Genomic DNA, 57,671 nt, shown 5'->3' on the forward strand with positions numbered 1-57,671 from the left:
GCTGCTGCACAAGTGGCTGAACGACGGTCAATTCGCGAAATACAAGGAACTCAACAACTACTATCCGTATTCCGAAGGTCTGATGCCGATCGGCAATGATGATTACGATAGTGCGTTGCGCTTGTTCGAAGATGCCGACGAATTCCCGATTTTCCCGTTCTTCACCGCGAATCAGGCAGACAAGAAGGCGCTGAATTTCCCAGGATCAAACAATTTCTCCATTATCAATGCAACTCCGCTGCTGCAAATCTATTCTGCGGGAATCCGTGATTATAATGCTGCAGACAACGGATATATCACGAACGAATCGTTCAAGAAACTGCTGTATTGGGTGGCGTTCTCGCATTATCAGGGAGGCGACAACCAGTATCCGGACCAGAACGAATTCTGGAATATGGATAATAATTCCGCAGGAAGCACGATTCCGGAGAAGAACGCCGACGCCAGCAAGAACGGTGGAAAGATCACCTACCGTTCCTGGATTCACCACACCCAGCTTGGCACCACCAACTGGACGATTGTGGAAGACGTGGCAGGTATGGTTCCGCGTGAAGACAACAAGATTGAACTCAATCCGATCGAGATTCCCGGTTGGAACCACTTCACCGTCAACAACCTGAGCTACCACGGGCAGGATCTGTCGATCGTATGGAACAACGACGGCACCTACAACGCTCCGAAGGGATATACCCTGTATGTGGACGGCAACGCCGTGTTCACCTCCGATAAGCTCGCCCACCTCATCTACGATCCGGCCAGTGGAACCGTTGAGGTTGCCGATGATTCCGGAGCGGTGATCACCGGCGCGACCACCGCCACCATGCCGAACGCCAACGAAGTGACCTACGCATCGAACAGCAGGGTTACGCAGATCTTCGCGCAGTCCGGACAGAACGTGGACGAAGCGTCCAAGAGCCAGGCCAACGTGGCCAAGGACGCCGATGTGGAAGCCACTTACGAAACCAAGGGATACCCGGCAACCAATGCAGTGGACGGCAAGAACGTGATGGAATCCTTCTGGGGCACCAAGGGATCCAAGAACGCCAAGGATTCGCTGACCGTAACGTTCAAGAATGGCGTGCAGAACATCGACGACGTGCGTTTGTACTTCTACCAGACCTCGTCCAGCCAGACGATTGCCGGCTACAGTGAGCCGTCGGTGTACACGCTTGAATATCAGGATGAGGCCGGCGCATGGCATGTCCTGCCGAACCAGGTGCGTACGCCTACTTACGCGGGAGCCAACTACAACCGCGTGCAGTTCTCCAAGGTCGTGGCCAAAGCCATTCGTGCCACCTTCACTCCGCAAGCAGGTCAGGCCATTGGCTTGAAGGAGATTCAGGCCTACGAAACCGACATTGTGCCGGAAGGCGAACCTACGAACCAGGCGCCAAGCGTTGACGCCTACATTGCCAGCAGCACCTCGTCCGGTGCGCAGCTGGTGGGCACGGTGAAGGACGACGGCCTGCCGTCTGACACGCTCACCACCACATGGGAGCAGGTGTCTGGCCCTGAAAACGGCGAAGCGAAGTTCGTCGACGCAACCGCTGCCAACACTACGGTCACGTTCAACCGTGAGGGTGACTATGTGCTCAAACTCACCGCATTCGACGGTGAGAAGACCGGTTTCAAGGAAGTCACCGTTCACGGCATTCCTTCCGACGGCACGGTGAATGTGGCTTCACAGTCCACTGCGAGCGCCAGCTTCACCAATCCATATCAGGCGAAGGACAATGCCAAGAAGGTTATCGACGGTCAGGTGTTGTATACCAATACTCCGAATGAGACCTGGAATAATTGGGGTGACAATACCGGTACCGAGCCGTGGCTGCAGCTTGCCTGGGATGGCACTGTTCCGTTGAAGAAGGCGAAGCTGTTCTTCTGGACTGACGGTGGCGGTGTGCCGATGGTCAAGTCGTGGAAGTTGCAGTATGCGGATGAGAATGGCGATTGGCAGGATGTGAAGCTTGCCGCCGGCCAGTCTTATACCACGATGCAGGGTGAAGGCAATGAGGTTCGTTTTGCCGAAACGGTGGAGACGAACAAGTTGCGTGTGCTGTTCCCGAAGGGTGCCATTGTTGGTGCTACCGAATTTGAGGCGTATGCGCTTGATCCGGTGAGCGTGGATGGCGTGAATCGTATGGTGCAGACTGGCAGCAAGGCTGCCGATGTGAATCTGCCGAAGACGGTGAGTGCCAGCTATACGGACGGTTCCCGTCGTGACTTGAGTGTTGCGTGGGATGCCATCACTGACGATCAGCTTGCTTCCGATAGCGAGTTTGCGGTTTCCGGAACGGTTATTGGCGCGCTCGCTGGAACCAAGGCCACTATTGGCGTGCGTTCCGACGCGCAGTCTCAGACTGCTGGTGCGGCTCAGCCGATCGAACAGACGGTGTACCAGAATTCCAAGTCGGTGGCTTTGCCGTCTGTGGTTCCGGTGCGATTCCCCAATGGCATGCTTGACGATCGCACGGTTATGTGGGATGAGGCAAGTGTTGCCGGCGTCAGGTTGGACACCATCGGCGATTATGAGGTGTCCGGCACGGCTGAGGGTTCAAGCTCGCAGGCCAAGATTACAGTGCATGTGGTCGCCGATCCGAATGGTGGTGCCGATCCTGATCCTGAGCCGACGCCGGATCCCAAGCCGGAGCCCGATACTCCGTTGACTGGTTGGATTGAAGGCAGGGCCATTGACACCACGGTGAGTGCCGAGGCGAGCTGGTCTCCGGCTTCCGGCAAGCTCAACGATGGTGTGCTGGTTGACGATACGTGGCCGTCTGATGATGACGCCGATGTGAATGGCCGCGTGTGGGGCAGCTGGGGTCAAGCTTCCGCTGGCATGTACGCGCAGTACACCTGGAGCAAGGAAGCCACCGTCGATTCCAGCCGTGTGCAGTTCTGGGCCAACTTCGCGGAGCGTAATGATGCCAAGGGTGGTTTGGATGTTCCGGACAGCTGGAAGATTCAGTACTTGGCTTCTGATGGTATATGGAAGGATGTGGAGAATGCGCAATACTCCACCGTGCGTAATTCCCCGGCCTCACGTGCCTCTGACGATGCTCAAGGCTGGAGCGTGGCCACATTCACTCCGGTGAAGACCACGTCGTTGCGCTTGGTGCTTGATCCGCCGACCGCCGAGGGCGTCACCTTCGGTCTGGCGGTTGCCGAGTGGGGCGTGCATGCTGCGGAAAGCACTCCTGATCCGGAACCGACTCCTGACCCGGATCCAACCCCTGATCCGGAACCAAGCGTGGACAAGAGCAGGCTCGAATCCACCATCAACGCAGCCGGTTCCGTGCAACAAGCTAATTTCACGCCGAACAGCTGGAAGGCATTCTCCGAAGCCATGGGTAACGCTCAAAAGGTGTATGCGGACGAGAGCGCCACCCAGGATCAGGTGGATGCGGCCATCAAGCAGCTTGAAGAAGCCCAGCAGACACTGGTGAAGAAAGCCGACACCACTGAGTTGAAGACGGTTCTTGACCAGGCACAGGGCGTCAGCGGTGACCTCTACACCGAAGCCAGCGCCAAGAAGTTGGCTGAAGCAGTGGATGCCGCCTCCAAGGTGCTGAACGATGAGAACGCCACCCAAGCTGATGCGGATGCCGCAGTCAAGCAGCTGACCGAGGCCATCGCCGGACTTGAACTCAAGCCAGCACCGAAGCCGGACGACGACAAGACCGACCCCAAGCCGAATGCCAAGCCTGGAAACAAGCCGGTTTCCAAGTCTGAAGTCAGTGCCGCAATCAGCAGCACCGGCAGCAATGTCATCGGCATCGCCGTCGTAGGAATGATCGTCCTGCTGACGGGAGCCGCCATCATGCTGACGCGCCGCAACCGCGACTAGCGCTAGCAATTGCTCAAGTCCTCTTACGGATCGCACGAGGAATACCAACGTAACCTAAGCAATCCGTAAGAGGACTTTTCAATATCCAATCGTGAAAACAGGAATATTCATGAGCTTTTCGCACATCTCACATGCGTCGATGAAGACGCTGGTGGCAGGCATCGCAGCCGCAGCCACCTTATGCACGGGAGCAATCGCAACCATGCAGACAGCCAACGCGGCCGACGCAAGTACCGCGCCCAGCGTCGCCGGACACGCCTACAACGATCTGCCGGTCGGCAATCCCGACGTCACCGTCACGCAAATCGACAACAGTGCGTTGCCGGCAACCCTTCGCAACCCCATCGGGCAGAACGAAGGAACCAATACCCCCAACGACCTGTCGCAAAACTACTATTCCGCAGACGCATCCACCCTTGAATACGATGGCAAACTCTTCGTATTCACAGGACACGACGAGGCCGAACCAACCTACGGGTCCTTCAATATGAAAGACTGGGGCGTCTACGTAACCGACAATCCGGAATCCGGCAAATGGACGCACTACAAGACCATCGCCAAAGCCGACCTGTTCGACTGGGCAACCGGCGACGGAGCCTACGCAGGACAAGTAGTAGTCGACGATGCTGGCACCGCAGACACGGCCGACGACTGGTTTTACTACTACGTGCCAGTCAAAGACAAGAACGCAGCCGCGGGAGCCGACCCGTTCTCCATCGGCGTGGCCAAATCAAAAAGCCCCCTCGGACCATGGGTCGACGCCATCGGAGCGCCGTTGCTGACTACCATGCAGACGCAAATCGAAACCATCGATCCCGCATTCTTCGTGGACAATGACGGTACCGGATATCTGCACTTCGGCACCTTCAACAGCGAACTCGCCGTAAAAATGCAGCGGGACGCCAACACTGGCCGCACCTCATATGTTGCCGTGGAAACCATGGACGGAACGGCGGATGGAGCGCCGAAAATCTACAATATGCGTGACGCCGACGCGCTCGCCAACATACCCGACTACGATGCCAGCAAAGACGTGCTTGGCAGCGACTATGCGAACCAAGTGAACGCGTCGCTGACCTTGGGCAACAACGGCGGCGCTTATGCCAACGGGCCCAAAGGCTTCTTTGAGGCGGCATGGGTGTTCCGTGAAGGAGACACCTACTACAACGTGTACGACGGTGGCAAACCCGGGTCGGGAGTGGCGACCTGCGTGGAATCCAACTATCAGGCGTGCGTGCAATACTCCACGTCGGCAAGCCCTCTTGGGCCGTGGACGTACCAAGGCGTAATCGTCGAATCGGGATCGTCCACCACCATGCATCCGTCGATTCAACGATTCGGCGGCAAATGGTGGGTCACCTACCACACTGGAGACAAGACTGGTGGTACTGACTTCCGCCGTGCAGTCTGCATCGATGAAGTGACGTGGAATGGCGGGCGCATGAACGCCGTTTCGCATCCGACCAAAGCCGAACGGTTGCAACCCTCACGCAACGTGGCCCCCTATGCGTCAGTGGACGCGACCTACACCGAAACACCCGCCTACAAGGGTTCCGTGAACGACGGGCGAGTGCTGGAAACTGCTGTAGTACCGCCGAACCATTGGACGAACTATCGAAAGATGCCACAAACACAATCCTCCGATTCACTGATCTACCAGTGGAATGGCGCTGTACGTGTGAATGGATCGAAAGTCTGGTTCGATACCGATGCGAACGCATTGCGTGCCCCTGCCTCATGGAAACTGCAATATCTTGACGCAGACGGTTCCTGGAAGGACGTGCCCAATTCCAGCGAATACGGCGTGGATACAGGCAAGAACGCGCCTAATGAAGTGACATTCGACGCAGTGACCACCACTGCGCTCAAACTTGACATGACCGCGCAAGCCGTTGACGGGGGCTATGCTTCCGTTGGCGTTCCTGAATGGGAAGTATATGCGCAACAGGGAGCAGTTGTGGCTGAACGGCCAGCCGACGTCTACGCCAAGACCGGAGACGCGCCGGAATTGTCGAACACGGTGAAAGTCGCGTACGGCTCGGAAACAGTGGAAACTCCGGTTTTGTGGCGCACGGTGTCTGCTTCTTCGTATGCGCAGGCGGGTGAGTTCACCGTGCAAGGTGTGGTTGCTGGCATTGAAACCAAGCAGCAGGCTGATGATCTGGCAGCCGGCAACGTAGCCGTGACCGTACATGTTTCCGACGATTACGTAAAACCGGCTGATACCATTGCTCCTGCCGTGCGTGTGGCATTGGCTGGCACGGCTGGCAATGATGGTTGGCTGGTCACTTCACCGATCGCTCTTATTACGGCTTCCGACAATGCGGCTGCGCCGATCGCAAAACTCGAACTTGCGGTCGGGGATGGCGCATGGGTGACCGTCGGAACGAATGTGAACACTGCGGTAAAGGCTGTGACTGGCGAGGGTATAGTGAGTGTGCGTGCGCGTGCCACTGATGCGGCCGGCAATGTGAGCGAAATCGCTGCTGCGGAAGCGCGTGTGGATGCTACGGCTCCTACGGTAACCGCCTCGGTAGATACGGTTTCCCGCACTATGACATTGACCGCCTCAGATGGTGCTGGATCCGGTGTGAAAACGGTGGAATACCGGGTTGGAAACGGCGAATGGCAGCAATATGAAGAAGGCGCGGCGATTACTGCTTCTTCGTCGAAGCGCGAAACGGTGAGCTATCGGGCTTCGGACATTGCTGGCAATATGTCGGCTGCGGGCGTCAAAGATATTCCATCCGATACGTCGGTGCCGTTGGCCGGCTATATCGAGCAAGATGCCGTTGCTACTGACGTGGACAAAAAAGCGTCTTCTTGGACAGCTGGTGTTGCCGCGCTTAACGACGGCAAAACCATTCCGGGCGATTGCACGGTTGATAACGCCTGCATTTGGGGTACGTGGCCGAATACCGGTGAAATGAAGCTCGACTACGAATGGGATCGCGAAGTCACCATCGATTCCAGCCGTGTGCAATTCACCTCCGATGGAGGGGGCTTGGGAATGCCGGCGTCGTGGAAACTGCAGTATTGGGATGCTGGAACGAATGCGTTTGTGGATATTCCCGATGCCACATATACATTGGTCACCAATGCTCCCGGCGCTTACGGTACCGATAACGGCGGATGGAGCGAGGCAACCTGGACTGACGCGGTGAAGACCACTAAGCTGCGCATGGTGATTCAATCCGGCAGTGCATCGCCGGCTGCCGCCGAATGGCAGGTTCATGCACCTGAACCGACTCCGGACCCGACCCCCGATCCGACGCCTGAGCCCGAGCCGGAACCAACGCCAACTCCAAAGCCGACTCCGGATATCGATAACAACGGCAAGCAGGACGGTAATAATGCCGAGCCTTCTGCGAAACCGCAATCATCGCAGCAATCTCAGTCTCAACGTAAGAAGAAGCTAAGCTCTACAGGCGTCGCTACTACGGCAATCGTCATTGCCATGACGGTGCTGGCCACGGCGGGGTGCTGCATCTTCGTGGCCAAGCGGGGCAAGCTGCGTAACTGAATCCAATATAAAAGTGGTAAGTTCTCAGCCTCGGCCTCTGGACTGAATATGTGTGCTTGACGCACTCAAGGTACCGCTACGCGGTCTTCGCGGCAAGCCGCTCACTTCGCCTGAGGAAAGCCCATTGGGCTTTCCTCTTCACGGCTCAGTGGCCAAGCCTACGATCAAGCACACGTATTCAGCCGCCGACCTTTGGGGTCCGACCCCTACGTTTGTGTGAACTCGGACGTCATCGGACCCCATTTTGCTCATAACTCGCCTATGTATGGCAGATTTGCGGGTCTGTCAGGAAGCATCTCGCCTATATATGGCAGAAGACTTCGCTAAAAAGCCATATAGGGGGTATGAAAACGCATGTTTTCTGACTCCAGTCTGCCATATATAAGCGAGATGCCTCGTGACGAGACTCAAAATCTGCCATATATAGTCGAGATATGGCTCGGCTGTTGGTGGCTTGAGACGGCGACATACGATCGCGGATCGCGTAGGTGGTCGCCGTTTTTGTGATTTATGGGCTAATCTCAGAAGAGACAGATTCGATGGCCGCGAACGGTGAGAACCAACGCGAGAGAATGCGCGAGCGGCCGCGTAAGGGAGGAAAGCCCATGTCCAAATCATTCGTCAACAAGGCGCTGCTCGGCGGCGCAGTCGCTGCAGGCGCCGCAGTGTGGGCGATCGCGCCGCGTACCTTCTCCGATAAGCGCCGCAATTATGTGCCGTCCATTCCCGACGTGTGGTACGCGCATCGTGGCCTGCATGACGCGGGTTCCGGTCTGACCGCGCAGTATGCCAACGAGAGCGGCGAGTATGTGGCGCTGGCACGTCGCATGGCCATGAAGGCCGGCTATGGCAGCCCCAGCGTGACTGGTGCGATCGCTCCGGAGAACTCGCTTGCGGCATTCGCAGCGGCTTGCGAAGCCGGCTATGGCATCGAGCTTGACCTGCAGATGACCGCCGACGGCGAAATCGTGGTGGTGCATGACGGCGATCTGATGCGCGTCGCCGGAGATCCACGCCGTATCGCCGATCTCACGTACGATGAGCTGACCCGCATCCCGCTGTTCCCGACCGACGCCCCCGGTGCCGCCGTGGCAGCGCCGTTGCCGGGTTCGCTTGAAAATCCGCCGCTGGTCACCACACCTGACAGCGCTCCGGAAGGGTATTTCCAGCATGTGCCACTGTTCGCCGACGTGCTCAAGGTAGTGGCGGGTCGTGTGCCGCTGATCGTCGAATACAAGTTCGACGACAATTCCAAGTGGGGTTCGCGCGATGTCGAGCTCATGGAAAAGGGCGACGCGCTGCTGCAGGCCTATTCCGGCGCGTATGTGATCGAATCGTTCAATCCGGCTGCCGTCAACTGGTATAAGGAGAACCGTCCGGAAGTGTGCCGTGGCCAGCTTTCCTGGTGGCCGCAGGGGGAGGAGAAGCCGTCTGATCCTGCTGCGCTCGCCAAGGAATATGCGGCCGGTGCGCTGATTTTCGACTGGATTTCCCGCCCTGATTTCGTCGCCTACGATTGGCATGGCGGCAACAGTCCGCAGGTACGGTTGGCCCGTTTCATGGGTGCCGTTCCCGTGTCGTGGACGGTGCGCAGCCGCGACGAGCTCGCCCAGTGCGATGACTGGTTCGACCATCATATTTTCGAGGCGTTCGTCCCCGACGAGCAGTAGAGGTTTTACATATGATTTCGGCCTGCCGCCGCATGATTTGCGTTGTGGCAGGCCGTTTTTATTCGATTTACTTGATTGACTGATTGGGTTGATTCGGTTGAGCTCTGATGCGGTCAGTCGATCACGCCATATAGACGGTCGCCGGCATCGCCCAAGCCTGGCACGATGTAGCACTTGTCGTTGAGCTTCTCGTCGACGGCGCACAGCACCAGCTTGAACTTAATGGATGGGTCGAGGTTCTCCTCAACGAACTTCAGGCCTTCCGGAGCGCCCAGAATGCACACGGCGGTAACATCCTTTGCGCCGCGCTCGGCCAGGTAATGTGTTGCTGCGACCAGCGTGCCGCCAGTGGCGAGCATCGGGTCGATCAGGAAGCACTGACGGCCGCTCAGATCGTCGGGCAGACGGTTCGCGTACGTGATCTGCTGGGTTGGGTTCTCCTCGTCGCGCTTCATGCCAAGGAAGCCGACCTCAGCGGACGGGATCATCTTGGTCATGCCGTCAAGCATGCCCAGGCCAGCGCGCAGCACAGGCACAATGATCGGCGCCGGGGAAGCGATGTGCTTGCCTACCATCGGAGCGACGGGGGTCTCGATCGGCTTGTCCACGACTTCGACGTCGCGGGTGGCCTCGTAGGCCTCAAGCATCACGAGTTCGGAAACGAGCTCGCGGAACGTGGAGGACGGGGTGTTCTTGTCGCGAAGAACGGTGAGCTTGTGGTCCACCAGCGGGTGGTTCAAAACATGAATATCCATGTCTTCTAAGCGTAGTCCATAATCGCGAGGAAAAGCGCGGGAACTGGGAAAGGAGCCAAGAAAGAAACTGAAAATCGTATGAAAAAAGCAACGAAACTTAAGAAGAGGGAAAGCGCCGAACCACGAAAGCGCCTGTCGGCGCAAAGGCCGCTCGCAGCGGCAAAAAATGGAGCCCGGGGCTATGCATGGCCCGGCGCGAGTTCCTATTCTACAGATGCTGTAGACCGTACGTTACGTCGTGTCGCGAATTGATGGTGCGAGCGCCGTAAAACACTTCCGGTAGCGGTACAGAGGTGGGTGCAGAGGCAGGTGCAGGGGACGGGTACGGAACGCGTTACTCCAGTTTTCCGCGACGCCACAGATTCGCCCCATGGCGAAAATCCTTGGCCGTGACGAACAGATTGCCGGCCGTGTGCATCAAACGGGACGATTTCGTACGTACCTGCTTTTCCATGGCGGAAATGCCGGAATCGCTGCTATCGGAACCTTCCGCAGCTTTCAATCGTGCGATCATATTGCGTGCCTCGATGCGCAATCCCAACGCAACCACGTCGGTGAACGCGGCCGCACGTTCCAGCGCAACCGCAAAATCGCCGGTGAACGCGCCTGCGAGAATCGAATCGGCAATATGCGCAATGTCATCTTCCGTGGGCGCCTGATCGACGCCGGCAATCGCCGAGGCGGTAGTGGCAACCGGCTCTCCAGCGCGCCACAACCGCGCGATCGACTCGCGATTCTTCCGCATCCACGTGCGCAGCAGATACAGCCGCCACAGAATGCCCGGCAGCGAATCCGGCTCGGCGCTGCTCCACAGTTCGGCGATCACGTCAACGCCCTCGCGGTCCACCAGCGTGAGCACGCGCTCCACCAGTTCGGCATCCTGCGTATGATGCACGCGGTCCAACAGTGCGGCCGCCGAAGCGTGGCTCATCTCGTTGATTTGCGCCGGATCGGCACCTCCCGCGATATTGTCGGCCATCATCTGGTCGAGTTGCCCCGGGCGGGCCGGACGCGGCGATCCGGTGTTGGTGAAACCGGCGGAACGGCTTGGTACAACCGATCCGGAACCGTAATGCATGCTAGTAGACAATGGGCGAAACCTTTTGAATATCGATAATGCTGGGACCTTGCGGCGTATCGATTATAAACAGCGCTACGGCGGTGCCGGTAGGCATGAACGGCGTTTTGGCGATGAGCTGCTTGGAGAGCGCTTTGCGGGCGCATAGTCCGCGCAAGTGATCGAACATGCCTCCGATAACCGGTCGGTGCATGCAGATCGCCGTGGTTTCGCGGGTCTCGAGCGTGAGCTGGATCTGCTTGAGGAACGCCAGCCATGCGATGGTCGGGTGCTCGGCGAAGGCGTCTTCCGTGAGCGCGTCGATGTGTTCCATCGGGCGTTCGGTCTGCCAGCTAAGCACCTGCAGTGTTTCCTGGCAGCGCAGCCATGGTGAGGTTGCGAGGCGGGTTGGGTTGTAGCAGGCGAGTTCGCGGTTGAGTGCGAATGCCGCGGCCGCGCCTTTCGGAGTGATCGGCCGGTTCGCGTCGGTGCCTTTCCAGGATTTGCGCGATTCGGCTTTGGCGTGACGCACGATCATCAGATTCTGCGCGGTCGCGGCACCCTCCTGTACGCGGTCCACAAAAATGGCGAGGGTGTCTTTATCGGTGGAATGCGTGAGGATTTTACGTGCTTCACGTACGGAAACCCACACGATATCGTTGATTTCGCCTACATCCGCGCGATGCACGGGGCCGAATGCGTCAAGCAGATGTTCCGCATCATCTCCGGAAATCGGTTGCGCCATCCAATACAACGTGTGCTTGGTGTCGACGGCGCGATCGTGTGAATGCCGGGTTTTCTTGCCTTCTTCGGACAGTGGATATTCGACTTCGCACAGATACGGGCCGAGTGCGATGGAAACGCCTGTCTCCTCGCCGATTTCTCGCACTGCGGCATGACGATGCGATTCGCCCTGCTCGAGTTTGCCTTTCGGCCAGCTCCAGTCATCGTACTTTGGTCGATGCACGATGCACACTTCAATGCTGTTGAGTTGTTCCTTTGGAGTTTTCTGCGCTGCGATTGCTGGATTTTCCGCGATTTCGCTACCGGTTTTCCACCGCCATACAATACCCCCGGCGGCTTCTACGACACGTCTCATGCTCTCGCTCATATCTTTCATTGTAAGTGGTTGGGCACGGGTTTCCCCATGATTGCGCGACGGCAATCGTGCCATCCGAGTTTTCCTGCGTTTTCCCACGATGGTGATCGCGTATGCCGCAACATAGGAAATGGCCGATTCTGCAACAGCAGAATCGGCCATTTCCTACGGTTTAGTGCCTTGCCGGTCGGCGCGTATGCTTCTTGATGAGATATTCCTGGGAATCGACCAGCGGGCGACCCTCCTCATCCTTCGCATGACGCACGTAGGTTCCGTCGGCTGCCATATGCCACGAGGTGGTGGAATCGGCCATTTGCAGATCCACGTACTTGATCAGCTCGTCGATCTGCTCCGGAGCGGTGATGCGTACCAGCGCTTCGACTCGACGGTCGAGATTGCGGTGCATCAGATCGGCGGAACCGATCCACACTTCCGGACCTGCGGCCGGACCTTCACCGATCTGCGGGCCATCGGAGTTCGCGAATGCGTAGATACGGCTGTGCTCGAGGAAACGACCCAGAATGGAACGCACGCGAATGTTCTCGGAAAGTCCTGGAACACCCGGCTTGAGCGCGCAGATGCCGCGTTCCACGATGTCGATCTTCACGCCGGCCTGGCTTGCACGGTACAGCGCGTCGATGGTCTTCTCGTCCACGATGGAGTTGACCTTGATCTTAATCCACGCTTCCTTGCCTGCGCGTGCCGCATCCTCTTCGCGGCGGATGCGCTGAATCAGACCGGAACGTACGGTACGCGGCGCTACCAGCAGACGGTGGAAGCTCGACTTCGGCGCATAACCGGACAGCTGGTTGAACAGGCGGGTCATATCCTGGCCGACCACCGGATCGCAGGTCAGCAGGCCGAGATCGGTGTAGATGCGGGCGGTCTTCGGATTGTAGTTACCGGTGCCCACATGGCAGTAGCGGCGCAGGCCGTCGGCTTCCTGACGCACCACAAGGCTCAGCTTGCAGTGAGTCTTCAGGCCCACGATGCCGTACACCACGTGCACGCCGGCGCGTTCCAGCTTGCGTGCCCATGCGATGTTGGCGTCTTCGTCGAAGCGTGCCTTGATTTCGACCAGTGCCAGCACCTGCTTGCCCGCATGCGCCGCGTCGATGAGCGCGTCGATGATCGGGGAGTTGCTGGACGTACGGTACAACGTCTGCTTGATGGCGAGCACCTTCGGATCCGCCGCAGCCTGCGCTAGGAACGCCTGAACGGAGGTAGAGAACGAATCGTACGGGTGATGCAGGAGGATATCGCGTTCGCGAATCGCTGCAAAAATGTCTTGCGCGCGGGACGACTCCACCTCGGCAATCTGGCGATTGGTGGTCGGCACGAACGAACGGTACTTCAAGTCCGGACGGTCGATGCCGCCAAGTTCGAAGAGCACGGTCGCATCGAGCGGTGCCGGCAGGCGGTACACCTCATCGGCACTGACGCGCAGCTGATCGGCGAGCAGCTGGGAAAGGAACGGGCTGGTCTCGTCGGAAATCTCAAGACGGATCGGCGGTCCGAAACGACGGCGCAGCAGCTCCTTCTCCATGGCGTTGAGCAGGTTCTCTGCATCATCCTCTTCCACGTCGATATCCTCGTTACGGGTAACGCGGAAGGATCGCGCTTCCTTGATGATCATGCCCGGGAACAGGGATTCCAGGTGCGCGATGATCAGGTTCTCCATGGTGATGAAGCCGTAGCGCACGTTGGTGGCATCGTCGTCGGTCATGTCGTCGACGGGCACGAGACGGTTCAGGTTTCCAGGAATCTTCACGCGAGCGAAGTGGGACTTGCCGGAAGCCGGGTTCTCCACCAGCACGGCGAGGTTGATGGAACCGCCGGAAATGTACGGGAACGGGTGGGCCGGATCCACGGCGAGCGGCGTCAGAACAGGGAACACCTGCTGACGGTAGTAGCGAGACAGGCGCTCCTGTTCGGCGGCGGTGAGCTTGTCCCAGCTCAGCAGCACGATCTGTTCCTTCGCCAGGTCGGGAAGAATGTGATCGATCATGTAGTGCGCGTGCTCGTCCTGCAGGCGGTGCGCCTGCTCGCTGATGGCGCGCAGCTGCTGCCTTGGGCTCAATCCGGAGGCGGCCGTCACGGCGATGCCGGTGTCGATGCGGCGCTTCAGACCTGCGACGCGAACCATGAAGAACTCGTCGAGGTTGTTCGCGAAGATCGCGGCGAAGCTTGCGCGTTCGATGATCGGCAGATCTTCGTCTTGGGCAAGTTCGAGGACTCGCTTGTTGAACTTCAGCCAGCTCAACTCGCGGTCGAAGAAGCGGTCGTTCGGCAACGGCTCTTCGCCGGCCTGAAGCTCACGCTTGTCGTTTTTATCGGTCTCGGCGATATGCTCAGCTATCTGGCTGCGCAAGATCGCCTTCGAGGGTGCGTCAAAAATCTGTGCCATACTTTCCTACTTTATCCTTAAGTAGCTGGAAATGCTGTAAAAAGCCGGCAAAATTTAGCTGGAGTTAACATTCGTTCGCTCATTGTGCAAATTAGGGTGTCGACACGCCGTGTTTTTGTCGCAAACGCACGCAAACGAACAAACACGCCTTGCGTTTCGCACACGATGGAGCATTTTTATGATTCTTGCGATCGTAAAGCAACAGTTGCGACAAATACGGAACATCAGCCGGTTTCGGTTTGCGATTGCCGGATTGCTGAGCATAATTACGAAGTACAAGAACAACTTAAAGAGCAGAGCCCACAAAGAGTGTATGGCCAAGATAGGTCGTTACGTTGAACGGGCATTGGATAGACTTACCGTTACGACGATGTTGTTGTGCAGAGATTCTGCCCTTAAGGTTCTTGCAAGGAAGGCCCGCTCGGCGGGCCTTCCTTTTTGTTTGCCTGTTCTCAGGGAGTTTTTCGGGAAAACGACGGACGCCGATTATCGTCGTTGTGTGGATAACGGTGCATAACACGCCGGGGTTGTGGATAACTCGCGTCCTCCGACCACAGGGCCGGTTCAGCTTGCAATGGTGCTCGCCGAAGCTTTTCAATCGACGGTATGAGTAATGCAACGTCTTTTTCGAATGTTCCTCCGGTGCCGCTGCCGTCGGGCGGGCTGTTGCCGGTCGCCGGCGCGATCGCGCCGCAAGCGTCACCGCCGACACAACGCAGAACCGTCTCTGCGCAACGGTTCTATACGCCGCCGGGATCGAATCGCGGTGGAACGCAACTGGTTGGCGCTGTGCCTGGAACGTATGGCATGGTTGCGCAATGCGGTCGCGCATCGGTGGAGGAACCCTGCGATATGGGCAATGTGGTGGTTATCGACTCCGTGGTGGCAGGAGTGGGCACGAGCACTCTGGCCGCCTTACTGGCCCGCGAGCTGAGCGAACGCGGCCTCAAATGTGTGCTCGTCGACGCCGATCTGCAAGGAGGTGGGCTGGATGTGCTTCTTGGCGTGGAAAACGAGGACGGCTCACGCTTCGGGGAAATCAGCGCTCCGCTTGGCAATATCGACGGCAAAGCGCTACTGCGGGAGCTGCCAATCTGGGATGGTGTGCCATTGCTGGCATGCGATCCTTGGAAAACCGAAAATCCGCAATCGTGGGAAGTGCAAGCGTGCATTCATGCGCTATCGCAGGTGCGAAGCGTGGTCGTCGTCGATATGGGGCAATGGAACGGACTGCAGGATTTGACGGAACTGCGCAAGGCCATCCGCATTACCGTGGTCGAACTGACGGTACTTGGTCTTGCGCGGGCCAAAGCGAATCTGCGGGCGCATTACGGTTCGATCGGAGAACACGATGCCGCAACGCAGGAACGGGAGTTTCTCGTAGGCGTGCAACCGCGCGGAACCGTACGCGACCATGGCACGACGGCAATCGAGGAAGCGGCGGAATACCTCGACTGCGATATCACCGCGGTCATCAAACCGGATGCCAAGCTTTGCAGCGAACTCTTGGAAGGGCTTGGACTGCGCAAACCCAATCGTACGAACGCGAAAGCCATCGCAACGTTGGCGGATCTCATTCAGGAAGCGTTGGGAGAAAAGAGCATCAGTCATGGAACTCGGGCCACTTAGCGACATCGCATCCGAGCCGGGCGTCACCGACATCGCGGTAACCTGCGACGGAACGGTGTGGGTGGATCGCGGCCAAGGTATGCGGCCACATGCATTGCGCGTGCCATTCAGCGGTCCCCAAGCCATCCGCGATTTCGCCGTGCGGCTGTGCTCGCAGCTTGGCAGAAGGCTCGACGACGCCTGCCCGATAGCCGACGCCTCCACGGTGGAAGGCGTGCGCGTGCACGCGGTTATCGCACCGCTCGTTCCGCAAGGCGCCGCCATCAGCATACGATTGCCGGACGTTGTTGCGCCCAGTCTGGAATCTTTGGCGGAAAACGGCATGTTTCCAAGCGGATGGATGCCTTTGCTGGAAGGATTCGTGGAACGAAGGGCCAGCGTGCTCGTGACCGGCGGAACCGGAGCAGGCAAAACCACGCTGCTCAAAGCAATGCTTATGCGATGCGCGCCGGGGGAGCGCGTCATCACCGTGGAGGAGGTGCGCGAACTTGGCATGCTCAACCATGCCAACCACGTGTCGCTGGTGACGCGCGGCGCCAACATGGAAGGCAAAGGCGCCATAGGGCTGTCGCAGCTGATATGCGCGACGTTGCGTATGCGGCCGGACCGCATTGTGGTGGGCGAATGCAGGGGCGGCGAAATCGTGGATCTGCTGCGCGCGCTGAATTCCGGGCATCGCGGAGGCATGACCACCTTGCATGCCAATCAGGTGACGGCGGTTCCCTCACGTTTGGTGGCCTTGGGATTGCTCTCCGGGCTGAATCCGCAAGCCACCGCGGCGCTCGCGCAAGACGCGTTCGACGTAGTGCTGCATGTGGGCCGAGTGGGAGGCAGGCGGCGCATCGCGCAAATAGGACGGCTTGAATTCGCAGAGGGGAAACTGCGGGGAAACCTATTGGCCGGGTGGAACGGCAGCCAAATGCGGGCTTCGCAACAGTGGCCTGATTTCGTGCGCGTATGGAGTCGTTGAATCGAGGTGGGCAGATGGAAAGCCTCAGCATTATTTGCGCGGTATTGTGCGGACTGGCCGTATGGCTGTGGCCTCGCCGAAACGTATGCGATGTGGGCGAACGGGCGGGAAACGTAGTGGGGCGCGCAGGCGAAAGCCTTGATGAAAAACCTGATGGAGGATTCGGCGGGCGGTCTGACGGAATCGAAGAGGCGAACATGCCGGCGAAACCATTGCCCGCCATCGGATGTGTGGCGTGCGTGGCTTCCCTCCGCGCATCCGTGCGCAGCGGAGCCACATTGGTGCAGGCGTTCGAAGAATTGGGTGGAACGCCGTTCGCCACACCCGAACTTACCAGGCTTCGCATAACCATGGTGATCCGCAGCCGATGCCCGCCCAAAGAGCAATGCGGCCAAGTCGAACGGCTGAGCGGCGAGCTATATGCGGCCTGTCAGCTGAGCCTGACGCTCGGATGCGAAACCGGCCGATGCCTGCAGGCGGTGGCTGAATCGTTGAAACGGCAACGATTATTGGATGATCTGCGTACCAACGCATTCGCCATGCCCAAAGCGACGGTGAAACTCCTGATGGCGTTGCCGCTGCTCACTGTGCTCTTGGGAGAAGGTATGGGTGCGCACTCATTGGCCTTCCTTGTTTCAGGGGTCAAAGGCTTGGCATGCCTCGGATTTGCCCTCTGTTGCTACACGTTCGGACTTATCTGGATACGTGCGCTGATGCGGCAGGATGATATGAAAGGAGCCATGTGATGACTGGCTTATGGATGCTGACGGCGGCGGTGTGCGCGGCCGAAGCGATGTGGCTGAAGCAGTGGAGGCCGGTCCGTGTGCCAGCCGACCTTGCGCCCGCCGGACGAGTGCGGGAACTTCCGCTGCCGCTGGTATTGGAGATGCTCAGCGTCGCCATACGGCAGGGATCCTCCATTCCACGCGCGCTGATTGCCGTGGGCGATATCGCTGCGGGAGAATTCGGCGCGGGACTACGGTCGGCCGGAGAACAGTTGAACAAAGGTGTTTCCTGGGATGATGCGTGGCCAGATGATGGCGATCTTGCGGTGGTGCGCGATGCGTTCGCCTCGTCATGGCACAGTGGCGCCTCGCCGGTGGAACGTTTGGAAACAGCGGTCGAACAATTGGATTGGGATGAGCGCTCGCAGATCGAACAGGCTGCAGCGAAATTGTCGGTTCGTTTGTTGCTACCGACCGGATTGTGCTTTCTTCCCGCATTTGTTGCGGTGGGGATTATTCCGGCCGTTATGTCGTTTGTGGGATGACGGCAGGAAAGCAACGTGGGAAATATGGCTCGGGAAATGTGGGAAACGGACAATCCTCGAAGAACGATGTTTTGTGGATAAATGTGGATGACACGCCGTGGTTGTGGATAACCCACGTCCTCCGACCACAACCCTGAAAAAACGTTCCGACGGGCACGATGATGCGCAACACTGGGTGCACTCGGCCATCTGGCCGAGGTTGTTCGAACGAAAGGAACGCCATGAACAACGAAACGCCAATCAACGTCGATGGCTCGCCAGACCTGATGGGCAAGGCAGGACAGCTGCTGCATGCCATGCGTGAACGGGCCGGCAAAGCGGTATGCCTGCTGGACGCGCGTATGCGCACGCTGACCGTCGAACCGGAGGAAGGCGCTGCCACTGCCGAATATGCGGTGGTTTTGGTTGCCGCCACCGGATTCGCAGCCGTTTTGGTGGGCATTATGAAATCCGATGCCATCAAAACGCTGCTGACCAACATCATCAAGAAAGCGCTGAGCGTCGGGTGATTCATGCTGAGGCAATGGTGGAAACGCCATACCGATGATGCCGATGAGGGAGCGGCCACCGCGGAATTCGCGGTGGTGCTCCCCTGCGTGGCGGCGGTGGCGATTTTGGTGTTGTGCTTGGGGCGTGCGTCTGTGGTGTCCATGAATTGCCAGGATGCGGCGGCGGCCGGTGCCAGGGCTTTCGCGGTTGATGATACGGGCGGCGAATCGAAGGCGAGGACCGCGGTCATGGCGGCTGCGGGAGGTTCGGCGACGGTACGGTTCGAGCGTGGGGCGGACTTCGTCACCGTCACGGTGCAATGCCCTGTGGTGCCGGATCCGACCGGTGTGCTGCCCACTCGAGTTACCGGCAAGGCGACCCGCTACTTCTAGCGTTGCTCCGAAGCGTGCTGGTCTCTGCGCAGTGAGATGCGGGATTGTTGGTTGTGGCCTGTGCATGGAGGTCTGTGAGGTTTGGAGCTTGCGACATACGACGTGTGAAACATGTTGTGAAACACTATTGGCAACCATTTGATGGATGCGGGTCGGAAAGGAATGGATAATGTGAAACGCCTTGTGAAACATTGGTTTGCTTGGATTCGCGGGTCCGATGAGGGTTCGGGGACCATATCCGGTGTGGCTTTGATCGCAGTGGCCGCCATCATGCTGGGCGCGGCCGCGTCGGCGGGCAATCTGCTGCTGTGCTTGCATCGCGCGCAGAATGCGGCCGACCTGGCGTCGGTAGCGGCGGCCAATGCGTTGTATTCGGGATCGTCCGATCCTTGTTCCGTGGCGGAACGCACTATATCCGGCAATAATGCGACGATCGGATCCTGCACGATAGAAGGCGAGGATGTGCTGGTCGAAGCGCAGGTCGGCACGCAAATGCCATTCGTATCGCATGTCGGCAAACAGTCACGGGCGGGGCCGATTGTCTGCGAATAAGTGTGGTGTGGAGCGGTACATTGTGCGGGAAATCGCGCTTCGTAAAAAGGGATCTTTCTACGTAAAGGAACATTCGTTCCACAAAACGCGGCCATTTGTATGGAAAGCCGTTCGCATGTGGCGTGTGGAGCGAATCGCGGTTATCGTACTGAAGTATGAGCGAAACGTCATGTGTGAATGCGACCGTTGCCGTTGTCGGCAATCCGACGTCAAACAAAGGCAAGGGTGCCGAGGTCGGCAAGCAGGTGGTTGAGCTGCTGCAAGAGGCCGGGCGCAAGCATGGCTTCAACGTGATCGACGTGACCGGCGAGAGCTTCGACGATTCCTTGGCGAATGCTAGGAATCGCAGGAACGAATACGACTACCTGGTGGCGGTCGGCGGCGACGGCATGATTGCGCTTGGAGCCAATGCCGTGGGCTGTTCCGGTAAACCGTTGGGCATTGTGGCGACGGGTTCCGGCAATGATTTCGCCCGCGGTCTTGAGCTGCCGGTCAATCGCGTGGAAACCGCTGTCGACGGCATCGTCGGCGCGATTGTGCGCGGCACGCATATTGACGTTGATATGGGTTTGGCCACGTCGTTGCAGGGCGGGTATGCCGTCGATTCCAGTACCGGCGATGATCTGGTCGGCGATTCGGACGTGCCATTGCGCCCGGCGGTCAACCGCTTCTACGCGGGCATGCTGTCGTGTGGTTTGGATGCGAGTATCAACGACCGTGCCAACCATTCCCGCTTGCCCAACGGTTCGGTGCGCTATTTCGTGGCAGCGATTGTGGAATTGACGCATATGAAGCGGTACGGATACCACATCAAAGCCACGTTGGCCGATGGAACGGTGGAAGAAAGAGACATTATTTCACCGTTGCTTACGGTGGCCAATTCACGGCATATTGGCGGTGGCATTGAGATTTCGCCATATTCACGATTCTCGGATGGGCTGCTTGACCTGGTATGGCTCGACCACGTGCCCAATGTCGCCGAATGCGTGGATGCGGTGTCTCACGCGTATAGCGGCAAGATCCTCGGGTGCAAGGTGTTTGGGTGGAAGCGTGTGCGCGATATCGAAATCACCCGCGCGCAAGAGGGTGATGAGCCGCCGGTCTTGATGGCGGACGGTGAATATGTTGGTCGCCTGCCTGTCAAGGTCGTAGTTCAAGACCGTGCGTTGCGTGTGCTGGTGCCGCCGGCCGTGGCGGAAAGCCAAGCTGCCAACACCGAAGAAAAAGTGCTGGAAGCCATCAAGCGTGATCACCGTGATCCTGTCACCGGCAAAACCGACACCTACTACGCGAAGCGCTCGCGGTAGTGCGTGCACATGCCGGTCAAACCGCAACATTGCATATCGAAGATGGCACGTATGCAACTGATTGCGTGATCGGCAATCGTAAGCAATCGCAAATAATTTCGCGATAATAACGAAAAATCCAGTACCCGCAAGATCTTTATCTTACGAATACCGGATTTTCTGTAACTAGCGAACGCCGTAACTATCGAACACGGATTGCGGTCAGGCGGCGACTTCCTGGCGGGCGATGGCCTGCTCGTAGTCGCGGGTGCCCTTGAAGACTTCCTGCAGCCACGGGTTGACGTGCTGCTTCTTCGCACGGTACAGGATGTAGCCGAGTGCGAGCACGTTGGCCACGAGTGCGATGATCGACACGGTCAGGTTCACGTTCGGATTGTTCACCGACTGCACGACGAACTTGGATTCATCCTGGAACATGGGGAACACCTGCGCGAACATGCACCAGATGGCGAGCGTGTTGGCACGGTTCTGAATCCAGCCGCCCTTGTTCCAGAAGAAGTTCGCCACGGTCGGGGCGAGCAGCAGCGCGAGGCCGCAATACCAGGAGTGGGTTGGCAGGCAGTTGTAGGTGTAGCAGAAGTTCCAAATATCGTATGCGACGATGAACACCCAAGTCATGTCAGGCCACAGCATATCCTGCTTCTTCTTCGACACGTAAATGCCGAACCAGCCGGTCATGCAGGCGATGTTGATCAGGCCGGCAACGCCGTTGAACACGTTGTGCCAGCCGCCATACAGCGTCACGCCTTCGGTGGAAACCCATGTGGTACCCCAGGCGCGAATGGCGGATTCGAAGTCGGAGACCACAGCGATGAGAATGTTGATGGCCACGATCACGAACGGGAAGCATTTGAACCACTCGGACTTGCCGATCTTGCCCCACTTGTATTTGAGTGCCATGAAGCCGATGCAGCCCGCGGTGGCAGCATACAGTTTGGCATAGTGGAACCAGCTGGTCATATGAACGTAGGTCGGGTTGTTGAGCGCCCACTCGGCACCCATCGCGGCGGCCACGTAAATGGTGATGAAGTAGATGGTCAGAATGGCCGGCACGATCAGGAACGCGATCACGCCACCGGTCTTGGTGCGACGGGCCAGCTCATTGGCGCCGATCAGGCAGCAGAATACGAGGATCCATCCGATCCACTGGTATATGGCGGTGTCGCCATAGACTTGGAACAACATCGCTCTTCCTTTCTCTCAACACGTATGCGCGCGGGGTGAGCTGCGTTTACATGTATTCGTTCAGGTGCAGCGTCTGTGCCGCGACCTGTCTGATGACGGTGTCTTCAATGTCGGGATGCAGTCTGATCAGCGAAATCAGGCCAACGATGAGCGTATAGAACGTCTCATGCTCGTTGGTGATGGGCATGCCATGCAATTTCTCGAAATCGCGCACTGTCGAATTGCAGATGTATTCCGCAATGCGATCGGCCACGCGGTCGATGAATTTGATGTACAGTCCCGCGTTGCCGTCTTCGATCATGCGTTGGCTGAACGGGCCCTCATCGGCGATGAGGGAACGGGTCAGTCGCACCACGTCATCGAGCGCTTTCGAGATGTTGCCGACTTCTCGATTGGCGTTCCACTCCTCCAATTGCGAGATGACTTCGTCGATGACGTCGTCGAGCACGGCGTCCGCAACTTGGTCTTTGTCTTGGAAATAGTGGTAGAAGAGAGATCTGGTCATGCCTACGCGACCTGCGATATCGCTGATCGTGATTTTCGAAAAGCCCTTTTCCAGGCAGATTGCGCGGGCTGCATGCACGATTTGCGCGCGGCGTGCATCTCCGACTGTTGTTGCGGAGGCGTTGTGCTGTCCGTCCATGGCTTTCTCTCCTTCGTTCGAGTGGCGTCTCTCACCTGCGCGACACGTTGACACTCTGTCAATTTCTTGACTGCCCTCAGTCTAAACCGTACATTGACACAATGTCAATTTCGTAGTGTCGATGTCGTCACTCCCAGCTTAAACGTTGCCGCGGCGCTTGTCTTTGGGGACACGCGCTTCACCGTTACGGGCAGGCTGTGCGGCCGGTCTTTGAGAAAAAACGTGTCGTAATTAATCGGTAGCCTAGTGACACCACAGCGGAAGGAATTGCGATGGCACTGGCACTCTATAGAAGGTATCGTCCCGACACGTTCGACGGCGTGATCGGGCAGGATCAGGTCACGATTCCGCTGATGCGAGCGCTTGATGAGAACAAACTTACGCACGCTTACCTGTTTTCCGGTCCGCGCGGCTGCGGCAAAACCAGTTCCGCACGCATTCTCGCGCGTTGCGTCAACTGCGCGAAAGGCCCGACCTCGCACCCGTGCGGCGAATGCGAAAGCTGCAAGGACCTCGCCACAGGCGGCCCCGGTTCCATCGACGTGGTGGAAATCGACGCCGCTTCGCACAACGGTGTGGACGATGCCCGCGAACTGCGCGAACGTGCCGGATTCGCCCCCGCCCGCGACCGCTACAAGATTTTCATTCTCGACGAAGCCCACATGGTCACGCCGCAAGGCTTCAACGCGCTGCTGAAAATCGTGGAGGAGCCGCCGGAGCATGTGATGTTCATCTTCGCCACCACCGAGCCAGACAAGGTGATCGGCACCATCCGTTCGCGCACCCACCATTACCCGTTCCGCCTAGTGCCGCAGGAGGTTATGGGCCCGTACCTCGAGCGGATCTGCGAAGACGAGCATATCGAAGCCGAGCCGGGCGTGCTGCGCCTTGCCATGCGTGCCGGCGGCGGTTCCGTGCGAGACACCCTTTCCGTGCTTGACCAGCTCATGGTCGGTGCGGTCGATGGCAGCATCGCATACGACTCCGCGGTTGCGTTGCTTGGCTTCACGCCTGACGCTCTGATCGGCGAGGCCGTCGACGCCGTTGTCGACAAAAATGGCGAAGCACTGTATGGCGTGATTCAGAAGGTCGTGGTCGGTGGTTTCGATCCCCGTCGATTTGTTGAGGATTTGCTTGCCCGCGTACGCGATTTGCTGGTGCTCACGTTGGGTGGAGAGCGTGCGGAAAGCGTGCTTTCCGACGATGCGGCCGCCGAGAACATGGATGATTTGCGTCGTCAGGCTTCCGCTTTGGGATTGTCTGCGCTGACGCAGATGGCTGACACGATCAATGCGACGCTTGCCAATATGACCGGTGCGATTTCGCCGCGCATGCGATTGGAATTGCTTGCCGCGCGCTTGTTGGCCGGGCGTGAGGAAGGGATGGCTGTCGTTGCGTCATCTTCCGGTGTACCTGATTTTGCCGGCGATGCCGGAACTTCCGCGGCTGCCGAATCGTCGCGTGGATCCATGGCCGGCTCCCGTCGCCGTGCGGCACGACATGCCGCAGGAAATGTGCGGGCGCAGGATTCTGCGCCTGTGATCGATACCCCTTCCGCGCCTGTGCAGCCGTCCGTGGCGCCGACGAATCCTGCCGATGCCGTCGCATCCGGCGTGGCTTCCGTGCTTGCTGACGTGCAGCAGGCGATGAATGCGACGACTTCCGTCGCTTCCGCTGCGCCTGCCGCAACTTCCGTACCAGCTCCCATTCATGACGATCGCACCCCCGACCAGAAGTGGGATGCGCTGGTCGCAGCCCTTCCGGAAGACGTGCAACGTTACGTAAGCCGTGAAAAAGTGCCTCGCGTGCTACTGAGCGGCGACAGCTTGTGGATCAAATTCGACAAGGCGCTCAGCAAATACGCGTTCGCCAAGGGCGTGGCGAAGGAGTCGGTGGATGGAACCACCGAAGTGGTGAAAATCGTCCGCGCCGAAGTACATAAGGTGTTCGGCCCGAATGTCACGCTTGCCCCCGCCAAAAAGCTGGCGGACGGTTCCGAATCGGTGCCGTGGAGCAAGCTTAGTCCGGAAGAGCAAAGCAAGATCAACGTGCAGCTGGCGCAGGAGCGACTCAAATCCGCAACACTGCTGACCGCGAATCTTGGCACCGCCGCAAGTCTTGAATCCTCCGGCAAAGAGTCGGCAAGCAAGAGTGGACAAAAAACCGAAGATGGCGGCAATGCCGGGAATTCCAACGATGAGGAGGGCCACCGAGCCGAGGCGGAGGCAGCCGCCGAAGCTGATCCGTGGGCAAATCCGCAACCGGCTGCGCCTGCGCAACCGCAGCAAGAATCCGATCCGTGGGGGAGTCCCGCGCCAGTAGCTCAACATGTGGAACAGTCCATTCCAGATGATGATCCGTGGGGCGCGCCCGCACAACCGATGCAATCGCAATCGGTGGTTGCAAGCGGCGTCAACGATGTGAAAGCGCCGGAACAGCATACGAAACATGTGGCCGTTCCCGATATCAGCGACAACGTTGATCCGTGGGCCGTGCCGATGCCAGACCCGCTTCCAACTCCGGTGGACGACGATCCTTGGGGTGCCCCTATGCCAGTTCAGGCAGGGCCGGCGGAGCCGTCTCCCGCTCCAGTGGAACCTGAAACGGCTCCTAAGCATGCCAATCACCAGCATCGCGCACCTCGGCAGGAAGCGGCACCGCAGCAAGGCCAGCCGAACGCCGATCCATGGAGCCAACAGTTCTCCGCGCCTGCGCAGCCAACACCGCAGGTCGCCGCGGAAGACGACGAATATTCCATGAGCGACGAATCGATCGGAGCGTCCAGCGCGTTAAGCGTGGATGATCTGACACGACTATTCGAAGTGAAAAAAGTCGAGGATTTCGGCCCCGACGACGCCAAAAACCCGCGCAACATGCAGCAGAAGAAGAATCTCGACGACTGATGGCGGTGCAGTCGCAAGCAAAAATGCGAAACCGAGCAAAATCGACGAATCAACGCAATCGTAAGCACTGCATAATCGCGAATCTTATGGAAACCAAGGAAAGGTGAACCATGGCACTGGCCTATGACGGCGCCATCCAACGACTCATCGACGCATTCGCGCACCTGCCCGGCATCGGGCCGAAAGGTGCGCAACGTATCGCCTTCTACCTGCTCAACGCATCCGACGAAGAAGCGCAAACCCTGATCGACGCCATCACCGAAGTCAAGGAAAAAATACGATTCTGCGACATCTGCGGCAACGTGTGCGAAACCAGCCCATGCCCTGTCTGCGCCGATCCACGCCGCGACCACAGCGTGATCTGCGTGGTCGAAGAGTCGAAAGACGTGATGAGCATCGAACGCACACGCGAATATCGCGGCCTATACCACGTGCTCGGCGGCGTCATCAATCCGATGGCCAACGTGCAGCCCAGCGACCTCAACATCGCCAAACTCATCGAACGACTCAAAGACAGCGAAGTCGCCGAAGTGATTCTCGCGCTCAATCCGAACGTGGAAGGCGAGGCGACCACCAGTTTCCTTTCGCAGCTGCTGTCTCAAACCGACATCAAGGTCACGCGCTTGGCGAGCGGTCTGCCGGTCGGCGGCGATCTCGAATATGCCGACGAAATCACGCTCGGACGTGCGTTGGCGGGGCGTCGCGCGGTCTGACGCTACATTGCCTGCGCGTTGCTTATGCTGGCTTGCGCTGGCATGTATTGGATTGCGCAAGCGTCGTACGGGCGATCTGCGGAAGATTTGACGGAACGTACGCCGAAAAAATGTGTGGATTCCATATATTGTTCCGCATGTTGGGCGTGCAGGGGCTTGACAAATCGGATTTTTTCTATAATCGAGCAGCCTGCCTAGAATATCGGCAGACGACACATTGAAGAAGATTGGATAAGTTGTGGCTCTCATCGTGCAGAAATTTGGCGGCTCTTCCGTAGCCGACCCAGAATCGATCAAGCGCGTGGCCCGACGCATCATCGAAACGAAGAACGCCGGCAATGACGTGGCCGTCGTGGTCTCCGCAATGGGAGACACCACCGACGACCTGATCGATCAGGCGCTCAGCATCGACTCCAACCCGCCGGCGCGCGAGATGGACATGCTGATGACCGCAGGCGAGCGTATTTCGATGAGTTTGCTCGCAATGGCAATTCATGCGGCCGGCTCTCACGCCTACTCCTTCACCGGCTCCCAGGCTGGTTTCATGACCGACGCCCAGTTCGGTACCGCGCATATCAAGGCCGTGAAGCCTGACCGCGTGCGTCGTGCGCTCGACAAGGGTTCCGTGGCCATCGTGGCCGGCTTCCAGGGCGTGAATGAGGGTGGCGACGCCACCACGCTCGGACGAGGTGGATCCGATACCTCCGCAGTGGCTTTGGCAGTGGCGCTGGACGCCGACGTATGCGAGATTTACACCGACGTCGATGGCGTGTTCACCGCCGATCCGCGCATTGTGCCGACTGCACGCCGTATCCCCGTCATCGACTACGAGTCGATGCTGGAAATGTCTTCCTGCGGCTCCAAGGTGCTTGCCCTGCGTTGCGTGGAATACGCGCAGCGATTCGACATGCCGTTGCATGTGCGCAGCTCCTTCTCCCACCGTCGCGGCACGCTGATCGTGCCGGAAGACGTCGATCCGCGCACATTGCCGAACATCTGAGATATCTGAGATTCGCATTCGGCAATCGCGAGACATCGCAGGCAATCGCAAGAAAACCAAGACTTTACGAACAAAGGTAAGAACATGAGCGAAAACAACAGCCAGTCCTTGGGTGACCTGTTCCCCGATCTTGGACCGGAAGTCCCGATCATTTCCGGCGTCGCGCACGACAACACCGAATCGCTGGCCACCGTGCGCCGCGTGCCGAACGAGCCGGGCATGGCCGCCAAGGTGTTCACGCTGCTGGCCGAGGCCGGCGTGAACGTCGATATGATCGTGCAGGCTTCCGCTTCCACCGGCACCGCCGATATTTCCTTCACTGTGCCCGGTTCCGCCGCTGCCAAGGTGCGGGATGTGTTGCAGGAGAAGCAGGACGAGCTGGGCTACCAGTCCTTCGACATTGACGCCAACGTGGGCAAGGTGGCCGTGGTGGGCGTGGGTATGAAGACCCACTCCGGCTTGGCTGCCAAGTTCTTCAATGCGCTGAGCGACAAGGGTGTGAATGTGCTGATGATCTCCACGTCCGAAATCCGCATCGCTGCGCTGGTTCCGCTCGAGCAGCTGCAGGACGCCGTCCGCGCGCTGCACACTGCCTACGGCTTGGATGCCGAGCAGGTGGAAGCCGTGGTGTATGGCGGTACTGGTCGCTGACGCAATACCGCGCAATAACAATCGAAAAAAGACTTGACTGGATTGCTTGAGGCGCTCAGCCAAGTCTTTTTTATTCCCATATCTGTTTTACAGATATTTTTTCAGATAATCTGCAAATGAAAAAGCGGAGGATTGCTGAATAATCAACAATCCTCCGCAATATTATGTTCTGCAGAAATCAGATATCACAATGTGCAATCATGCATGATCATGCGTAACTGCAGAACATATGCAGATCGTTATCACTTCTTGGTGATGTAGCCGAGTGCCTTCAGCATTTCGGCGCTTTCCAAAGCGCCGCCGGCAGCGCCGCGCAAAGTGTTGTGGGCGAGCCCCACGAACTTCCAATCGAAAATGGAATCCTCGCGCAGACGGCCGATGGAAACACCCATGCCACCCTCGTAGTCCACGTCCTTCTTGACCTGCGGGCGATCGTCGTCGGTCAGGTACTGGATGAACTGCTTCGGCGCATGCGGCAATCCAAGCTCGGAAGCCTTGCTCGTGTAGTTGATCAGGCGATCGACGAGCTCTTCCTTGGTCGGGTTCTTGCCGAAGTTGATGAACACGGTGGCGGTGTGGCCGTTGAGCACAGGCACGCGAATGCACTGCGAGGTGATCTTTAGCGGGCCGTCGAACGGCACGATCTCGCCCTTTTCCTCATCGACGTGGCCGAACACCTTCAGCGGTTCCTTCTCGGACTTCTCCTCTTCGCCGGAGATGAACGGAATGATGTTGCCCAGCATTTCCGGCCAGTCGTTGAACGTCTTGCCGGCGCCGGAGATGGCCTGATAGGTGCTCACGATAACCTCGCGCGGCTCGAATTCCTTCCAAGCGGCGAGCGCCGGGGTGTAGGCCTGGATGGAGCAGTTCGGTTTGACGGCGATGAAGCCGTGCGTGGTGCCGAGACGCTTGCGCTGGTGCTCGATCACCTCATAATGCTCCGGGTTGATCTCCGGCACGACCATCGGCACGTCCGGAGTCCAACGGTGGGCGCTGTTGTTCGATACGACCGGCGTTTCGGTTTTCGCGTATTCCTCTTCGATGGCGCGGATCTCGGCCTTCGGCATGTTCACTGCGGAGAACACGAAATCGACGTTTTTGACCACGTCTTCCACGTCGGCCACGTTCTTGACGACCATGTTCTTCACGAATTCCGGCATCAGCGTTTCCATCTTCCAGCGACCGCCGATGGCCTCTTCGTAGGTCTTGCCGGCGCTGTGCGCGGATGCGGCAAGGGTGACCAATTCGAACCACGGATGGTTTTCGAGCAGCGTGACGAAGCGCTGTCCGACCATGCCCGTAGCTCCGAGAATGCCGACCTTAATCTTTTCGGACATAACAACCTCTCGCTTATGCTGGAACGGTTTCGTATGATTTCACGCTTGAGGTCGACCAGCCGGCCCCAAACGACGTCGTGGGCGGCCACATGCGTTGTTCAATCTTACGAAATCCGCGGAACAAGCAGGTTCCCCTATCCGTATGCTGGTCTGCCCCGCTTTCCATGCGTTCCCGTGCGCTTGTTGTCGATCCGTACGATGATGCTTCGCGAAGCTTCTACCGGCATTTTGGATTTCGCGATATTCCTGGCCCCATCAGCATGTTCGTCAAATTGGTGTGATGCGGGCTGGGGTGGGCTGGCTGTCTGCACAACTCAGGAATCGGGCCGGTTTTGAGGGTTGTGCAGACGGGGATCGCTGGCTTTTTGGACGGAACGCTCGCGTACACTGGAAACCATGTCGAAGGCATCAGAAGAAGCGCAGAAGCAGTTGGACCGTATCGTGGCGTTGGGCTACCCGGATGTGGCCGATATGTCGGCCGCCGCGTTCCGTGCTTTGGCGCGCCCGCTCATCCGTGCGTTGGAGGATTCCGATTTGGGCACGCAGATTCTGTTGGTGCCTACGCGCGAGTTGGTTTCCCCGGAATCGTTGATCGCGCGTACGTCGATCAACCGTATGGCTGGTTTCACCACGATGCCGCCGCGCGATATCGCCAGTTTTCTTCCGCAGGATGGTTTCGAACCTCCGGAAGGTCCGTTTTACCTGGTGGTCGAGCCGCATACGGGAACGTGCTACATCAATCGAGAGCCCGATGTGGCGCGCAAGCTGATCGATTCCGACGAGCGTTTGCCGCTTACGTTGGAAGAGGGTCTTGCGATTGCCACGCAGCATCCGGAATGGTTGTTGGAGAAGAACGGTTTCAATTTGTTGGGATCGCGTTCCGCGGATGGTCGTGTGCCGAGTATTTGGATGAGCCAGAATGCGCCTCGATTGGGTGCGGTATGGCCGAATTCCCGTCATACTTGGCTTGGCAACGCGTTTTGCGTGTCTCGTCGCGGCGTCAGCCTGTTCCATTGATGTTCTGCTGATATTTCGCAGATTTTCCACAGATTTTCCGCATTCCACAGATTGGCGATTGTCCGACTGTTGCGACGGCCACGCCTTGCGGCGGTCGCGCCTAGCGCTTGAATAGTTTGGCGATGGCGTGGCCGGCTGCGGCGCACATTACCGATCCGATGCCCAGCAGTGTGGCGGTGACCTGCGGGCGGCGCAATTCGTTGCGGATGCCGATCAGATCGGTCACGCAATGGTCTTCGAAGAACACACGCAATTCGTTGCTGGAGTAGCGCCCGATCAAGTCGCCCCACGTGAGCATGCGCGTCACGTAGCTGACCGGATTGTTTTCGCGGAATTCGAACAGTCGAATGCCTCGCAGCCGCGATTTCGGACCATAGCATTCAAAGCCGCAGGTCGGCGCGTAGCCAAGATCAATGTCATGCACGTGCCCGACGAACGCGTTCTTGTGGTCATGCCCGCAGAACAGCGCGAAATAGCCGCCCGCATCGCGCAATGCCTGCACTTCGCCAACGTTCTCATCCGCACAGCCGATCGCCTCGCCAAGCCTCGAGCCAGGTCTGCACACGTCACGATTCAACACATAGCAATGCCCTGCGAACGTTCGCGCACCCTCCACCGCATTCGGCGTGTATGCGGGCACTTCGCGCAGGCAATCGTAGAACTCCTGCGGCGGAATATGCTGGAACGCGATCGCCGGAACCGCCAAACCGTCGCCATTGCGCTCGCCCAACTCGCGTTGCACTTGCTTCAGCCATTCGATCGCTTCCGGCGAAGGCGTGCCATAGCCGTCGGAATCGGCCAAATCCCATCCGCGCGAATTCGACGCGTATTTTGCGTAGGATGTCAGCGATTCCCGTCCTCCGGCAGCATTGCCAACAGTATTGCCGGATTTACCAGTATCTCCAACATGCTCGCAATCGTTGGAAATACCGCGATTGCCGTCAAACGCATTATCCGCATAGTCGCCGGAATTTACCATCATCACGCTCATCGCAATGCGTCCCGACCCGTCGGAAGCCTCGATCGGAATCGCAAACGTGCCTGGTTCGAGCGCCAAAGGAGACGACCCGGCAACGGGATTCATGCAACCGGAAAACTCTCGGTAGAGGTCATCCTGTTCGTCGGCGAGAATGCCGCACTGGAAATCGTGGTTGCCGTAGGTTGCCGCGAAGGGGATTCGCGCTTCCAATGCAGGTCCGAGGAATGCTGCGAACGTGTCTCGTACTTTCTGCCGCGTGCTGTCGAGTATGGTCGCGGCGGTCGCGCGATTGATGGATTGCGCCCATGATTCAAGCTTGTTGGCGGATCCGTTGCGCCCGTCGCGTTTGTTGCGTTTCACGAGTTTCGGCGAGTCGGTGCCGATGCCGTCGATCATCCAATTGTCGTCGGTCGGGGGCTGTTCGAGCAACGCTTTGGTGAAGGGATGTCGTTTGATGCCGCGGATTTTCGCTTCGATTTCGGTGACCGCGCGTATGTGTGTGCCCGGCTGCTCTCCGCGACGGCGCAGGAACGTGTCGATGTACGCGGGGTCGTATCCGCGAATCTGGTCGCCGGTGAAGACGATCAGATTGGGATGCGTTTTCTTGATGGCGGCTTCGATGAGACGGATCGTGTCTTCGCGCACGTTTGGTCCGTCCTGAATATCGGCCATCTGCAGCACACGGAAGGTGCCGTCGCTGTTGAATCGCAAGGTCATGATGCTCACTGTAATGCGGCAAATTTGGATATGAGGTGAAAAAGAGACGAAAATCGTGGTCTGTCCGTCATATGGCGGAATGCCGGCGATATATGGGATTGGTTGCCGCTACTATGGGCGGCAGTGCAGGTAGGTAACATGCATGTAACAATGTGGGCCGGCAGAAGGCTTGCCCAGCTTTACAGATAAGGAGGAGTGATGGGTCAGGATCAATCTTCAGTGTTTGATCTCGCGGCAGTCGCAGCGGCGTCCAACGGAGGGAACAACGACCCGCTGCTGCCTCCGGCGCGTTATATTGGAGCTCCGCAAAAGCCCAGCAAGATGCCGTACAACAAGTACGTCGCATACGATAAGCAGGTGCCGTTTGATTACCCGGAGCGTACGTGGCCGGGCAAGCGACTGCAGCGTGCACCGCGTTGGTGTTCCGTCGATCTTCGTGACGGCAACCAGGCCCTCGTCAACCCGATGGATTCCGAGCGCAAGCTGCGTTTCTGGAATCTGCTGGTGTCGTTGGGCTTCAAGGAGATCGAGGTCGGCTTCCCGTCGGCTTCTGAAACCGATTACGATTTCATTCGTATGCTGATCGAGCGTGAGCTCATTCCTGACGATGTTACGATCGTGGTGCTGACGCAGGCTCGCGAGCACCTGATTCGCAAGACTTACGAGTGCCTGAAGGGTGCCAAGCGCGCCGTCGTGCACTTCTATAACTCCGTGTCCGTGCTGCAGCGTGAGGTCGTGTTCCGCAAGGATAAAGCCGGCATCAAGAAGCTCGCCACCGACGCGGCCACCCTGTGCAAGGAGCTTGAGGGCGAGGCCCAGGGCATCGACCTGTATTACGAGTATTCTCCGGAATCCTTCACCGGCACCGAGCCGGAGTACGCCGTTGAGGTGTGCAATGCGGTGATCGACGTCATCAAGCCGACTCCGGAGCATCCGATGATCATCAATCTGCCGGCAACGGTGGAAATGACCACTCCGAACGTGTTCGCCGATCAGGTGGAATACGTGTCGAACAATCTGGTGCCGCGCGACGCCGTGGTGCTGTCGCTGCACCCGCACAACGATGAGGGCATGGGCGTGGCCGCCACCGAGTTGGCCGTGCTTGCCGGTGCCGATCGTGTCGAAGGCTGCCTGCTGGGCAACGGCGAGCGCACCGGCAACGTCGATCTGGTCACGCTTGGTCTGAACTTCCTCACGCAGGGCATCGATCCGCAGATCGATTATTCCAACGTTCCTGAGATTCGCAAGACGGTTGAGTACTGCAACCAGCTGAAGATTTCCGAGCGTCACCCGTATGCCGGCAATTTCGTGTTCACCGCCTTCTCCGGTTCTCACCAGGATGCCATCAAGAAGGGTCTTGAGGCTCGTCAGGTGGCCGCCGATCGTGCCGGTGCCGATTTGGACAGCTTCGTGTGGCTGGTGCCGTACCTGCCGATCGATCCGAAGGATATCGGCCGCACGTACGAGGCCATCATCCGCGTGAACTCCCAGTCCGGCAAGGGCGGCATGGCCTACCTGCTGAAGACCAACCACAATCTTGATCTGCCGAAGCGTCTGCAGGTCGAGTTCGACAAGGTTGTGCAGGCGTACGCCGATGAGACCAAGAAGGAAGTCAAGGACGAGGATATTTGGCGTCTGTTCAAGGACGAGTATCTGCCGGTCGAAGAGTCCGGCGCTACTGCGGCTGGTGCCGTGGTCGGCGACAGCAAGGACGACTCCCTCGAGCAGTGGGGCCGTCTGAAGCTGCTGAAGGTGTCGGTGTCGTCCGGTGAAGATGGTTCCGATACCGTGCTGAAGGCCAGGATTCTTGACCGTGGCGTGAACGTCGGCGTTGATGAGCCGGTGGAGCGTGAGGTTTCCGGCATGGGCAACGGCCCGCTTGCCGCTTTCCTGAACGCGCTGAGCAACTTCGGCATCGAGGCTTCCGTGATGGATTACGTGGAGCACACCATGTCCGTCGGCACCGACGCCATGGCCGCCTCCTACGTGGAATGCCAGATCGGTGAGGAAGAGGATCCGCGGATCGTGTGGGGCGTCGGCATTGACACGTCCATCGTCACCAGCTCGCTGAAGGCCATTATTTCGGCCATCAACCGTTCCGAGCGCTGATTTCCGCGGGTTTTCGGTTCTCGTAGCTGAAGGGCTTGTGATGTACTTGCGAGTACGTCACAAGCCCTTTGCTTTTTGATTTCATAGGATTCCCGAGTTTCCGGATTTTCCAGTTTTTCCGGATTATTCGGAAACTCGGAAATTCAGGATTGCGATCCCCAAATGCAGACATTGTTGCCGATTGCGGAGAACGTCATGACCGGCTTGCCGTCGATCTCGCGGGGGAGTGTTGCGAACCGTGCAATGTAGGTCACGTCGTCCAATCGGATTTCCGCGTCGCTTGCGCAACAGTTGAATCCGTTCACGGCGCCGGAAAGCGGTTTCCACGATCCGCAGGTGATCGGCCCGTCCGTCGACCTCGGCAGATTCGCGTCGGGAGTATCGAAGAAACTTACGATTTCACCCCGGGTGATCCGCCCGTCCTCATGGAACGTATATCGCGTCGGACGATTGATGCCAACGTACGTGCCATCATCCTCTTGCTTGCCGTTGAAGAACGTATGCTGATCATGCAGTACAACGTTGTAATCGCCTGTGAGATCGGCAATGCCGGTCGGCGCGACGGCAACGGAACCGCGGTATTCGTATGGTGCCGCAACCAGCCAGCCGTCGGAAGTCGGCAGTAATTCGCGTACGTGAGATTCGTAATCTTCATCATCGCCCTCGCTAAAGCGTTCCGCGAAACGGGTGTGGTAGACGAGGAACATGCGACCGTCCTTCGACCGACGAATGGCGGAATTATGCCCCTGCGAGACTTCGACATCGGCAAGTTCTGCCGGACCGCCATCCCACTGTACGGAAGACGTCAATCGAATGCCGGTGCCGCGCTCCTGATTGTCGGGAATCTCACCGTACGAAATCGCGGGATTGCCGTTCTGGTCCACGTACGGGCCAAGCAGCGATTTTGAACGGAACAGACGAATCTGATATCCGCCGGTGCGCCCAAGCCAGCCGTACGACATGAACAGATACCACCATCCGTTTTCACGAATGAAGTACGATCCTTCGCCGGAATTCCAGTAGCCTCCGGCCACTTTCACGCCGTAATAAGGATCGGAGGAATCCTTGACCAGCGGGTATCGCACGGAATAATCACGCAAGCCGGTTTCCGGATCGAGCTTGAACATCCAGATGCCGCCGAACCATGAACCGAAACTCATCCACATTTCGCCGTGTTCGCACAATGCGGGCGCCGCGTCGATGGCGTTGATGCGCGTGTCTTTGAGCGACAGGTAGCGGGTCAGGTCATATCCGACGGTGCCATCGGTTTTGGGCTCAAGTTCCAGCACTTTCGGCACGTCGGTGTTCCACAGGTTGCTCTCGTCGAAACCGGAATATACCACCGGCCCCACGTACGTCCAGTCGCCGTCCACATGGTCGGCGGTCAACAGCACGATCACCGAGCGGAACTGGTCGCCGTTCACCGACAGGTACATGCACCACTTGCCCATGGTCTCGTTCCAGATCACGTCGGGCGCCCACGTGTTGCCGAGCAGGTCGGGATTGGAATCCTGTTTCGGCCATGCCTGCCAAATATCGCCGAGCAGCGCGTACGGGTCGCGGCTCAGATTGTTATCGAACCGCTCCCAATGCACCATATCCGTGCTGCGCGCGCACCGACGATGCGTGCCGAACAGATAGTAGACACCGTTTTCCTCGACGATTGCGGGATCGTGCACGGCCACCCGACCGTTGGCGAGCGTGTGCTCGATGCCGTTGGGCGAGGTGGCCGGTGCCGCAGATAGTGGTTCTGCAGACGATTGCACTGCAGCATTCACGGTTGTTGTGCCGTTTTCACTCACTTCTGCGACCCCCAAATGCACAGATTGTTTGTGCCCAGAGCGCTGAAGGTCATGACTGCCTTGCGATCCTTGTCTCGCGGAAGCTTGTCGAACGCGCCGGAATACGTGACTTCGCCCTCGTTGCCGGTGAGCTTAAGCGTCATCTGGTTGGCGCCTTCCACGGCCTCCCAAGTGCCCGTCTGGTCGCCGGTCACGGTGCCGTCTTCCTTCAGGGTGATGTTGATGGGCTTGTTCACGCCGCGATAGACGGTGCTCGTCTTATCGGTGACCTTCTTCGGGCCCTTGAAATAGCTGGACTTGTCGTGCGTCACCATCTCGTAATCGCCGGCGATGTCGGCGGTCTTGTAGCCCTTCTTGTCGGCCTTGGTGCCCGTGTATTCGTACGGTGCGGCCACCAGCCATCCGTCGGCGGTCGGCAGCAGCTCGTGCACGCGCACCTCATGCTTTTCGCCGGAACCGGAGAAACGGGTATGGTACACGAGGTAAGCGGTGCCGTCGTCGTCAACGAACGCGGAATTGTGGCCCTGGGAGACCTCGATGTTCGCGTTGTCGTTGCCGCTCCACTGGATCGAGCTCATCAGGCGCTCGCCGATGTCGCTTTGCCAGTTGTTGCCGATGGCCTTGGTGGAAATCGCGGTGTTGCCGGCTTCGTCAACGTACGGGCCGGTGATGTCCTTGGAGCGGAACATGCGGATCTGGTAGCCACCGGTCTGCTGCAGCGCGCCGTAGGAGGCGAATAGATACCAGTAGCCGTTGTCGTGCAGCAGGTAGGAGCCTTCGCCGGAGTTGCCGAAGCCGCCGCCGAGCTTCACGCCATAGTAGGCGTCGGACTTGTTCGCTTCGGTGGGGTAGGTGGAGTTGTAGTCGCGCAGGCCGGTCGCCGAGTCGAGCTTGAACATCCACATGCCGCCGAACCAGGAGCCGAAGGTCATCCACATGTCGCCGTTGTCATCGGTTTTCACGCACGGGTCGATGGCGTTGATGCCGGTGTCGGTCTGCGAGGTGTAACGGGTGATGTCGGCATCCTCGCCAAGCACCTGCGGCACGTCGGTCTTCTTCACGTTCACGCGTTCGAAGCCGGAATAGACCACCGGGCCAACGTACGTCCAATCGCCTTCGATGTCGTCGGCGGTGAGCAACACGATCACAGAACGGTAGTTCGCGCCGTTGATCGACATGTACATGCACCACTTGCCCATGGTCTCGTTCCAGATCACGTCCGGTGCCCACATGTTGCCTTTGACGTCAGGATTGGAGGACTGCTTCGCCCAGCCGTCCCAAATGTCTTTGAAGATCTTCTCGTAGTCGGTGCTCAGATTGTTGGTGAAGGTGCTCCAGTTGATCAGATCGTCGCTTTTGAGCCAAGCGCGATGCGAGCCGAAAATATAGTATTTTCCGTTGGCTTTGACGATGGAGGGATCATGCGATTCGCCGCGCTTGATGCTGGCGGTGCTGGTTTCGGCTTTCGACGATGCGGACGATTGCTTCGTCGAATTGCCGGAGCATCCGGCGAGCGTTCCGACCAGCATGGCTGCGGCGATGATGCCTGCCGCGATCTGCTTTGCTGTTGTACGGAATTTCATTTTTCCCCTTCCTTGCGGATGACATTGATTTGTACAACGATGTAATTTCTTGTATAGTGTACAACGTTGTAAAGAAAAGTCGAATCATAAGGGGTTTCTCGATGTCGAGTTCCTACGAATTGCTGTGCTACACGCGCGAAGCTACCGGCCGTGAAAAGGCGAATAATGAGGACATCGCCTATAGCATGCACCTTGCGTTGCGTGCCGATGGGGCCGCCCAATGGGAGCCGCTCAACGAGAATTACGGTATTTTCTTCGCCGCCGGCGTGCCTATTCAGGCCGCCACCGCCGAGTCGCGCCGAGCGTGCGTCGCGGCGGCGCATTTCGTCGCCGATCCGTTCGATGAGGCGCATCCGGCCACCGATGCCGTCGCATATGGCGCGGTGATGCCGGGGATCGACATCACGTTGAAATCCCTGAAGAACCCGTATCTGTTCCGCCTTGCGGATGGCCGATTCGCGCTCGCCGCCACCCGTACCGCGCGCGGCGGCGAGCCGGATGGCTCCGAGCGATCGGCGTTCCTGTTGGCCATCAGCGACGATCTGACCTCCTTCACGCAGCTTGGACTGGTGATGCTGCGTACCGGCGGTGGCGTCAATCGTCCGTCTGTCGCATTCGACGCGGACGCCTCCCGTTATGTGATTTCCTGGACGTCGAACGACGGCAAATCGTATGTCGCGACCGTTGCCGATATTGTCGCCGTGGCCGAATCCGGCGAGCCGATCGATATTGCGGAAGCTGTGGTAACGGCGGAATCAAGCCGTTCCTGCGATTGCAATATTCCCAATGCCATTCCTGGCAACGTGATTGCCGTCACTGAAGAAGAAGCGTCGAAACTGATCGAACGATTCGGTCGTATTTACAACGTTGAAACATCGGTGGCGACGCAGCATATCGACATGGCGGCAAGCAGGGAAGCGTCCCGTGAAGCCGTGCAGGCACTCGCCAAGGTCCGCGCCGATCTCGTCTACAGCGACGGTTCCGGTGCCACCCGTGCCGTGGATTGGAACAAAGACGAACTTGAGGCGATTGCGCAGGACGCCGCCGAAGGCAAGTTCCAGCCGGGCGACACGCGCACGGTGAGCGGCCGCATCCGCCAAACCGTATACCCGGTGCCATTTGCCGTGGAGCGTGCGGACCCGTCGGTGTTCGCTTGGAATTTCAACGGCAAGCCGATGTTCATGTTCATCGCCACCGACGATACCGACGGCAACTGCGTCGATCCGAACGATGGCGCCACGCATATGCCGTTGCGCATCGCCGACTCCATCGAAGCGCTTTCCGACGCGGCGGGCGGCCGTGCCAAGGAAATCGATCTGCTCAAATGCGGTGATTACAACGCTGAAGGACGCGCCATGACCGGCTGCTTCTGGGCGCCGGAACTGCATGTCATCGATGGAAAACTGTCGGTGCTCTTCATGCCATGCTTCGATGGGCCGGCCACCAATCCAGACGGCACGCCCAACGATCGCGCAGGCAAGCCGGACATGTGGACGGGCAGCTGCCATATCATGCAGCTCAAGCAGCATTCCGACGGCACGGATTTCGATCCGCGCGAACCCGAAAACTGGACGGTGCCGAAGCCGATTCTCACACCGACCGGCGGCGTGCTCAATCCCATCCAACGTATCTCGCTCGACATGACCGTCATCAGCGATTCCGGCCGCTGGTATTACGCGTGGCAGCAGGTCGGCAGCATTTGGATCGCCAGCTTCGATCCGGCCCGTCCGGAACGGCTCACCTGCGAGCCGAAGCAGGTCGTTGTGCCGGAATTCGCCTGGGACAACATGATCGCCGAAGGCCCGAACGCCATCGTGCATGACGGCACGATCTATCTGATCTATTCCGGCTCGCTGGTCGGTATCGACTACACCACCGGTCTGGTCACCGCTCCGGCTGGGCAGAACGCCGACCTGACCGATCCGAACGTGTGGACGAAGCTCGACTATCCGCTGCAGAAATCCGGAGTATACAACGGGCAGTGGCAGCTCGGCACCGGCCATGGCATGTGGTCCAACGACGAGGACGGCAATCTCATCTATGTATTTCACAATGCGGAATACGAGAATGGACGGTATGGCGGCCGCGACGCCCAGGTGCGCCGCGTGCACTGGTCCAAGGAGGGTATGCCGATACTGGACATGCAGGCGGCGGAAGAGCTCAATCCGGACTATGCTGATATAACGATGAAAATCGTGGTTTCCGGCAATAAAGGCTGATTTCGTTGGCTTCAGCGCCGCAAGGGGCGAAAGCCGGTGTTGGGTCCGAATGTATGAGACGTTTTTGGTGAAAAGGGGTTGACATGCCGAAGCAGAATGGCGCCAACGGCGAGCACGTGGTGACCATGCGCGAGGTCGCGAAGGCGGCCGGCGTATCGATCAAAACGGTGTCCAATGTGGTCAACGACTACGAGTTCGTGTCGCAGGCCACGCGAGACAAGGTCAACAAGGCCATCGACGAGCTCGGCTACACGCTGAACGTGTCCGCGCGCAATCTGCGCAGGGGGCAGACCGGCATCATCGGCCTCGCCGTTCCCGATCTGCAGATGCCGTACTTCGCGCAGCTTTCGTCGCTGGTCATCGAAGAGGCCAAGAAGCTGGGCCTGCGCGTGATCGTCGAGCCGACGCAATACTCGCGCGAAGGCGAGATTGAGGCGTTGCACGGCTCCCAGCAGACGATGATCGACGGCCTGATCTACAGTCCATTGGAACTTGATCAGGATGATGTCGACCAATTGGATGTGGACTATCCGCTGGTGCTTGTCGGCGAACGCATCTTCACCGACAAGGTGGACCATATCGCCACGGAAAACGTGGAAGGTGCCAAGCGCGCCACGTCGTATCTGCTGCAGACCGGCTGCAAGCGCGTGGCCGTGGTCGGCGTGCATCCGGGCGAGAAGGTCGGCTCCGCCGCGCTGCGCTATCAGGGCTACCTTGAGGCGTTGGAGGAGGCCGGCGTCGAATTCGACGAGCGTTTGGTGGTCGAGTCGGGCATGTGGCATCGTAGCGATGGCGTGCGCGTGATGAACGCGCTGCTTGATTCCGGCGTGGTTCCCGACGGCGTCGTCGCGCTGAACGACATGCTCGCCTCCGGTGTGATGCATGCGATCCAGATGCACAATCTGCGCATTCCCGAAGATATTTCGGTGATCGGTTTTGATAATTCCGACGATTCGCAGTATTTGTCTCCTGCGTTGACGTCGATTGCTCCCGGTCTTGAGGCGGTGGCGCGTCTGTCGGTGAAATTGCTGAAGGATCGTATCGACGGGGTTTCGCCGTCGAAGGATCTCAAGCCGGAGCAGAAGGTGTTCCGCAAGGTTTCGTCGTCGTTGGTGGTGCGTCAGTCCACCAAGCTGCCCACGAATTCCTTGGTGGTGTGATCTTCCTTCCTTCTTTTTCTTCTTCTTTTGGAAGGAAGGAAGTGATTGGTGCCTCGGCGCTTGCGTCCGGTTTTTTACGGATTGCCGGTGCCGAGGTTTTTGTTTTCCCTTTCTGGCGATTGTCTGTTGCCGGGTACTGCGATTCGATTCTTCCGAGGAGTCGGATGCGAGAAACACGCGGTGCGTTCCTCCGATTTGTTACAACGTTGTAATAGTGATATATTCAACGTTGTAAATTACTGGAACAGCGGATTGAAAAGGAATAGACATGGCTGTTTACAACAATCCGATCGTGCTTCAGCGCGCAGATCCTTGGGTCCTCAAAGTTGACGGCGAGTACTACTTCACTGGCTCCGACCCGGAATACAACTGCATCGCCATTCGTCACGCATCGAATATCAACGACCTGCAGAAGGCCCCCGAAACGGTGGTGTGGCGCAAGCATGAATCCGGCCCCGCGAGCATCTATATTTGGGCGCCGGAACTGCACCGCATCAACGGCGCTTGGTACATCTACTTCGCAGGCGCCGCAACGGATTTCGAGGCTTCCGGACTGCCGACGCATCGTATGTTTGTGCTGGAGAACACCGATGACGACCCCACCACCGACAACTGGGTGGAGAAGGGCCAGATCGTCACTCCGATCGACTCCTTCGCGCTCGACGCCACCACCGAGGTGATCGACGGCGTGCAGTACCTGGTGTGGGCTCAGAAAGATCCCGCGATCGAAGGCAATTCCAACCTGTACATCGCCAAGATGGCAAACCCGTGGACGCTGGAAAGCGAGCCGGTCATGCTCACCAAGCCGGAATATGACTGGGAATGCATCGACTTCCTCGTCAACGAAGGTCCGGCCTTCCTGTTCCACGAGAACAAGATCTACATCACGTATTCCGCCTCCGGAACCGGTGTGCCGTATGCCGTTGGCCTGCTCACCGCCGAGCGCGGCAGCGACCTGCTGAACAAGGATTCCTGGACCAAGAGCCCGGTGCCGGTGTTCAAGACCTGCGCCGAAAACGGCCAGTACGGCCCCGGCCACAACTCGTTCACCAAGTCCGAGGACGATTCCGAAGACCTGATGATCTACCATTGCCGCAACTACACGGAAATCAAGGGCGATCCGCTGTTCGACCCGAATCGTCATGCCCGTGTCGGCGTGGTCAAGTGGACGGAGAACGGCCCCGACTTCGGCGTGCCGGAACCCGACAATCTGTGGACTCCGGACACGACGGATGTGTTGCCGGCCGACGGCGGCGCTCTTGCGGGAACCCCGGCCGCGAAATGACTGTGGTGATCGCAAGAAACGTTGCGATTCCAACAAAACGAATAATTGAAGATCATAAAGAAAACAGCTTTTCCATCGGCGTGTTTCCGATTTGTACAACGATGGAAAAAGCTGTATAATCAGAATTACAACGTTGCAAACGGCAGTGCAGCTGACGAAGCGTGAACGACATCGCAAACAAGGTTGTTGATGAATGTCACTGCAACGGTTGGAGGAAATGTCTTGGGAGACCAAGAGGAAAAGGAGAAATCCATGAAGATCAAGAAGAGCACCAAGGCTCTCGCGGCCGCGGCCTCCTTGGCCATGATGGCCACCGTCGGCCTGTCCGCCTGCGGCGGCAGCAGCAACGACGCCGAGACGACCGCTGACGGCAAGGTCAAGATCACGATGTGGCACGGCTTCTCTGAGGCCGATGGCAAGACCCTCGAGTCCATCGTCGACGACTTCAACAAGTCCCAGGACAAGTACGAGATCGACGCCCAGCTGCAGCCGTGGAGCACCATCGGCGAGACCATGGTGACCAAGGTCACCTCCGGCGACGGCCCGGACTTCGTGACCACCGGCGCCGACAATGGCCAAGGCTGGTCCATCGACGGCACCTTCCAGTGCGTCACCGATTTCTATGACGACAAGGACAGCGGCACCGATGAGTACATCGAGAACGTCGTTGACCAGATCACCTTCAACATCGACGGTTCCGAAGAGAAGTGCGGCGTCCCGATGGGCTACGCGCCGACCGCCGTGTGGTACAACACCGACATGTGGAAGGCTGCCGGCCTGACCGACGCCGACTACCCGCAGACCTGGGATGAGCTGCTCGAAGTCGCTAAGAAGCTCACCAAGTCCGATGGCTCCCAGTACGGCATCGCTTTGCCGGATCTCGGCTGGGCTCCGTTCCTGAAGGGCAACGGCTCCGGCATCTACACCACCGATGGCAAGGTCTCCATCAACACCAAGGAGAACAAGGCCTTCCTCGAGAAGATGCGTGACTTCTACAAGGGCGGCTACTCCGTGTCCGGCATGGATGAGACCGCTGCTCGTGAATCCTTCGAATCCGGCCAGTCCGCAATGGTGATCGTCGGACCGTGGGAGGATCAGGCCTCCACCGACAAGGGCATCAACCACGACCTGTTCCCGGTTCCGAACGGCGACGGCACCTATGTGTACCCGGACGGCACCAAGGGTTCCAACACCGGCTCCACCGGTCTGTACTGGTGGGTCACCTCCCAGGTTGGCGACTCCGCTAAGAAGCAGGGCATCTACGACTTCTTCAAGTTCTACAACAACCACGACAACCAGGTGACCTGGTCCCTCGGTTCCGCCTATCCGCCGAACAACACCACCGTCACCGCCGATGAGCTCTCCGAGCGTCCGCTGATCGCCAAGATCGGTGAGAACACCAGCAAGTCCTTCATCGGTATCGCAGGCCTCAAGGGCGGCTTCGGCGACATCGCCGCCTCCGTCGACACCCTGACCTCCAACACCGCCCGCACCGACGACGACATCCAGAGCCTGCTGGACGACGCCGAATCCCAGATCCAGGGCTACCTCGACGAGTACGCCGAGTAAGCGAAGCGGGATTCACCTACAATCAACATAAGTGAGCGGGCCTGACCCGCTCACCACCCCAGCAAAAGGCCACGGTGCTGGCCCTCACGCCAGCGACGTGGCCTTTTGCTGTATTAAAAACACATCCCTGGTGGCATTAAGGAGGAGATAATGGCACAAGCAACTGCCGCCCCAGGATCCGCGCATTCCGCAGTGGCCAAGGAGAACAAGAAGGCGATTCAGGCCCGCAACCTGCGCACCGGCCTGCTGTTCACCGCACCGGCCCTCATCGTTCTCGCAATCTTCGTTTTCTATCCGGCAATCAAGACGTTCATCACGTCTCTGACTTCCGACCGCATCAACCGCGCCGGCAAGTTCGTCGGCTTCGACAACTACGTCAAGCTGTTCCAAAGCGCCGACTTCTGGACCGACGTCAAGAACACCCTCGTCTACGCAGTGGCCTACGCTCCGATCGTCGTGATCGTCGCACTCGCGTTCGCACTGCTGCTCAACCGCAAGGACCTCAAGTTCGTCGGATTCTTCCGTACCTGCATGTTCCTGCCGTTCGTCATCTCCCTGACCGTCGCCGCCATCGCATGGCAGTTCATCCTCTCCCCGTCGCTAGGCCTGGTTCCGTACTGGATCCAGCAGCTGACCGGCATCGCGCACGTCGATCTGCTCGGCACCCGCGAAACCGCCATGGCGGCCATCGTCTTCATCACCGTGTGGAAAAACTTCGGCTACTTCATGGTCATCTTCCTCGCAGGTCTGCAGGGCATCTCCGCCGAACTGTATGAGGCCGCTTCCCTCGACGGCGCCTCCGCATGGCAGAAGTTCCGTTACATCACCCTTCCGGCGCTGCGCCCGACCTTCAACTATGTGGTCATCTTCGGCCTCATCGGTTCCTTCCAGGTCTTCGATCAGGTCTTCATCCTGACCTCCGGCGGCCCGGCACGCGCCACCGAAACCATCGTGTACCGCATCTACACCGAGGCATTCGGCAACGGCAAGCTCGGTTACGCATCCGCACTGTCGTACGTGCTGCTGATCATGACGCTCATCGTGGGCCTCATCCAGCTGTACACCAACAACAAGCATGAGAAGGAGGAAATCGCATGAGCACCGCGACTCTTTCCGCACAAGAGCAAGAGAATGCCCGCATCAACGCCGAAAACGAGCGTCTTCGCAAGCAGGCGACCCGCAAGCGTCGCATCGGCCTGGGCTTCAGCTACTTCGCACTGATCCTCATCACCATCCTGATGATCTTCCCGCTGCTGATCGTCGTGCTGGTGTCGTTCACCCCGAACGCCATCACGCAGACCTGGCCGCCGAAGCTCATTCCGAGCCAGTTCACCCTTGAAAACTACCAGTCGCTGTTCAAACGTCTGCCGATCGGCCGAGAAATGCTCAACACCGTCATCTTCGCCGGTGCCGTGACCATCATCTCCGTGTTCTTCGACTCCCTGGCCGCCTACGGCCTGTCCCGTGTGAACTTCAAGGGCCGTGGCCTGCTGCTCGGCGTGCTGATCGCCACCATGATGATCCCGGGCATGGCCCTGCTCATCCCGGTGTACAAGCTGCTCGCCAACATGGGCCTCATCAACAGCTACTGGGGCATCATCATCCCGCGTATGGCCGACGTCGGCGGCATCTTCCTGCTGCGCCAGTTCTTCATCTCCATTCCGAAGGACCTCGACAACGCGGCCCGCATCGATGGCGCAGGCGAATTCCGCATCTTCGCGCAGATCATCCTGCCGAACGCGGTGCCGGCCATCCTCACCGTGGGCATGTTCAACTTCATGGGCAACTGGAACGACCTGCTCTGGCCGTTGATCATGACTTCCAAGCCGGAGACCCGCACCATCACCGCAGGCCTCGCAATGCTGACCGGCCACGGTTCCTCCGTCACCCCGTACGGCGTGGTGATGGCAGGCGCCCTGATCTCCGCACTGCCGCTGCTGGTGGTCTTCTTCTTGGTGCAGAAGCGCTTCGTCGAAGGCATCGCCATGACCGGCATGAAGTAAAGCCCAACTTCATCGCCTGATCAAACAATCCGTAATTGAAAATCCATAATTGAACCTTGTTTTCCTTCCTTCGATAACCGCACCGTTTGGTGCATAGAACAAGGCCGTCGGCGTGGCTCCTCCCCACGGTGGCGGCCTTGTTCTGTATTCTCGTAAAAAACGTTTGTACACGTATTCGATACACGTATGTAGACGACGCAAAGGAGCGCGCATATGACTTCGCATATTCTCGAACGGGTCCCTCTACAGCAGGTGAGGCTACTGCCAGGAGAACATTTTGACGCTCAACAGGCCGGCGCGCGGTACCTGCTTGATCTCGACGTCGATCGCCTGCTATATCCCTTCCGCAGGGAGGCGGGACTGCCGCAGCCGACCGATGCCGACGGCAATCCGGTAACGTCGTACCCGAATTGGGAGGAAACGGGGCTTGACGGCCATATCGCAGGGCATTATCTGTCGGCTTGCGTCGGATTCGCGCAAGTCGCAGACGATCCGCAACCGTTCATCGACCGCGCCGCCACCGTGGTGCGGTCATGGCATGAATGCCAGCAGTCGTTTGCCGGCGATGCTGTGATGCGCGGGTATGTGGGTGGTGTGCCTGATTCCCGCACCGTGTTCGGGCGCCTTGCCGCAGGCGATGTTGAATCGCAGAATTTCTCGATGAACGACGCATGGGTGCCCATGTACAACGTTCACAAAACGTTCGCCGGTTTGTTGGATACATGGGCCGATTTTGCTTCTATCGATGAACAGACTTCGCAGCTGGCACGTACCGTCGTGCTTGATCTGGCCGATTGGTGGTGCCGTATCGCCGAGCCGCTGGACGACGAGACCTTCGACAGGATTCTGGTGAGCGAATTCGGCGGCATGTGCGAATCGTTCGCCGAACTGTACGCGCGTACCGGCGAGGAGCGCTACCATGTGATGGCCGACCGCTTCAAAGACCACGCCATCTTCGACCCGCTGGCGCAAGGCGAGGATGTGCTCACCGGCATGCACGCCAACACGCAGATTCCCAAAGTGCTTGGATGGGAACGTTTGGGCGCGATTTGCAACGATGAACAGGCCGACGCCGCCACTAACACCTTCTGGGATTCCGTGGTACATCACCGTTCCGTAAGCATCGGCGCGCATTCCGTGTCCGAGCATTTCCACCCGACGGACGATTTTTCATCCATGATCGAATCGCGAGAAGGCCCGGAAACCTGCAATTCGTACAACATGTCGAAACTTGCGGAACGACTGTGGCTGCGTTCCGGCAGCGCCGACTATATCAACTTCTACGAGCGGGTGCTGGAAAATCACCTGCTGTCCACCATCAATCCGAAGCAGCCGGGATTCGTGTATTTCACGCCGATGCGATCGCAGCATTATCGTGCCTATTCCACACCTCAGGAATGCTTCTGGTGTTGCGTCGGTTCGGGATTGGAGAATCACGCCCGATATGGACGATTGATTTACGCGCTGCAGCGGCCGGCTGCGCAGGATTCGGCTGATTCGGCTGCTGCTGGTTTTGCCAGTTCTGCCGCCGAGACGGGCAATACCGTTTCAAACAATGCCGAGGCGGAAGCTACGCGCCTGCTGGTCAATCTGTACATCGATTCCACCTTCGACTGCCCGGAGCAGGGTCTGCGCATCACGCAGCGCGCCGCTCGCATTGAGGATGGCGTCGATTACACGGTGACGTTCACATTGGAATCCACGGCCGAGCATGTTCCCGATACTCCCGGTGGTTTGCGGGAAACCACGCTGTTTCTGCGCCGTCCGTGGTGGGCGGAGCATTACGGCGTGATGGAAGCCACCTGCGCCGTCTGCACGCTTGATCCGGCACGCACCAACGATATTCCCGAAGGATATCTGCCGTTGCGTCTGCGCTGGAACGGCGTTGCGGAAGTGGTGATGCGGTTGCGGCCGCGGATCACCGTCGAGCGTATGCCGGACGGTTCGCCTTGGGTCAGTTTCATGAAGGGGCCGAAGGTGATGGCGCTGGCTTCGGATAGCGACGATATGGACGGCGAATTCGCGGACGCCGGCCGTATGAGTCATATTGCCACCGGTCCGTTGCGTCCGCTCATATCCATGCCGATCATCAACGGCAATCCGGTCAAGGCGTGCGCGCAGGTTTCCAGACCGTACGTGCATGGCCTCACCGTTGCCGCGACGGACGTTTCCGGCCGTACCATGCTGTTCGACATGCATGAGTTCAGCAGTATGCATGGCTGCCGGTATTCCGTGTATCTGCCGGTTGCCGACGATGGCAACGTGTGTGCGTTGCGCGCGCAACTGGCCGATATCGATGCGCGTCAGGCCGCTAGCGAGCAGACCGTTGTCGACACCATCGCATGCGGTCAGCAGCAATCGGAAATCGATCATCGGTATTCGGGCGATAACGACATGATGGGTGCCGACGGCACGTTGCATTGGCGTCGCGCGTTGGCTGGTGGCGAATTCCAGTATGCGATGCGCGGGCGTGGTCAGGCGCATCGTTTGGAAATCGAGGTGATTGCCGATTCCGCGGAAAGCGACGGTGAAAACACGGCGTATGAAGTGATGCTCGACGGCCTGCCATTGCAGCGCGGCGAACATCGTCGTATCGATGGCGATCCCACGGCAATCGACGTGTATCCGCTGCCGGATGCCGCAGAAACTGCGGAAACCGCAGAAAATATTGAGAATACCGGAGAAAACGACAATGCTGACGACGCTGCGATCGTACGCATCTCGGCTTCGGCGCATGACGGCGCGAAAATCACCGCCCTACGATTGCATAAGTAGGATTGCAGCGATGAAAATCGCGATATGGCAGACGATTGACCGTCCGGGGGCGTCTGCCATGGCGATCCGGTGATTGGAGGATGCTGATACGCATTGTGGCGGCAACGATGGTATTCGTTGCCGCCACAATGTTTTTGCGGTTGCTGTTCCGGCTGGCGTCGGTTGCCGTCAATGAGCGGGTGCCTTGCCTGCCGCCAACGGTTGTTGCGACGGTTATTGGGCTCCGTTCGACTGGTCGTCTCCGGAGTTGTCGCCACTGCTGTTACCGCCGTTGCCGCCGTCTCCGGAGCTGTCTCCGCCGTTATTGCCGCTGTCTCCGTCGTCTCCGGAGTTGCCGCCGTCACCGTTTCCAGCGCTGTTCTGATCGCTGTTTTGCGTAGGATCGGGTGTGGTCTGCTCGGTGTTCTCTTCGGCCTTCGGCATCTCCTGATTCTGCCGTGTCTCGGTCTTCTGCGCGCCGGTGCCCCATGTGCCGTCCGGGCCGCCGATCTTGCCGTTGTCGGTCGGTTCGGTGAAGGTCAGCACCTCCTGATTCTGCAATGCGAGCGACATGAACTCCTCGAACAGATGCGACGGGTAGCCCGTGGAGGAAACGCCATAGCCTGCGAACGATGGCACTTCCTGCGCGCTGCCGTCTTCCGCAGGATTCCAAATGGCCCACACATTGAGCAGCTGCGGCGTGTAGCCCACGAACGAAGCGGCCTTCTCGTCGTTTGCGGTACCGGACTTACCGGCCACCTGGCGTCCGAGACGTGTCGAAACGCCAGCCGCGGTGCCATACGTGGTGGTGCCCTGCATGGCCTTCTGTACCAGATGGCAATCGTTCGCATCGAACACCTGCTGGTTCTCCTGCGCCGTCTTGTACAGTTCCTTCGAACCGTCGGACGTGAGCACCGTGTCGACGATGTGCAGCGTGTTCTTCACGCCATCATTCGCAATGGTGGAGTGGCCTTGCGCCAGATCCCACACGGTAATGCCGTTGATGCCCAGAATGTTGTAGGTGGTGTCTTCGGCGATGTCTTCCTCAATGCCCGCCTGATGCGCGATCTTGGCGAGATTCGCGGCGCCGAGGTGCTTGTTGACCTCCATGAACACCGTGTTCACCGAATTCGCGGTCGCCTGATAGAGGTTGATATACCCGTAATTGGTGTTCAACGCGTTCGGCACCTGCGCGGTGGTTCCCGGCGTCGTTTCAAACGTCAGGCCAGAATTGCCGTTGAAGATGGTGTTGAAATTCACACCCTCCTGCGCGGCTCCCAGCAAGCCGAACGGCTTCATGGTGGAACCCGGTTCGAACGTGGCCTGCGTGGCGTTGTTGAGCTGCTTGGTGAGGTAATCGTTGCCCGCATACATGGCTTTCACGGAACCGGTTTTCGGATCGACCGCAATGCCGCCCACCTGAATGCTTTCCGGCATGCCCTCCGGTCGGGTGTCGCCGACCTGCTGAATCTCGTCCTGCATGCCCTTGTCGAGCGTGGTGACGATCTTGTAGCCGCCGGTTTCCAGATCATCGGCGGTGAACGCCTTGGAATTGACCAGTTCGTTCTTCACCGTGGTCAGCAGATACCCGTTCGCGCCGGCCATCTGGTTGCTCTGCTGTATTTCCGCCACGGCAGGGAACTGCGCTTCCTTCTTCTCCTGGGCGGTGATGTAGCCGTCTTCCTTCATGATGCTGAGCACGCGGTCGTATCGCTTTTCGGCCTGTTCCTGATTGACGGCCGGATCCCATGAGCTCGGCGCCGGAATGATACCGGCCAACATGGCGGATTCCGACAAGGTCAGATCGCTGGCGTTCTTGTTGAAATACGCCTTCGCCGCCGCCTGAATGCCATACGCGCCACGACCAAGATAAATCGTGTTCATGTAATTGCACAGCACCTGGCTCTTATCTTGTGCCTGCGCGATCTTGATGGCCAGGAACGCTTCTCTCAGCTTGCCGGAATACGACGTGGTTTCGCCCAAATAGTAGCGTTCCGCATACTGTTGGGTGATGGTCGAACCGCCCTGACGGCTGCCTGTGGTCAGATTCGTATACAGCGCTCGCGCGATGCCATACAGATCGATGCCCTTGTTGGTGTAGAAGGAACGGTCTTCCGACGCGACGATGGCATTGCCCACGTAATCCGGCAATACCGCGCAATCGATGATTTCGCGGTTCTGTTCCGCGTAGCTGCCAATTTCCGTAGTGCCGTCGGAATAGTAGACGGTGGTTTTTTCGGCGAGGGCGAACTTTTCCGGTTCGGGGATTTCCGTGGTGATATACATGTAGGCGAACAGGCCGATACCTGCCGCGAGCAGCGCTGCGAAGATGCCGAGTACCCACTTCAGCACGAGATGCTTGCGCTTGTTCTGCTTTTTCTTAGGTCCGTTGGCGCGGTGCGATCCGTGGTTCTGCGGCTTGGGCGCGCTATGGGATGCGTTGCTGCGATTGCTGCCGGCGCCGCCGCTGCGGGCGCTTCTTGAGCGTGAGCTTACGCTTCGTGTGTGTGAAACCATAGGTTCCACCGTAGCTGATTGACTTGAGAAATCAGGTGGAAATAGGTGCGTTTGCCTTGGCGGGGGCATTTTTTGCGCAGCTCTTTTACAAATCGACAGTTTGCAGGACGTTGCCTCAATATCGGCTGATTTTCAGGGTTTTATCAGTTTTTCAGGTGCCTTTTCGCTGTTTCGCAGGTATGCTTGAAATTTGGTACCTGTGAAACGCATATATGCATATATATAACAGAGGAGTCGTTTACAGATGAGCATTCGTGTAGCTATCGCTGGCGTTGGCAATTGCGCTTCTTCGCTGGTGCAGGGCGTTGAATACTACAAAGACACGAAGGACGAGGATAAGATTCCCGGTCTGATGCACAACAATTTCGGCGGATATCGCGTGCGTGACATTGAATTCGTCGCCGCATTCGATGTGGACGCGCTGAAGGTCGGCAAGGATCTGTCTGAAGCCATCGAAGCGTCGCAGAACAACACGATCAAATTCGCCGACGTGCCGAATCTGGGCGTCGAAGTGCTGCGCGGCCCGACCAACGATGGTCTGGGTGAATACTATCGCCAGATGATCGAAGAGTCCGACGCCGAGCCGGTCGACGTGGCCCAGGTGCTGCGCGACAAGAAGGTCGACGTGCTCGTTTCCTACCTGCCGGTCGGTTCCGAGCAGGCCGACAAGGCATACGCCCAGGCCGCCATGGACGCCGGATGCGCGTTCGTGAACTGCCTGCCGGTGTTCATCGCATCCGATCCGGAATGGGCTCAGAAGTTCCGTGACGCCGGTGTGCCGATCGTCGGCGACGATATCAAGTCCCAGGTCGGCGCCACCATCACGCACCGCGTGCTCGCCCGTCTGTTCGAGGATCGTGGCGTGCGTCTGGACCGCACGTACCAGCTCAACGTGGGCGGCAACATGGACTTCATGAACATGCTGCAGCGCTCGCGCCTGGAATCCAAGAAGATTTCCAAGACCCGCGCCGTCACTTCCGTGGTGCCGCACGATATGGATCCGCATAACGTGCATATCGGTCCGTCCGATTACGTGGCATGGCTTGACGACCGCAAGTTCGCGTTCGTGCGTCTTGAAGGCACTACGTTCGGCGATGTGCCTCTGAGCTTGGAATACAAGCTGCAGGTGTGGGATTCCCCGAATTCCGCCGGTATTGTGATCGATGCCGTGCGTGCCGCCAAGATCGCGCTCGACCGTCATCTGGCCGGCCCGATTCTGGCTCCGAGCTCCTATTTCATGAAGTCGCCGGCCGTGCAGCACGAGGATGGCGAGGCCCGCCGCTTGGTGGAGGAGTTCATCAAGGGCGAGGTCGAAGGCAGCGAAGAGCAGCTTGACGCCGATGTCGCCGCCGCCAAGGCAGCTGGTAAGGATGTGTGGCGTGCCTGATTTTTGGTTCGTCTGATATGAGGAATCCCCAATCTACCGTCGGTGGATTGGGGATTTTTAATTACGATTTGGAAACGATGCGTATCGTCACTTCTTGAGGAGGGGTTCGACCTGTTCCTCGTACGCGGTCAACGCGGTGTCGATCACGTTGTGCATGTCGTAGTACTTGTACGTGCCCAGACGGCCGCCGAACACCGTCTTCGGCTCGGCCTTCGCGAGCTCCTCGTACCTCGCGTACAGCGCCTTGTCGGCCTCGGTGTTGATCGGATAGTACGGCTCGTCGCCGCGCTCGGCGAAACGGCTGTACTCCTCCCACACCACGGTCCTGTCGGGATTCTGCGAGGCGGCGCGTTCCGGATTGAAGTTCTTGAACTCGATCGCGCGCGTGTACGGCACGTCCGCGTCGGAGAAGTTCATCACCGGGCAGCCGAAATGGTCGCCCTCGTCGTAGCGGACCTCCTTGAAGTCGACCGTGCGCCACTTGAGCTCGCCCAGCGAGTAGTCGAAGTAGCGGTCCACCGGACCCGTGTACACCACCGGCACGCCGGCCGCGGCCAAAGCCTTCCTGTTGTACGGCTGGGACTCGTCGAAGAAGTCGGTCTCCAGGGTCACATGGATGCGCGGATCGTCGATCATGCGCTCCATCCACGCGGTGTAGCCGTCGGCCGGCAGGCCCTCCCACGTGTCCTTGAAATAGCGGTTGTCGTAGTTGAAGCGTACCGGCAGGCGGTTGATGATGCCCGCGGGCAGGTCCTTCGGGTCGGTCTGCCACTGCTTGCCCGTGTAGTTCTTGATGAACGCCTCGTACAGGGGGCGGCCGATCAGCGAAATGCCCTTGTCGTTGAGGTTCTGGGGATCCTTGCCGGCCAGCTCGCCGGCCTGCTCGGCCACGAGCGCCTTGGCTTCGGCGGGCGTGTAGTGCGCGCGGAAGAACTGGTTGATGGTGCCCAGGTTGATCGGCAGGGGGTAGACCTCGCCGTCGTGCGTGGCATACACGCGGTGCACGTAGTCGGTGAACGAGGTGAACCTGTTCACATAGTCCCACACGCGCTTGTTGGACGTGTGGAACAGGTGCGCGCCGTACTTGTGGATCTCCGCGCCGGTCTCCTCGTCCATGTAGCTGTACGCGTTGCCGCCGATGTGGTCGCGCACGTCGATGATCTCCACGCGCACGCCGAGCCTCTCCACGGCCTGCTGGGCCACGGTCAGGCCGAACAGGCCCGCGCCCACGACCACCAGATCGGGATATTCCACCGCTTCAGTCATAAGAACAACCTTCCGAACTTAAAACAAACACACAATATTCGTGTGCGATTCCTCATCAAGCATACCCGTCCGCCCTCCTTAACGCGGGGCGCACATGGGGAAGCGGCATTTTGACGTTTGATTTCCCTGTGTCGCTGATCGTGGGGCTGACTGCTCCACGGATCATGGCATGGTCTGTGTGGTTCGTGCGAGGTCTGTGGCGCGGGTTGTGCTGCGGTTCGTGCGGCTTGCGGCGCGGTTCGGTCCGGGCATGGTGTACACTGGTCTTTGCCTCCGCGTGGCGGTACGTCACCCAACTCCCCCAGGGCAGGAATGCAGCAAGGGTAAGTGGCCTCTTCCGGGTGCGTGGAGGTTTTCTTATATCTTCATGCCATTCGCGCATACCGTAGAGCCAATGCCGTATTCTCGATGATTATGACCGACGAATTCAAGCCAATCATCCGAGACCCGCACAAGTCCGCGAATATGCTGGAACAGCCGGTCGCGCCCGTTCCCGTGCCGCAGCCGCCGTCTGATCCGATCGAACAGGTGCTTTCCCCACGTGAAGTGAGCGAAGGGCTTGCCAAAGCCGATCCGCTGACCCGTCATCCGCGCGTGTCGAGCATTATGCTCAGCGTGGTGTTCGGTCTGCTGCTGCTTGCCGCCGCGGTGGGCGTCTGGTGGTTGGGCGTGCGCACGATGGAAGGCCAAAGCTATGAAGACATGGTCTGGTCGAAATTCGATGCGGCCCTGCCGGGATGGCTGGAACCGGTCGTGCATGTCTTCACCATTTCCACCGTTGTAATCGCAACAAGCGCGATTATGTCGATAATCGCCCTCGCTGTACTCATCGTAAGAAAACGATGGCTGTTGATTGCTCAACTGGCGGTATTCGGCGGAATCTGCTTTGCCACAGCAGAGTTGCTGAAGCCGCTGCTGCCACGTCCGTACTTAATCAATCTGGAATCAAATCCCAATAATTCCGCGCCTTCCGGGCATGTCATACTCGCCGCCGCGGCAGGAGTGATCCTACTATGCGCCGTGCCTCGCGTATGCCGTGCGCTCGTTGCCGTGATCGGCTGGCTGTATGCGGTACTCGTCGGATTGTCGGTGATCGCGGGACAGTGGCACCGGCCGACCGACGTGATCATGGCATTGCTGATCGTCGGCGGAGTGGCAATGATCACGCTTGCCGCGACGTTTGCGAACGGCATGGATGAGCCCGGTTCGCGCGCGTCGTCGCCTTCCGTGCAGATCGTCGGCAGCGTGCTGTTGACGTTCGGCGTGCTCGGCACCCTGTATGGCGCATACATTATTTGGCAGATTCAGCCGGGACTTGCGATGAGTGCGGAATGGACGAATTCCGGCGCGCACCTTTCCACGGTGATTCTGACGGCTTCCGTTGCGTCGTTGGTGTTCGGGCTGGTGTTGACCATGCGTCAGCTGACCGCCTCGCCATTGACGAAACTTGGGCTTGTCGGCGCACCTCCGGCCCCTCCGAAACGCTGACGGCAAAACGTACGATCACGCCGAAAATTTCCGGCACCGGTCGCTCGCGCCACACGGACGGTTTGCCAACTGCATACGGTCAGTGAGTATTATTGCGTTGCAAACGCTAGTAATAAGGAGTGGCTATGGCTACCGGCAGCAAGCTCGTGATTGTGGAGTCTCCCACCAAGGCCAAGAAAATCGGTGGGTATTTGGGCTCCGAATATACGGTGATGGCCTCGGTCGGCCATATTCGAGATCTTGCGCAGCCGAGCCAGGTGCCGGCCGCCGACAAAACCAAATTCGGCAAGTTCGGCGTTGACGTGGAAGACGGATTCAAGCCGTATTACATCGTCGACGGCAACAAGAAGAAAACCGTGTCCGAGCTGAAAAGCGCGTTGAAAAAAGCCGACACCCTGTACCTCGCAACCGATGAGGATCGCGAGGGAGAGGCCATCGCCTGGCATCTGGTACAGACACTCAAGCCGAAAGTGCCGGTTAAGCGCATGGTGTTCCACGAAATCACGAAGGAAGCCATCAAAGCGTCGCTTGACAATACTCGCGACGTTGACGACGACATGGTCGACGCCCAGGAAACCCGCCGTATTCTGGACCGCCTGTACGGCTATGAGCTTTCTCCGGTGCTGTGGCGCAAGGTTGGGCCGGGTCTTTCCGCGGGCCGTGTGCAGTCCGTCGCCACGCGTTTGATCGTGGAGCGCGAGCGCGAGCGTATGGCGTTCGTGCGTGCCCCGTATTGGGATGTCACCGCAACGTTGGAGGCGCCGGATGCCGATGGCAATAATGTTGCGTTCGATTCTCGTATGGTGTCGTTGGGTGGCCGTCGTTTGGCTGGTTCCAAGGATTTCGGCGCCGATGGCAAGCTGACTGCGGCCGGTGCGAAGGATCAGGTCGTGCAGTTGGACGAGGCGCAGGCTTCCGCGATTGCTCAGGCATTGGAATTTGCAACGTTTACTGTCGCGTCGATGGAAACCAAGCCGTACCGTCGCCGTCCGGTTCCACCGTTTACCACGTCCACCTTGCAGCAGACCGCCGGCAATCGTCTCGGCATGAGCTCGCGTCAGACCATGCGTGCGGCGCAAGGATTGTACGAAAACGGCTATATCACCTACATGCGTACCGATTCGGTGACGCTGTCGCAAGAGGCGATCGCAGCCGCACGCGAAGCGGTCGTCAAGCATTTCGGCGAAAACTATCTGTCGGACGCGCCGAAACAATATGCCACAAAGACGGCAGGCGCGCAGGAAGCCCACGAATGCATCAGGCCGGCGGGCGCGAAATTCCGTGACCCTGCGGAAATCGCAAGCAAAGTGCCGGCCGACCAGCTCAAACTGTACACGCTGATCTGGCAGCGCACGCTTGCCTGCCAGATGGCAGACGCAACCGGTTCCACGGCGACCGTGCGACTGTCCGCGTCGACCGAATCGAATGGGGAAGCCATGTTCCAGGCTTCCGGCACCGTTATCGAGTTCCCCGGCTTTATGAAGGCGACCGGTGAGGGCCGCCGAGCGTTCGCCGAATCGAAGAAGGGTGATGTTGCTGGAAGCGTTGAACAGGCCGCGCAATCCGGCAAATCCAGCAAAGCGGATAAGAAGTCGGATGACAATGTGTCGCTGCCGCCGATGAATCCGGGCGATGCGCTCGCTGCGGTGGCGGTTGGTGCCGACGGACACGAAACTCAGCCTCCGGCGCGTTACACTGAAGCGTCGCTTGTGAAAACGTTGGAACAGAAGGAAATCGGCCGCCCGTCCACGTATGCGAGCATTATTTCCACGATTATCGATCGCGGGTACGTGTATGAGCGCGGTCGTGCGTTGATTCCGTCGTGGCTCGCGTTCTCCGTGGTCAAATTGCTGGAAACAAAGTTCCCGCGGTATGTGGATTATGAGTTCACTGCCGATATGGAAAGCGGTCTTGACCAGATCGCGAGCGGTCAGGAGACCGGCAGGAATTGGCTGACCCGCTTCTATTTCGGTTCCGGTGAGGGTGCCGCGCAGTCTGCAGACGAGGCACATGCCGGCTTGCAGCAGCAGGTCGCGCAGTTGGGTGAAATCGACGCTCGCGAGATCAATACGATCGAGATCGGCGACGGTTTGCATGTGCGCGTCGGTCGATATGGCCCGTATTTGGAGGATATGAACCATCTGGATGATGAGGGCAATCCGAAGCGTGCCTCGCTGCCGGATACGCTCGCTCCGGATGAGCTGACGGTGGAAGTCGGTCATGATTTGATCGAGAACCATTCCGGCGGTCCGCGCGCTCTTGGCGTCGATCCGGTTTCCGGAGGCACCGTTGAAGTGCGTAATGGTCGTTTCGGGCCGTATGTTGCGCTGGTGATGCCTTCTTCGGATGCTGGTGCTGACGGTGACGTGGCTGGTGGTGGCAAGTCGAAGAAGGGCAAGAGCGCTAAGAAGGCTGCC

At 58.7% G+C, this 57,671-nt stretch carries 39 protein-coding genes and 1 other RNA gene (2 of these 40 only partly in view); 28 read left to right on the plus strand and 12 right to left on the minus strand.

Annotated elements, in window-relative coordinates; genetic code table 11:
* The 3 genes from hypBA2 to BBPC_RS00660 form a co-directional block, all read left to right on the plus strand.
* Window positions 1-3,847: the 3' portion of a beta-L-arabinobiosidase HypBA2 gene (gene hypBA2 / locus BBPC_RS00650; RefSeq protein ID WP_004220325.1), read on the plus strand. Its footprint begins 1,736 nt before the window's first position; the window shows 3,847 of its 5,583 coding nt (coding positions 1,737-5,583); its start codon lies off the left edge, out of view; the stop codon is at window positions 3,845-3,847.
* Between the two features lie 109 nt (window positions 3,848-3,956).
* The gene (locus BBPC_RS00655) at window positions 3,957-7,370 is read left to right on the plus strand and encodes an OmpL47-type beta-barrel domain-containing protein (protein WP_227572385.1); all 3,414 of its coding nucleotides are present in this window, start codon (window positions 3,957-3,959) and stop codon (window positions 7,368-7,370) included.
* Window positions 7,371-7,975: 605 nt separating this feature from the next.
* Window positions 7,976-9,040, plus strand: a complete 1,065-nt coding sequence (locus tag BBPC_RS00660; RefSeq protein ID WP_033524185.1) for a glycerophosphodiester phosphodiesterase family protein — start codon at window positions 7,976-7,978, stop codon at window positions 9,038-9,040.
* 113 nt (window positions 9,041-9,153) lie between these two features.
* On the opposite strand, the gene upp is transcribed toward BBPC_RS00660, so the two are convergent.
* From upp to BBPC_RS00680, 4 genes are all read right to left on the minus strand, one after another.
* Window positions 9,154-9,795: a uracil phosphoribosyltransferase gene (gene upp / locus BBPC_RS00665; protein WP_004220320.1), complete on the minus strand. Its 642-nt coding sequence runs from the start codon at window positions 9,793-9,795 to the stop codon at window positions 9,154-9,156.
* 334 nt (window positions 9,796-10,129) lie between these two features.
* Window positions 10,130-10,873, minus strand: a complete 744-nt coding sequence (locus tag BBPC_RS00670; protein ID WP_022245680.1) for a hypothetical protein — start codon at window positions 10,871-10,873, stop codon at window positions 10,130-10,132.
* A 1-nt stretch (window position 10,874) separates the two neighbouring features.
* Window positions 10,875-11,972, minus strand: a complete 1,098-nt coding sequence (locus BBPC_RS00675) for an NUDIX hydrolase (protein ID WP_033524229.1) — start codon at window positions 11,970-11,972, stop codon at window positions 10,875-10,877.
* A gap of 151 nt (window positions 11,973-12,123) precedes the next feature.
* Complete coding sequence (locus BBPC_RS00680; RefSeq protein ID WP_004220317.1) at window positions 12,124-14,358, minus strand: RNA degradosome polyphosphate kinase; 2,235 nt, start codon at window positions 14,356-14,358, stop codon at window positions 12,124-12,126.
* A gap of 606 nt (window positions 14,359-14,964) precedes the next feature.
* Between BBPC_RS00680 and BBPC_RS00690 the strand changes: the two genes are divergently transcribed.
* From BBPC_RS00690 to BBPC_RS00725, 8 genes are all read left to right on the plus strand, one after another.
* Window positions 14,965-15,987 (plus strand): AAA family ATPase, encoded by a 1,023-nt coding sequence (locus BBPC_RS00690; protein WP_226556759.1) that lies wholly within the window; start codon window positions 14,965-14,967, stop codon window positions 15,985-15,987.
* The gene (locus BBPC_RS00695; RefSeq protein ID WP_004220314.1) at window positions 15,968-16,957 is read left to right on the plus strand and encodes a CpaF family protein; all 990 of its coding nucleotides are present in this window, start codon (window positions 15,968-15,970) and stop codon (window positions 16,955-16,957) included. Before BBPC_RS00690 ends, BBPC_RS00695 begins: the two co-directional genes overlap by 20 nt.
* Window positions 16,945-17,703, plus strand: coding sequence for a hypothetical protein (locus tag BBPC_RS00700; RefSeq protein ID WP_004220313.1), 759 nt, complete (start codon window positions 16,945-16,947; stop codon window positions 17,701-17,703). Before BBPC_RS00695 ends, BBPC_RS00700 begins: the two co-directional genes overlap by 13 nt.
* The gene (locus BBPC_RS00705; protein WP_004220312.1) at window positions 17,703-18,227 is read left to right on the plus strand and encodes a type II secretion system F family protein; all 525 of its coding nucleotides are present in this window, start codon (window positions 17,703-17,705) and stop codon (window positions 18,225-18,227) included. The genes BBPC_RS00700 and BBPC_RS00705 overlap by 1 nt, the downstream gene beginning before the upstream one ends.
* Before the next feature lie 266 nt (window positions 18,228-18,493).
* Entirely contained in the window at window positions 18,494-18,736 is a 243-nt protein-coding gene (locus tag BBPC_RS00710; RefSeq protein ID WP_370622447.1) for a DUF4244 domain-containing protein, read from the plus strand.
* A gap of 3 nt (window positions 18,737-18,739) precedes the next feature.
* Window positions 18,740-19,108 carry a TadE family type IV pilus minor pilin gene (locus BBPC_RS00715; protein WP_004220309.1) on the plus strand — a complete coding sequence of 123 codons (369 nt, stop codon included), beginning with the start codon at window positions 18,740-18,742 and terminating at the stop codon, window positions 19,106-19,108.
* 162 nt (window positions 19,109-19,270) lie between these two features.
* A complete protein-coding gene (locus BBPC_RS00720; RefSeq protein WP_047749563.1) occupies window positions 19,271-19,660 on the plus strand; it encodes an Rv3654c family TadE-like protein in 390 nt (129 codons plus the stop codon).
* Window positions 19,661-19,815: 155 nt separating this feature from the next.
* Entirely contained in the window at window positions 19,816-20,967 is a 1,152-nt protein-coding gene (locus BBPC_RS00725) for a diacylglycerol/lipid kinase family protein (RefSeq protein WP_004220307.1), read from the plus strand.
* 201 nt (window positions 20,968-21,168) lie between these two features.
* Here BBPC_RS00725 and BBPC_RS00730 read toward each other — a convergent pair whose 3' ends face one another.
* Together BBPC_RS00730 and BBPC_RS00735 are read right to left on the minus strand one after the other, a co-directional pair.
* Complete coding sequence (locus BBPC_RS00730; protein ID WP_004220306.1) at window positions 21,169-22,152, minus strand: DUF5692 family protein; 984 nt, start codon at window positions 22,150-22,152, stop codon at window positions 21,169-21,171.
* Between the two features lie 46 nt (window positions 22,153-22,198).
* Window positions 22,199-22,795 carry a TetR/AcrR family transcriptional regulator gene (locus BBPC_RS00735; protein WP_004220305.1) on the minus strand — a complete coding sequence of 199 codons (597 nt, stop codon included), beginning with the start codon at window positions 22,793-22,795 and terminating at the stop codon, window positions 22,199-22,201.
* Between the two features lie 272 nt (window positions 22,796-23,067).
* Between BBPC_RS00735 and dnaX the strand changes: the two genes are divergently transcribed.
* The 4 genes from dnaX to BBPC_RS00755 all read left to right on the plus strand — a co-directional run bounded on the left by dnaX (window position 23,068) and on the right by BBPC_RS00755 (window position 28,062).
* A complete protein-coding gene (gene dnaX, locus BBPC_RS00740) occupies window positions 23,068-25,698 on the plus strand; it encodes a DNA polymerase III subunit gamma/tau (RefSeq protein WP_004220304.1) in 2,631 nt (876 codons plus the stop codon).
* Between the two features lie 110 nt (window positions 25,699-25,808).
* Entirely contained in the window at window positions 25,809-26,411 is a 603-nt protein-coding gene (gene recR / locus BBPC_RS00745; RefSeq protein WP_004220302.1) for a recombination mediator RecR, read from the plus strand.
* 238 nt (window positions 26,412-26,649) lie between these two features.
* Window positions 26,650-27,411 carry an aspartate kinase gene (locus BBPC_RS00750; protein WP_004220300.1) on the plus strand — a complete coding sequence of 254 codons (762 nt, stop codon included), beginning with the start codon at window positions 26,650-26,652 and terminating at the stop codon, window positions 27,409-27,411.
* 84 nt (window positions 27,412-27,495) lie between these two features.
* Window positions 27,496-28,062, plus strand: a complete 567-nt coding sequence (locus BBPC_RS00755) for an ACT domain-containing protein (protein WP_004220299.1) — start codon at window positions 27,496-27,498, stop codon at window positions 28,060-28,062.
* 242 nt (window positions 28,063-28,304) lie between these two features.
* Here BBPC_RS00755 and asd read toward each other — a convergent pair whose 3' ends face one another.
* The gene (gene asd / locus BBPC_RS00760) at window positions 28,305-29,399 is read right to left on the minus strand and encodes an aspartate-semialdehyde dehydrogenase (RefSeq protein ID WP_004220298.1); all 1,095 of its coding nucleotides are present in this window, start codon (window positions 29,397-29,399) and stop codon (window positions 28,305-28,307) included.
* Window positions 29,400-29,795: 396 nt separating this feature from the next.
* Here asd and BBPC_RS00765 point away from each other — a divergent pair, with 396 nt between their 5' ends.
* Complete coding sequence (locus BBPC_RS00765) at window positions 29,796-30,416, plus strand: DUF5701 family protein (RefSeq protein WP_004220296.1); 621 nt, start codon at window positions 29,796-29,798, stop codon at window positions 30,414-30,416.
* A gap of 100 nt (window positions 30,417-30,516) precedes the next feature.
* On the opposite strand, the gene BBPC_RS00770 is transcribed toward BBPC_RS00765, so the two are convergent.
* Window positions 30,517-32,112 carry a metallophosphoesterase family protein gene (locus tag BBPC_RS00770; protein WP_004220295.1) on the minus strand — a complete coding sequence of 532 codons (1,596 nt, stop codon included), beginning with the start codon at window positions 32,110-32,112 and terminating at the stop codon, window positions 30,517-30,519.
* A 198-nt stretch (window positions 32,113-32,310) separates the two neighbouring features.
* Here BBPC_RS00770 and leuA point away from each other — a divergent pair, with 198 nt between their 5' ends.
* Window positions 32,311-34,221, plus strand: coding sequence for a 2-isopropylmalate synthase (gene leuA, locus BBPC_RS00775; protein ID WP_004220294.1), 1,911 nt, complete (start codon window positions 32,311-32,313; stop codon window positions 34,219-34,221).
* Window positions 34,222-34,364: 143 nt separating this feature from the next.
* Here the strand turns inward: leuA and BBPC_RS00780 are convergent, their stop codons facing one another.
* Together BBPC_RS00780 and BBPC_RS00785 are read right to left on the minus strand one after the other, a co-directional pair.
* A complete protein-coding gene (locus tag BBPC_RS00780) occupies window positions 34,365-36,023 on the minus strand; it encodes a glycoside hydrolase family 43 protein (RefSeq protein ID WP_004220293.1) in 1,659 nt (552 codons plus the stop codon).
* On the minus strand, window positions 36,020-37,606 hold the full coding sequence (locus BBPC_RS00785; protein ID WP_004220290.1) for a glycoside hydrolase family 43 protein: 1,587 nt from the start codon (window positions 37,604-37,606) through the stop codon (window positions 36,020-36,022). The genes BBPC_RS00780 and BBPC_RS00785 overlap by 4 nt, the downstream gene beginning before the upstream one ends.
* A 101-nt stretch (window positions 37,607-37,707) precedes the next feature.
* Here BBPC_RS00785 and BBPC_RS00790 point away from each other — a divergent pair, with 101 nt between their 5' ends.
* The 7 genes from BBPC_RS00790 (at window position 37,708) to BBPC_RS00820 (ending at window position 48,617) form a co-directional block, all read left to right on the plus strand.
* Entirely contained in the window at window positions 37,708-39,825 is a 2,118-nt protein-coding gene (locus BBPC_RS00790) for a family 43 glycosylhydrolase (RefSeq protein WP_033524186.1), read from the plus strand.
* Window positions 39,826-39,908: 83 nt separating this feature from the next.
* The gene (locus BBPC_RS00795) at window positions 39,909-40,985 is read left to right on the plus strand and encodes a LacI family DNA-binding transcriptional regulator (protein WP_004220289.1); all 1,077 of its coding nucleotides are present in this window, start codon (window positions 39,909-39,911) and stop codon (window positions 40,983-40,985) included.
* 268 nt (window positions 40,986-41,253) lie between these two features.
* The gene (locus BBPC_RS00800) at window positions 41,254-42,270 is read left to right on the plus strand and encodes a glycoside hydrolase family 43 protein (protein ID WP_004220286.1); all 1,017 of its coding nucleotides are present in this window, start codon (window positions 41,254-41,256) and stop codon (window positions 42,268-42,270) included.
* Between the two features lie 252 nt (window positions 42,271-42,522).
* Window positions 42,523-43,839, plus strand: a complete 1,317-nt coding sequence (locus BBPC_RS00805; RefSeq protein WP_033524187.1) for an ABC transporter substrate-binding protein — start codon at window positions 42,523-42,525, stop codon at window positions 43,837-43,839.
* Window positions 43,840-43,989: 150 nt separating this feature from the next.
* Window positions 43,990-44,937, plus strand: coding sequence for a carbohydrate ABC transporter permease (locus BBPC_RS00810; RefSeq protein ID WP_004220281.1), 948 nt, complete (start codon window positions 43,990-43,992; stop codon window positions 44,935-44,937).
* The gene (locus BBPC_RS00815) at window positions 44,934-45,842 is read left to right on the plus strand and encodes a carbohydrate ABC transporter permease (RefSeq protein WP_004220280.1); all 909 of its coding nucleotides are present in this window, start codon (window positions 44,934-44,936) and stop codon (window positions 45,840-45,842) included. Before BBPC_RS00810 ends, BBPC_RS00815 begins: the two co-directional genes overlap by 4 nt.
* A gap of 213 nt (window positions 45,843-46,055) precedes the next feature.
* Window positions 46,056-48,617: a beta-L-arabinofuranosidase domain-containing protein gene (locus tag BBPC_RS00820; RefSeq protein WP_004220277.1), complete on the plus strand. Its 2,562-nt coding sequence runs from the start codon at window positions 46,056-46,058 to the stop codon at window positions 48,615-48,617.
* A 213-nt stretch (window positions 48,618-48,830) separates the two neighbouring features.
* On the opposite strand, the gene BBPC_RS00825 is transcribed toward BBPC_RS00820, so the two are convergent.
* On the minus strand, window positions 48,831-51,113 hold the full coding sequence (locus BBPC_RS00825; RefSeq protein WP_033524188.1) for a transglycosylase domain-containing protein: 2,283 nt from the start codon (window positions 51,111-51,113) through the stop codon (window positions 48,831-48,833).
* A gap of 244 nt (window positions 51,114-51,357) precedes the next feature.
* Between BBPC_RS00825 and BBPC_RS00830 the strand changes: the two genes are divergently transcribed.
* Entirely contained in the window at window positions 51,358-52,500 is a 1,143-nt protein-coding gene (locus BBPC_RS00830; protein WP_004220270.1) for an inositol-3-phosphate synthase, read from the plus strand.
* Window positions 52,501-52,587: 87 nt separating this feature from the next.
* Here the strand turns inward: BBPC_RS00830 and glf are convergent, their stop codons facing one another.
* Complete coding sequence (gene glf, locus BBPC_RS00835) at window positions 52,588-53,766, minus strand: UDP-galactopyranose mutase (protein WP_004220268.1); 1,179 nt, start codon at window positions 53,764-53,766, stop codon at window positions 52,588-52,590.
* Window positions 53,767-54,030: 264 nt separating this feature from the next.
* Between glf and ffs the strand changes: the two genes are divergently transcribed.
* The 3 genes from ffs to topA all read left to right on the plus strand — a co-directional run.
* Window positions 54,031-54,127: signal recognition particle sRNA small type (ffs, locus tag BBPC_RS09425), an RNA gene on the plus strand.
* Between the two features lie 53 nt (window positions 54,128-54,180).
* Complete coding sequence (locus BBPC_RS00840) at window positions 54,181-55,254, plus strand: phosphatase PAP2 family protein (protein WP_033524234.1); 1,074 nt, start codon at window positions 54,181-54,183, stop codon at window positions 55,252-55,254.
* Window positions 55,255-55,379: 125 nt separating this feature from the next.
* A protein-coding gene (topA, locus tag BBPC_RS00845; RefSeq protein ID WP_004220265.1) for a type I DNA topoisomerase crosses the window boundary here: on the plus strand, window positions 55,380-57,671 show its 5' portion. It continues 765 nt past the right edge of the window; only the first 2,292 of its 3,057 coding nucleotides appear in the window; it begins with the start codon at window positions 55,380-55,382; its stop codon lies beyond the right edge, outside the window.

This window comes from Bifidobacterium pseudocatenulatum DSM 20438 = JCM 1200 = LMG 10505, assembly GCF_001025215.1.
Taxonomy (GTDB): domain Bacteria; phylum Actinomycetota; class Actinomycetes; order Actinomycetales; family Bifidobacteriaceae; genus Bifidobacterium; species Bifidobacterium pseudocatenulatum.

Excerpts from the sequence above, each read along its gene's own strand:
- BBPC_RS00790 (WP_033524186.1), top strand. The coding sequence starts at position 37,708 with ATGTCGAGTTCCTACGAATTGCTGTGCTACACGCGCGAAGCTACCGGC.
- BBPC_RS00720 (WP_047749563.1), top strand. The coding sequence starts at position 19,271 with ATGGATAATGTGAAACGCCTTGTGAAACATTGGTTTGCTTGGATTCGC.
- BBPC_RS00770 (WP_004220295.1), bottom strand. The coding sequence starts at position 32,112 with ATGACCTTGCGATTCAACAGCGACGGCACCTTCCGTGTGCTGCAGATG.
- BBPC_RS00725 (WP_004220307.1), top strand. The coding sequence starts at position 19,816 with ATGAGCGAAACGTCATGTGTGAATGCGACCGTTGCCGTTGTCGGCAAT.
- BBPC_RS00765 (WP_004220296.1), top strand. The coding sequence starts at position 29,796 with ATGTCGAAGGCATCAGAAGAAGCGCAGAAGCAGTTGGACCGTATCGTG.
- BBPC_RS00830 (WP_004220270.1), top strand. The coding sequence starts at position 51,358 with ATGAGCATTCGTGTAGCTATCGCTGGCGTTGGCAATTGCGCTTCTTCG.
- BBPC_RS00795 (WP_004220289.1), top strand. The coding sequence starts at position 39,909 with ATGCCGAAGCAGAATGGCGCCAACGGCGAGCACGTGGTGACCATGCGC.
- BBPC_RS00715 (WP_004220309.1), top strand. The coding sequence starts at position 18,740 with ATGCTGAGGCAATGGTGGAAACGCCATACCGATGATGCCGATGAGGGA.
- BBPC_RS00735 (WP_004220305.1), bottom strand. The coding sequence starts at position 22,795 with ATGGACGGACAGCACAACGCCTCCGCAACAACAGTCGGAGATGCACGC.
- recR (WP_004220302.1), top strand. The coding sequence starts at position 25,809 with ATGGCACTGGCCTATGACGGCGCCATCCAACGACTCATCGACGCATTC.
- BBPC_RS00670 (WP_022245680.1), bottom strand. The coding sequence starts at position 10,873 with ATGCATTACGGTTCCGGATCGGTTGTACCAAGCCGTTCCGCCGGTTTC.
- BBPC_RS00800 (WP_004220286.1), top strand. The coding sequence starts at position 41,254 with ATGGCTGTTTACAACAATCCGATCGTGCTTCAGCGCGCAGATCCTTGG.
- BBPC_RS00755 (WP_004220299.1), top strand. The coding sequence starts at position 27,496 with ATGAGCGAAAACAACAGCCAGTCCTTGGGTGACCTGTTCCCCGATCTT.
- BBPC_RS00785 (WP_004220290.1), bottom strand. The coding sequence starts at position 37,606 with ATGAAATTCCGTACAACAGCAAAGCAGATCGCGGCAGGCATCATCGCC.
- asd (WP_004220298.1), bottom strand. The coding sequence starts at position 29,399 with ATGTCCGAAAAGATTAAGGTCGGCATTCTCGGAGCTACGGGCATGGTC.
- leuA (WP_004220294.1), top strand. The coding sequence starts at position 32,311 with ATGGGTCAGGATCAATCTTCAGTGTTTGATCTCGCGGCAGTCGCAGCG.
- BBPC_RS00660 (WP_033524185.1), top strand. The coding sequence starts at position 7,976 with ATGTCCAAATCATTCGTCAACAAGGCGCTGCTCGGCGGCGCAGTCGCT.
- BBPC_RS00730 (WP_004220306.1), bottom strand. The coding sequence starts at position 22,152 with ATGTTGTTCCAAGTCTATGGCGACACCGCCATATACCAGTGGATCGGA.
- BBPC_RS00820 (WP_004220277.1), top strand. The coding sequence starts at position 46,056 with ATGACTTCGCATATTCTCGAACGGGTCCCTCTACAGCAGGTGAGGCTA.
- BBPC_RS00815 (WP_004220280.1), top strand. The coding sequence starts at position 44,934 with ATGAGCACCGCGACTCTTTCCGCACAAGAGCAAGAGAATGCCCGCATC.
- BBPC_RS00710 (WP_370622447.1), top strand. The coding sequence starts at position 18,494 with ATGGGCAAGGCAGGACAGCTGCTGCATGCCATGCGTGAACGGGCCGGC.
- dnaX (WP_004220304.1), top strand. The coding sequence starts at position 23,068 with ATGGCACTGGCACTCTATAGAAGGTATCGTCCCGACACGTTCGACGGC.
- BBPC_RS00840 (WP_033524234.1), top strand. The coding sequence starts at position 54,181 with ATGACCGACGAATTCAAGCCAATCATCCGAGACCCGCACAAGTCCGCG.
- upp (WP_004220320.1), bottom strand. The coding sequence starts at position 9,795 with ATGGATATTCATGTTTTGAACCACCCGCTGGTGGACCACAAGCTCACC.
- BBPC_RS00680 (WP_004220317.1), bottom strand. The coding sequence starts at position 14,358 with ATGGCACAGATTTTTGACGCACCCTCGAAGGCGATCTTGCGCAGCCAG.
- BBPC_RS00675 (WP_033524229.1), bottom strand. The coding sequence starts at position 11,972 with ATGAAAGATATGAGCGAGAGCATGAGACGTGTCGTAGAAGCCGCCGGG.
- glf (WP_004220268.1), bottom strand. The coding sequence starts at position 53,766 with ATGACTGAAGCGGTGGAATATCCCGATCTGGTGGTCGTGGGCGCGGGC.
- BBPC_RS00805 (WP_033524187.1), top strand. The coding sequence starts at position 42,523 with ATGAAGATCAAGAAGAGCACCAAGGCTCTCGCGGCCGCGGCCTCCTTG.
- BBPC_RS00825 (WP_033524188.1), bottom strand. The coding sequence starts at position 51,113 with ATGGTTTCACACACACGAAGCGTAAGCTCACGCTCAAGAAGCGCCCGC.
- BBPC_RS00695 (WP_004220314.1), top strand. The coding sequence starts at position 15,968 with ATGGAACTCGGGCCACTTAGCGACATCGCATCCGAGCCGGGCGTCACC.
- BBPC_RS00705 (WP_004220312.1), top strand. The coding sequence starts at position 17,703 with ATGACTGGCTTATGGATGCTGACGGCGGCGGTGTGCGCGGCCGAAGCG.
- BBPC_RS00690 (WP_226556759.1), top strand. The coding sequence starts at position 14,965 with ATGAGTAATGCAACGTCTTTTTCGAATGTTCCTCCGGTGCCGCTGCCG.
- BBPC_RS00655 (WP_227572385.1), top strand. The coding sequence starts at position 3,957 with ATGAGCTTTTCGCACATCTCACATGCGTCGATGAAGACGCTGGTGGCA.
- BBPC_RS00700 (WP_004220313.1), top strand. The coding sequence starts at position 16,945 with ATGGAGTCGTTGAATCGAGGTGGGCAGATGGAAAGCCTCAGCATTATT.
- BBPC_RS00810 (WP_004220281.1), top strand. The coding sequence starts at position 43,990 with ATGGCACAAGCAACTGCCGCCCCAGGATCCGCGCATTCCGCAGTGGCC.